Genomic DNA, 45903 nt, shown 5'->3' with positions numbered 1-45903 from the left:
ATTTTCTTATTGACTCAACCTACTGATCCTGCCGACTCAAAGCAAACGGGTCGTGCGGACATCGCACGACCCGTCGACGTAAGTCTTGGTGCCGGCTGCAGGACTCGAACCCGCCACCTGATGATTACAAATCAACTGCTCTACCAGATGAGCTAAGCCGGCGAAGAGCGAGATTCTACTTCATTTGACGACTTTGAGGTGAGACCTCGCAGGTGATTTCGAAGCGTCGTCGTCATCCGTGGCTGCCTGCGACTCATCCTTCGGCGTGGACTCCGCACGCTCAGCAGCGGGCTCCTCGATCTGCCGCGTCTCACGCTCAGGCGATCGCGCCCCGACGGGAGCGCTCGCCAGCTCCGAGCCGGAATGCGTCTGCTCGACCGGGAATGCCATCCCCTGGCCGTTTTCGCGCGCGTAGATGGCGAGCACGTTCGCGACCTGCACCTCGATCTTGTGCGACTTGCCGGAGAATCGCGCGCTGAACTCGATCCACTCGTTGCCCATCTGCAGCTGGCTCGTCGCCTCGAAACTGATGTTCAACACGATCTCGTCGTTGCGCACGAACTGACGCGGCACGCGCGTGGCGGCATCGACCCGCACGGCGATATGGGGCGTGAAACCGTTGTCCGTGCACCACTCGTACAGCGCGCGCAACAAATACGGCTTGGTGGAAATCTCTTGCATCAACTTTCCTCTGCCGGAATGCGGCCGCGCGAAACCGCGCCGCCGCGTCCCAACGCACTCAAACTATCGACGCATCACCTTTTCGGAAGGCGTCAGCGCTTCAATATAAGCCGGGCGGCTGAAAATCCGCTCGGCGTACTTCATCAACGGTGCAGCGTTCTTCGAGAGTTCGATGCCGTAGTGATCCAGACGCCACAGCAGCGGCGCGATCGCGACGTCGAGCATCGAGAACTCTTCGCCCAGCATGTACTTGTTCTTCAGGAAGATCGGGGCGAGTTGCGTAAGGCGATCGCGGATCGCGCCGCGCGCTTTCTCGTGATTCTTCTCGGCGGCCTTGCCCTTCTCGTTCTCGAGCGTGCCGACGTGAACGAACAGTTCCTTCTCGAAGTTCAGCAGGAACAGGCGCGCGCGAGCGCGCTGCACCGGATCCGCCGGCATGAGTTGCGGGTGCGGGAAACGCTCGTCGATATATTCGTTGATGATATTCGACTCGTACAGGATCAGGTCGCGCTCGACGAGGATCGGCACCTGTCCGTACGGGTTCATCACCGCGATGTCTTCCGGCTTGTTGAACAGGTCAACGTCGCGAATCTCGAAGTCCATGCCCTTTTCGAACAACACCAGCCGGCAGCGCTGGGAGAAGGGGCAAGTAGTGCCGGAATACAGAACCATCATGTTTTTAAAGTTCCTTCAGTAAACTCGAAGGGCCGGCCGCGGCGTTTTCTCGAGGAAAACGTCGTCGCGCCGACCCACGCCGTCGAAGGCGCGCTATTTGATATCTTTCCAGTATGCCGCGTTCAGGCGCCACGCGAGGAAACTCAGGAGCGCCAGGAACAGCAGAACCCAGACACCGAGCCGCTTGCGCGTCTGCTGCGCGGGTTCCGCCATCCACGACATGTACGAAACGAGATCGGCCACAGTTGAATCATAATCCACGGACGACATGGCACCAGGCGTAACCTGAGTGTAACCGACGAATCTTCTTACCTTTTCGCCGGTCTTTTCGTCCGTATCGGTCTCGAATTTCGCATCGCGAATGCCCTGAAGCGTCCAGAGCACGTGCGGCATGCCGACATTCTCATAGACGCGGTTGTTCCAGCCGGTCGGCCGCGCCGGATCGCGATAGAAACTCCGCAAGTACGTATAAAGCCAGTCGTTGCCGCGCGCCCGCGCCTCGACCGACAGATCCGGCGGGGACGCGCCGAACCACGCTTTCGCGTCTTCCGGGCGCATCGCGATGGACATCGTGTTACCGACCTTGTCCGTCGAAAAGAGCAGATTCTCCTGAATCTGCTTCTGACTGATGCCGAGATCGGTCAGCCGGTTGTACCGCATCAGGTTCGCGCTGTGGCAGTTCAGGCAGTAGTTTACAAAAACTTGGGCGCCATGCTGCAAAGACGCCAGATTGTCCGAACTGTCAGGTGCGCGATCGAGCACCGCTTCTTCCTGCGCAAACGCCGGCGCCGCACCGAACGCGAGCAGCGCCGCGCCGATCATCGCTATTGTAGAGAGCCATTTTTTCATCGTATTCGTCTCCGGACGTGCGCTCAGTGAGGTTTGTAGTGCACTCGCTCAGGCGGCGTCTTGAATCTGCCGCGCGGCGTCCAGAAAGGCATCCCGAGGAAGAACGCGAAGTAGATCAGCGCGCAGATCTGCGCAATCAGCGTCGCGGCCGGCGATGGCGGTCGTGTGCCGAGGAAACCGAGCATCAGGAACGCGAAGATGAAGATCGCGTAAAAGACCTTGTGGAAGAGCGGCCGATAGCGGATCGATTTCACCGGACTACGGTCAAGCCACGGCAGGAAGAACAATGACACGACCGCCGTGCCCATCACGACCACGCCCCAGAACTTCGATTCCGTCAGCGCCATGAAAATCAGCACGAGGGCCGCGAGCACCGGCAGGCCGAGCCGCCACTTGCCGCGCCCCTTCACCAGTGCGAGCACGCCGAGCAAGGCGATCACGATCATCAGCACGATCTTGAACGGATCGGTCGTGGCGCGAAGCATCGCGTAGAACGCGGTGAAGTACCACACGGGCGCGATCTCCGGCGGCGTCTGCAGCGGGTTGGCCGGCACGAAGTTGTTGGCTTCGAGGAAGTAGCCGCCCATTTCCGGCGCGAAGAAGATGATCGCGGCGAAGATCAGCAGGAACACGCACACGCCCATGAAGTCGTGCACCGAGTAGTACGGGTGAAACGGAATGCCGTCGAGCGGAATACCGTCCGGGCCCTTCTTCGCCTTGATCTCGATGCCGTCCGGATTGTTCGAGCCCACTTCATGCAGCGCGACCAGATGCGCGACCACGAGCCCGATCAGCACCAGCGGGATCGCGATCACGTGGAACGCGAAGAAGCGGTTCAGCGTGACATCGGATACGACGTAATCGCCGCGAATCCACAGCGACAGATCCGGGCCGATAAACGGAATCGCCGAGAACAGATTCACGATCACCTGCGCGCCCCAGAACGACATCTGCCCCCACGGAAGCAGATAACCGAAGAACGCTTCGGCCATGAGGCAGAGAAAGATTGCGCACCCGAAGATCCAGACAAGTTCGCGCGGCTTGCGATACGACCCGTACATCAGCCCGCGGAACATATGCAGATACACGACGACGAAGAACATCGACGCGCCCGTCGAGTGCATGTAGCGAATGAGCCAGCCCCACGGCACCTCGCGCATGATGTACTCGACCGATGCGAACGCGAGCGTCGCGTCAGGCTTGTAGTTCATCGTCAGGAAAATGCCGGTGACGATCTGATTCACCAGCACCAGCAGCGCGAGCGAGCCGAAGAAGTACCAGAAGTTGAAGTTCTTCGGCGCGTAGTACTCGGATACGTGCTTCTTCCAGGTCGAGGTCATCGGAAACCGGCGGTCGATCCAGCCGGTCAAGCCCGTTGCCTCCACTTCCTTGTCTGCGGTCGCCATTTACGCCTCTCCCTTTTCGTCCTTGCCGATCACGAGTTGCGTCGCGGAAGTGAACATGAACGGCGGAATGTCCAGGTTCTGCGGCGCGGGCTTGTTCTTGAAGACGCGGCCGGCCATGTCATAGGTCGAACCGTGGCACGGGCAAAGGAAGCCGCCCGGCCAGTTATCGGGGAGATTGGGTTGCGCACCCTCCTGGAAGCGCGGCGTCGGCGTGCAGCCCAGATGGGTGCACACGGCGACCGCTACGAAAATGTTCTTGTGATCGGCGCGCGAGCGGAACTCGTTGTTGCAATACTCCGGCAACGGCATCGAAAATTCCATCTTCGACTTCGGGTCGGCCACTTCGTTGTCGGCCTTCTTGACGTCGGCAAGCATTTCGTCGGTGCGATTGACGATCCACACCGGCTTGCCGCGCCAGGCGACGGTCATCATTTCGCCTGGCTTGAGTCCGCTGATATCGACCTCGACAGGCGCGCCCGCCGCCTTGGCCTTCTCCGATGGAGCAAACGAACCTACAAAAGGAACTACGGTTGCCACAGCTCCGAAACCACCTGCTGCGGTCGTCGCAATCAGCCAGGAACGGCGGCCGCCGTCGACGCGTTTTTCATCCTTGTCTCGCATCACACGCCCCACTTCTGAGTTGGATTTATACCGTCACATCAGTTGTTCGCCGTTAGTGTGCGCGAATGGAGTTAGCATTTACAAGGGCTGACTAGCAAAAATCACTCGAAGTGATTGATGCTTCAGGGTTTTCCCCACGTTTTTCGCGCAATCTGGTGAAGCTTCATTCAGGCAGCTGCAAGGGCCAATAATGGGCACGCCGGCTTAACAACGTATTAAACCGGATTATCGATGTCGATAAAAAGATGTTCGATATCGAATTGCTCGGACAGATGCGCGCCGACGGCCTGCACGCCATAACGCTCCGTCGCGTGATGGCCGGCCGCGATGTACGCCACGCCCGATTCCGCGGCGATGTGCATCGTCTGTTCCGAGACTTCACCGCTCAGATATACGTCCGCGCGTGCCGCGATCGCGTCTTCGAAATAGCCCTGCGCGCCGCCCGTGCACCACGCCACGCGACGCAACTCCTTGTCCGTATCGCCGAATACGAGGGGCTTCCTGCCGAGCGCGTTCTCGACCATCGCGCTGAAGTGCTCGAGCGAAAGCGGCATCGCGAGCGTCGCGACCCAGCCGAGATCCTGATCGGCGAAACGGCTGTCGGCGATCAGCCCGAGTCGCGCGCCGATCTGTGCATTGTTGCCCAGCTCCGGGTGCGAATCGAGCGGAAGATGGTAGGCGAAGAGATTGATGTCGTTGGCGATCAGCGTGCGCAGCCGCCGGTGCTTGCGCCCCGTGATCTGCGGCGCCTCGTTGCGCCAGAAGTAGCCGTGATGCACCAGCACGGTGTCCGCGCCCCACTCCAGCGCAGCCTCGAGGAACGCCTGCGAGGCCGTTACGCCGGTCGCGATCTTTTGCACGCGGCGCGCGCCTTCAACCTGCAGACCGTTCGGGCAATAGTCCTTGAAGCGGCCGATTTCCAGCAGATTGTTCAGATACAATTCGAGTTCGATCCGATCCATGAAATCCTCTATCCCTTCAAATGCTTAGACGCTTCTGGCTATTTTTTGCCCAAGCGGTCACCGTGCTTTTGGCCCTGATGTTCATCATCGCGACCTTGAAACCGCAGTGGCTTCAACGTCAGGGTCAATTCGGCAAGCAGCTTGCCGAGCCGATCGTCGCGTTGCAGGAAGTGGCGCCGAGCATCGGCTCGCGCCCGGTTCAGTCGTCCTACTCGGAAGGCGCGCAAAAGGCGATGCCGGCCGTCGTGAACGTCTTCTCCAGCAAGGACGGCAATCTGCCGCCCGACCCGCGTGCGAAAGACCCGCTGTTCCGCTATTTCTTCGGTGACAAGAACAAACGCAAGAGCGACGAGCCGCCTGCATCGAATCTCGGCTCCGGCGTCATCGTCAGCTCGGAAGGTTACATTCTAACGAACCAGCATGTCGTCGACGGGGCGGATCAAATCGAAGTCGCGCTCGCCGATGGTCGCACGTCCAGCGCGAAAGTGATCGGCGTCGATCCGGAAACGGACCTCGCCGTGCTGAAGATCAACATGACCAATCTGCCGAGCATCACGCTCGGCCGCATGGATCAGACGCGCGTCGGCGATGTCGTGCTCGCGATCGGCAATCCGTTCGGCGTAGGCCAGACGGTCACAATGGGCATCGTCAGCGCGCTCGGGCGCAATCACCTCGGCATCAACACGTTCGAGAACTTCATCCAGACTGACGCGGCCATCAATCCCGGCAACTCAGGCGGTGCGCTGGTGGACGTGAACGGCAATCTGCTCGGCATCAACACGGCGATCTATTCGCGTAGCGGCGGCTCGCTCGGCATCGGCTTCGCGATTCCCGTGTCGACCGCGCGCAGCGTGCTCGAAAGCATCATCACGACGGGCACGGTCACGCGCGGCTGGATCGGCGTGGAGCCTCAGGATGTCACGCCGGAGATCGCCGAATCGTTCGGGCTGGATCAGAAATCCGGCGCGATCGTCGCGGGCGTGCTGCAAGGCGGCCCGGCTGACAAGGCGGGCATCAAGCCGGGCGACATCCTCGTTTCCATCAACGACGACACGATCACCGACACCACGCGCCTGCTCAACGTCGTCGCGCAGATCAAGCCGGGCACGTCGGTGAAGGTTCACCTGATGCGCAAGAACAAGGAGCTGGACGTCAACGTGATGATCGGCAAGCGTCCTGCGCAACCACGCGCGCCGCAGATGCCGGATGAAGATCAAGGCGATCAGGGTGACCAGGGCGACGAATAAAACGCCGCGTCCCTGAAAGCAAAAAGGCAGCTTCGATCACTCGAAGCTGCCTTTTTTGTTTCCACTACGCCGACTCCCACCGCGACAATACGCCGCACCTACTCGGCCGCCGGCTCCTCGTTCTTGATCTGTTCCTTGCCGACTACCAGCCGCGCCGCGATGATGCCCGCCTCGTAAAGAATGATGAGCGGAATCGCGAGAATCAGCTGCGAGAAAACGTCAGGTGGCGTGACAACTGCCGAAATGACGAATGCACCGACGATCACGTACGGGCGGATCTGCTTGAGCTTCTGGATGGATACGACGCCCATGCGCGCGAGCAGCACGACGACGATCGGAACTTCGAATGTCACCCCGAACGCGATGAACATCGTCAGCACGAAGCTCAGGTAGTTGTCGATATCCGTCGTCATTTCCGCGCCCAGCGGCGCGTTGTAGTGCGCCATCACGCGGAAAATCGTCGGGAACACGACGAAGTACGCGAACGCCATGCCGCACAGAAAAAGCGAGTAGCTGCTGAATACGAGTGGCCCGATGAGCTTCTTCTCATGCTGATACAAACCCGGCGCGACAAAGGCCCAGACCTGATACAGCACGATCGGCAGCGCGATCACGAAGGCGACAAGCATCGTCACCTTCATCGGCACGAAGAACGAGCCGGTGACGTCGGTGACGATCATCTTGCCGTCGGCTGGCAGGTTCTGCATCAGCGGACGGGCGAGCAGCTTGAAGATGTCCGGCGCCCAGTACACCAGCGCGATGAATACGACGATGACCGAAGCGCCCGCGCGAATGATGCGATCGCGCAATTCGACCAGATGCGAAATGAACGTCTCTTCGACGGGCTCTTCTTTAATGTGTTGCGGGTCGCTCACGCCGGCCCTCGGTAGAAATCATCGATGAAGGAATCGCGGCTCGCTCAGAAGAACTTCGTCTGCCGGCGCAGGGTGGCGGGCGTATGACGAGCGACGCGCGCCGCGCCCGATTGGACCCGCGTGCGACGCGAAGTCGTGCGCTTGTACCAGTTGGGAATCGCGGCCTGCTTCACGCGCCAGTTCTTGCGCCTGGTCGACGTCGATGAAGACGTGCTTGCCCAGGGCTTGTCCGACGCGGCGCTGTCCGCCGATTCGCCCGCGCTGCCCGCAATGCTCGGTGCGACCGACGTGCCCTCTTGCCATGCATCGTTCAATTCGGATTCATGGCGCCGCAGCGTGTCATGAATCGTCGATTCGACATTCGACGCCGCGGTTTCGAACTCGGTGCGCATTTTCTTCAGCTCATCGAGTTCCATCTCGCGCGCGACTTCCGATTTGACGTCGTTGATATAGCGCTGCGCGCGCCCGAACAGCGCCCCCGCCGTGCGAGCGACGCCGGGCAGGCGCTCCGGCCCGAGGACCACCAGCGCCACGACGCCGATGACCGCCATTTTGGTCAGACCGAGATCGAGCATTGAACGAGAAGTGGAGGGTTACCGTCGGCGGACGGATTAGCGATAGTCGCCCGAACGGGACTTATCCTTCGCCTCGACGTCGACGGCGCCGTTACGCGGCAGCTCGCGCTGATCGGTCGAATTTGCCGGCGTCTCGCCTTCGCGCATGCCTTCCTTGAAACCCTTCACCGCGCCGCCCAGATCGCCGCCGATATTGCGCAGTTTCTTCGTGCCGAACACGAGCGCCACGATCAGCAAAACGATCAACCAATGCCAAATGCTTAACGAACCCATGAATGAAAACTCTCCGTGATTCCGCCCCGAATTGGGTACCGAGGACGTAAGACTGGCCTTGCGACCTTAGCCGAGGCTATCCGCCTCAACTTCAACTATCGATTTTGCTCGCCCAATATTTCATTGGAAAGGAGAAAGCAGACGTAGAGTGCCGCATTACCCCATTCGGCGCCACGGGCGCTCGCCGGCCAACAAATGCGCGTGGATGTGATACACCTCCTGCCCGCCGCCCGGCCCGGTATTAATTACCGTGCGAAAACCGGTGTCGCCTCCCGTGTAAGAGACACCCAGATCTTTCGCCAAACGTCCGACGAGACTCACCATTCTACCAAGCAGCGGACTGTCACTTTCTGTGCAGTGGGAAAGTGTTTCAATATGCTTGCGCGGGATCACCAGCACATGCATCGGCGCCGCCGGATTGATGTCGTTGAACGCGACAAACTCTTCATCTTCATAGACCTTCGTGCTCGGCAGTTGACCAGTAGCGATCTTGCAAAAAATGCAGTTGTCTTGACTCATGAATGTCCCGTGTCTCCCTGCTGGCCCGTTCGATTAAAGCAGAATCAGAACCACGCACGCGGTTCGATCGTCTTGTTCTCGTAGAGATACAACCAGCCTTTGATGATGCGATAAAGCGTCCAGATGCTGACCGCGGCGAGAATCAGGAAGCCGATGCCGATCCAGATCGTCGCAAAACCAATCACATGACCTAGCACTGCCCACCAGAACGTGCGGATCTGCCAGGTGAAGTGATCCTCATACGGCGTACCGGCGGCGTCGCTTCGCTTGATGTAGTTGAGGATGATGGCGACCAGGCCCGTGAGCCCGCCGGTCAGCCAATAAAAGGCATACAACGCATACAGAACATGCGTGAACGTGCGAATGTTGCGCAGACGCTCGGGGTCATCCGAGTTCTGAACGACAGGCGGCGGATAGGGTTCGTACTGCCGGTTCATGCTTGCCCTCCTTCGCTCGAAAGCGAGATGCTCGTCAGCTGCCGCTTTGCTCGCGCTCGCGCGACTTGCGCAGCGCCTTCTCCTCGATCCCCGACAAACCTTCGCGACGCTCCAGTTCGGCGACCACGTCGGCGGGACTCAGGTCGAAATGCGACAGCATCACGAGACAATGAAACCACAAATCGGCGACTTCGCTGACGAGCGCTTTCGGCGCGCCGCCATGACGCGCGTCCTTGGCGGCGAGCACGACTTCCGTCGCTTCCTCGCCGATCTTCTTCAGGACCGCATCGTCACCCTTGTGAAAGAGTCGGGAAACGTAGGATTGTTCCGGATCGCCGCCCTTGCGACTGTCGATAACGGCGGCGAGGCGCAGCAGCGTGTCCAGCGTATTGGCTTGCGTCATTTGTAGATGCTTTCTGGGTCTTTTAGGATCGGCTCGACGGCGACCCACTCGCCGCTTTCCGCCGTGCCTTCGAATTTCTGGAAAAAACAGGAATGGCGGCCGGTGTGGCACGCGATGCCCGACACCTGCTCGACCTTGAGAAGCACGACGTCTTCGTCGCAATCGAGGCGCACGTCGTGGACGTGCTGCACATGACCCGATTCCTCGCCCTTGAACCACAGGCGCTGACGCGAGCGCGAGAAGTACACCGCGCGCTTCAGTTCGATGGTCTTCGCGAGCGCCTCGCGATTCATCCACGCGAACATCAGCACGTCGTTGGTCGAAGCTTCCTGCGCGATCACCGGCACGAGGCCGTTCGCATCCCACTTCACCTTGTCGAGCCAGGTCATTTGATCGCTCACCGCTTACGTCCTCACCGAAATGCCGTGATCGGTCATGAAGCGCTTCGCCTCGCCGACCGTGTGCTCGCCGTAGTGAAAGATGCTCGCGGCAAGCACCGCGTCCGCATGACCCTCGACGATGCCGTCCGCGAGATGCTGCAACGTTCCGACGCCGCCCGAGGCGATCACCGGCACCGGCACTGCGTCCGATACGGCGCGCGTCAACGCGAGATCGAAGCCGGCCTTGGTGCCGTCGCGATCCATGCTGGTCAGAAGAATTTCGCCCGCGCCGTACTCGGCCATCTTGCGCGCCCACTCGATCGCGTCGATGCCCGTCGCCTTGCGGCCGCCGTGCGTGAACACTTCCCAGCGCGGCGTGTCGCCTTCGGCCGACACGCGCTTGGCGTCGATCGCGACGACGATGCACTGCGAACCGTGCTTGTCCGACGCGTCGCGCACGAGTTGAGGATTCGCGACCGCCGACGAATTCATGCTGATCTTGTCCGCACCCGCGTTGAGCAGACGCCGCACGTCCTCGACCGCGCGCACGCCGCCGCCGACGGTCAGCGGAATGAACACCTGCGACGCCACCGACTCGATGATCGGCAGAATCAGATCGCGTTGGTCGGACGTTGCAGTGATATCGAGAAACGTGAGTTCGTCGGCGCCTTGATCGTCGTAACGACGCGCGATTTCGACGGGATCGCCCGCATCGCGCAGTTCGACGAAATTGACGCCCTTGACGACGCGACCGGCGGTCACGTCCAGACAGGGAATGATGCGTTTTGCGAGAGCCATGTTCTTGCCACTTACGAAGTAAGGGCGGCGTCGCGGCCGCCCGGTGTGCTGCTCAGATGTGCTCGCGCTCAGGCGTTTTCAGGCGCCGTCGGCTTCGCGCAGCGCGTCGGCGCGCGTTTGGGCCGCCTTGAAATCGAGATCGCCGGAATAGATCGCGCGACCGCAGATCACGCCTTCGATGCCCTCGCTCTCGACCTCGCAAAGCGATTCGATATCCGCGATGCTCGACAGCCCGCCGCTCGCGATCACCGGAATCTTCACCGCCTGCGCGAGGCGCACGGTCGCGTCGATGTTGATGCCCTGGAGCATCCCGTCTCGCCCGATATCCGTGTAAATGATCGATTCGCAGCCGTAGTCCTCGAACTTGCGGCCGAGATCGACGACCTCGTGGCCCGTGAGCTTGCTCCAGCCGTCCGTGGCGACCTTGCCGTCCTTCGCGTCCAGCCCGACGATGATGTGCCCTCCGAACGCGCTGCACGCGTCCTGCAGAAAGCCCGGATTCTTCACCGCCGCCGTGCCGATGATGATGTACGACAGGCCGTCGTCCAGATAATGCTCGATGGTCTCCAGATGGCGGATGCCGCCGCCCAGTTGCACGGGAATCTCGCTGCCGACCTCGTCGAGGATCGCGCGGATCGCGTCGCCGTTTCTCGGCTTGCCGGCGAACGCGCCGTTCAGATCGACCAGATGCAGCCGACGGGCGCCGCGATCGACCCAATGTCGGGCCATCGCTGCAGGATCTTCTGAAAAAATGGTCGCCTGGTCCATATCGCCTTGTTTGAGGCGCACGCACTGACCGTCCTTAAGATCGATGGCCGGAATGAGCAGCATAGGTATCGCGTATTTTCTGGGTAGAGTTGATCAAAACGGCGCACGTGCGGTCTTTCGTGCCTGCGCCGCGAGCCGTCTCGCTAGTGTAGTACAAGTCTTGCAACGGTCATGGGCCCGTAGTAATAGGCGAAAACGCTAGCGCGCGCGCCCTTTCACGGGTTCCAGTGCACGAAATTCCGGTACAGGCGCAAACCGGCATCCGCGCTCTTTTCCGGATGGAATTGGGTCGCGAAGATATTGTCGCGCGCAACCGCCGACGTAAATGCGCTGCCGTACATGGTTTCGCCGGACGTGTGAGCCGGATTGTCCGGCACCACGTAGTAGCTGTGCACGAAGTAGAAGAACGCGCCGTCCGCGACGCCGTCCCAGATCGGGTGCGCCTGCGTCTGACGAACGCGGTTCCAGCCCATCTGCGGCACCTTGAAGCGCGAGCCGTCGTCCTGCAACAGGCCGTCGAGCTGGAAACGCACGACCTTGCCGGGCAGGAGGCCCAGGCCTCTCGTATCGCCTTCCTCGCTCCAGTCGAAGAGCATTTGCTCGCCGACGCACACGCCGAGCATCGGCTTTTCGCGCGCCGCCTGCATTACGGCTTCCTGCAGGCCGGATTCGGCCAGATGCGCCATGCAGTCGCGCATCGCGCCCTGTCCCGGCAGCACGACCCGATCCGCCGCGTGGATGCCTTGCGGCTGATCGACGATCGCCACGTTCGCTTCGGGTGCAGCCTTTTTCAGCGCCTGGTAGACCGAGCGCAGGTTGCCCATTCCGTAATCAACAATCGCAATCGAAGTATTCATTTCAAAGATGGCATCAAGGCCTTCAACCCGTTGACGATGAATTCCACCGCCAATGCGGACAACATCAAACCCATGAGACGCGTGCCAATGTTGATTCCCGTGCGCCCGACCCAGCGCGCGATCGGCTCGGCGAGATTCAATGCGCCGAAACACAGCCCCGCGATGATCGCGCCCAGCACGACGAGCCCGAAGCGGTCGTACCAGTGCTGCGCATTGGCAGCATAGACGATCACCGTGCTGATCGAACCCGGGCCGGTGAGCAGCGGTATCGCGAGCGGCACCACCGCGACGTTGTTGCGCTCCTCGGCTTCCATGCGTTCTTCGGCCGTCGAGCGCGCGTTTCCGACCTGCGCGTTCAACATGCTGATCGCCATGAGCAACATGATGATGCCGCCGCCCACTTCGAACGACCCGACCGAAATGCCAAAGAACGCGATGATCTGCTGCCCGAGCAGCGCCGTCACCGCGATCACGCAAAACACGGAAATCGACGCGACGCGAATCGTGTTGCGCTTTTCGATGTCGGATTGCTGCGCGGTCAGGCTCAGGAAAAACGGTATCGCGCCGACCGGATTGATCAGCGCGAGCAACGATATGAACGACTTGAACAGATCCATCTTGTTGTCGACGCGCGCGCCGAATCAGCGTGAGTCGATCAGAGACTGCCCTTGGTCGACGGAATCTGCCCCGCCGCGCGTTCGTCCATTTCGACGGCCATGCGCAGCGCGCGGCCGAACGCCTTGAACACGGTCTCGACCTGATGATGCGCATTGATGCCGCGCAGGTTGTCGATATGCAGCGTGACGCCCGCGTGATTCACGAAGCCGCGGAAGAATTCGATGGTGAGGTCGACGTCGAACGTGCCGATGCGCGCGCGCGTGAACGGCACGTGGAATTCGAGACCCGGACGGCCTGAAAAATCGATCACGACGCGCGACAGCGCCTCGTCGAGCGGCACGTACGAATGACCGTAGCGGCGAATGCCCTTGCGATCGCCGATGGCCTTCGCGACCGCCTGCCCCAACGTGATGCCGGTGTCTTCGACAGTATGGTGATCGTCGATATGGAGGTCTCCATGCGCTTCGATGTCGAGATCGATGAGCCCGTGACGGGCGATCTGGTCGAGCATGTGATCGAGGAACGGGACGCCGGTGGCGAGCTTTTGCTTGCCGGTGCCGTCCAGATCGAGCTTCACACGGATCTGCGTTTCGCTGGTGTTGCGAACGACTTCCGCAATGCGCATGGTGATTCCTTGAGACTTTCGAAAGTGGGGTTCAGTTCGGTGCGAGCTTTTTCAGCGCCGCGACCATGTGTGCGTTTTCTTCGGCCGTCCCGACCGTCAAACGCACGCAATTAGTCAGCAATGGGTGCATTTTACCCACGTTTTTTATCAAAACCCGTGAAGTCAGAAGGGTTTCGAAAGCAACGGCGGCGTCCGGCACGCGCACGAGCAGGAAATTGCCCGCGCTCGGATAGACCGTCATGCCGGGCAGCGCGGCAACTTCCCGCACGAGCGCGGCGCGTTGCGCGCGCAGATCGGCGGCCTGGGCGTCGAGCACGTCGAGGTGATCGAGCAGGAAATCGGCGGTTGCCTGCGTCAGCACGTTGATGTTGTACGGCGGGCGCACCTTGTCGAACTGCGTGATCCACGAAGGACGGCCCGCCATGTAGCCGAGGCGGATGCCCGCGAGCCCGAGCTTCGAGACGGTCCGCATCACGACGACGTTATCGAACTCCGCCGCGCGCGGCATCCAGCTCTTCCCGGCGAACGGCTGATACGCCTCGTCGATCACGACGAGACTCTTCTTCGACGCGGCGATCACGCGCTCCATGTCGGTGTCGTCGTAGAGCGTGCCGGTCGGGTTGTTCGGATACGCGAGATACACGAGCGCCGGCTCGTGTTCGTCGATGGCGGCGATCAGCGCGTCGGCGTCGAGCGTGAAGTCCGGCTTCAGCGGCACGCCGATGAACTCCAGATGCGCGAACTTCGCCGACATTTCGTACATCACGAAGCCCGGCACAGGCGCGACGACCTTCGCGCCCGGCTTCGAACACGCGACCGACATCATGCTGATCAGTTCGTCCGAACCGTTGCCGAGCAACACGTCGCATGCGTCGGGCAACTTCATCGTGCGCTTGATCTTCGCGAGCAAATCCACGGGGCGCGGAGCCGGATAGCGATTCAGCGCGACGCCCGCGAGATGCGCGCCGAGACGTTCGGCGAGATCGGCCGGCAGGCTGTAGGGATTTTCCATCGCGTCGAGCTTGATCAGGCCCGTGGCATCGGGCACGGGATAGCTCGTCATCGCGAGGATGTCGGGACGAATGATGTCTTGTGCTGTGGTCATGTTTTCCCGGCGTCTCTCTCACCGGTCAGGCGGCGGCTCTCAGGCCGCCTCGTTCATTCGGGCCGGCTCGATGTCAGCCGACGTTTTTCATCCGGTATTCCGCACTGCGCGCATGCGCCTGCAGGCCTTCGCCGTACGCCAGCTCCGCCGCGATCTCGCCAAGCGTCTGGGCGCCGTCCGCGCTCACTTCGATCACGCTCGAACGCTTCATGAAATCGTACACGCCGAGCGGCGACGAGAAGCGCGCGGTGCGCGACGTCGGCAGCACGTGGTTCGGACCGGCGCAGTAATCGCCGAGACTTTCGCTCGTGTAGCGGCCGAGGAACATCGCGCCGGCATTGTGAATCTGCGCGGCCCACTGATGCGGATCGAGCGCGGAAATTTCGAGGTGCTCCGGCGCGATGTCGTTCGCGATCGCGCACGCTTCGGCCATGTCCTTCACCTTGATGAGCGCGCCGCGATCTTCGAGCGAACGATGAATGACGTCACGGCGCGGCATCGACGGAAGCAGTTCGACGATCGCATCCTCGACACGCTGGATGAAGTTGTCGTCCGGGCACAGCAGGATGGATTGCGCGAGTTCGTCGTGCTCGGCTTGCGAGAAGAGGTCCATCGCGACCCAGCGGGGATCGGTGGTGGCGTCGCAGATGACGAGAATCTCGGACGGCCCCGCGATCATGTCGATGCCAACGGTTCCGAACACGCGACGCTTCGCCGATGCGACATACGCGTTGCCCGGACCGCAGATCTTGTCCACCGCGGGCACGCTTTGAGTGCCGTACGCGAGCGCGCCGATCGCCTGCGCGCCGCCGATCGTGAACACGCGATCCACGCCGCCGAGCAGCGCCGCCGCGAGCACGAGCGGATTTTTCACGCCGTCGGGCGTCGGCACGACCATGACGATTTCCTTCACGCCCGCGACGCGCGCCGGAATCGCGTTCATCAGCACCGACGACGGATACGCCGCCTTGCCGCCCGGAACATAGATGCCCGCGCGATCGAGCGGCATGACTTTCTGGCCGAGCACGGTGCCGTCGGCTTCGGTGTATTGCCAGCTATGGCTGCCGCACTCGATGCGCTGCTTCTCGTGATAACCGCGCACGCGCGCTGCCGCCGCTTCCAGCGCCGCGCGGCGCTTCGGCTCGAGACCTTCGAGCGCGGCTTCCATTTCGGACAGCGGCAATTCGAGCGCCGCGACGCTGTCCGCCTTCAGGCGATCGAACTTGTTGGTGTATTCGAGCACGGCCTGATCGCCGCGCGCCTTCACATCCGCGAGAATCTGCGCGACCGAGCGCTCGATTGCCTCATCCTCGCTCGCTTCGAATGCGAGAACCGCACGCAACGCCTTGTGAAAACCATCGGTGCGTGAATCGAGTTTGCGAATCTTGATAGACATGCTGGTTTTCCGTTTTGCTGGTGGCGCGCCGCGGCGTGCGGCCCGCCTAATTTCCTATTGCGGCCGTGGCGCGCTCGAACGCGTCGAGGTACGGCTTGAGCGCCGCGCGCTTCAGCTTGAGCGCCGCCTGGTTCACGACGAGACGCGATGAAATCTGCATGATCTCTTCGACTTCGACGAGATTGTTCGCGCGCAGCGTGCCGCCCGAGCTGACCAGATCGACGATCGCATCCGCGAGCCCGACGAGCGGCGCGAGTTCCATCGAACCGTACAGCTTGATCAGATCGACGTGGACGCCCTTCGCCGCGAAATGCTGACGCGCGGTTTCGGTGTACTTCGTCGCGACGCGCAGACGCGCGCCCTGGCGCACCGCGCTCGCGTAATCGAAGCCCGCCTTCACGGCCACCGACATCCGGCAGCGCGCGATGTCCAGATCGATCGGCTGATACAGTCCGCTGCCGCCGTGCTCGATCAGCACGTCCTTGCCTGCGACGCCAAAGTCCGCCGCGCCGTATTCGACGTAGGTCGGCACATCGGTCGCGCGCACGATGATCACGCGCAGGTTCGGGTTCGTGGTCGGCAGGATCAGCTTGCGCGAGCTCTCCGGATCTTCGGCCACCTGCACGCCGGCGGCGGCGAGCAACGGCAGCGTTTCCTCGAAGATACGCCCTTTGGACAGCGCGAGCGTGAGGGGCGCGCTCGGCTCCACCGACGACGACGTCTGCGGCAGCGAGCTCATTGCTCGCTCCCGCTGCCCTTGATGCGGCGCACGTTCGCGCCGACTGCCGTCAGCTTCGATTCCATGCGGTCGTAGCCGCGATCCAGATGGTAGATGCGGTCGATCAGCGTTTCGCCGTCCGCGCACATCGCCGCGATTACGAGACTCGCGGACGCGCGCAGATCGGTTGCCATGACCTTTGCGCCGGAAAGTTTCTCGACGCCGCTGATGAGCGCCGTGTTGCCGTCGATCGTGATGTGCGCGCCGAGACGGTTCAATTCCTGCACGTGCATGAAGCGGTTCTCGAAGATCGTCTCGACCACTTGCGACGTGCCGTTCGCGATCGTGTTGAGCGCCATGAACTGCGCCTGCATATCGGTCGGGAACGCGGGATATTCGGACGTGCGAATATTCACCGCGCCGGCGCGCTTGTCCATGCGCACGCGCATCCAGTCGTCGCCTTCCTCGATGCTGACGCCGGCTTCGCGCAGCTTGGCCGTCACGGCGTCGAGCAGATGCGAGCTCACGCGACGCAGCGTGACATCGCCGCCTGCGGCCGCGACCGCGCACAGGAACGTGCCGGCCTCGATGCGATCCGGCACGACGTCATGCTTTGCGCCGTGCAGCTTGTCGACGCCCTGAATCACCAGACGATCGGTGCCGATCCCGTCGATCTTCGCGCCCATCTTCACGAGCAGATGCGCGAGGTCGCTCACTTCGGGTTCGCGCGCCGCGTTCTCGATGACCGTCTCGCCTTCGGCCAGCACCGCCGCCATCAGCAGGTTTTCGGTGCCGGTGACGGTGATCATGTCGGTGATGATGCGCGCGCCCTTCAGACGCTTCGCGCGCGCTTCGATGAAGCCGTGCTCGATATTGATCTCGGCGCCCATCGCCTGCAGACCCTTGATGTGCTGATCGACCGGACGCGCGCCGATCGCGCAGCCGCCGGGCAGCGACACCTTCGCCTCGCCGAAGCGCGCGACGAGCGGCCCGAGCACGAGAATCGACGCGCGCATCGTCTTGACCATTTCGTACGGCGCGATCAGCTTGTCGACCTTCGATGCATTGAGGCTCACGCGGCCGTCGCCGGACACTTCGGACTGCACGCCCATCTGGCGCAGCAGCTTGACCATCGTGCGCACGTCCTGAAGATTCGGCACGTTCGACAGATGGACGTCGTCGGCGGTGAGAAGACTTGCGCAAAGAATGGGCAAAGCCGCGTTCTTCGCGCCCGATACGGTGATTTCGCCAGAGAGCTTCGCGCCCCCCGTGATGACCAATTTATCCATTGCTTGTCCTTCGACCGAGCTTCCTGCTGCGGAGCCGTTTTCGGCGCCGCGGTTATCTTGAATGAATCGCACTCTTACTGCCTTTGTCTGCCGGTGATGCCGGTGTTACGTGAATTGAGTCGTGTGACCTGATTGGCTTCGCCGGGTGGACTCAGGCCGATTTCCACTCGTCGGGGGTGAGGGTCTTCATGCTCAGCGCATGAATCTCCTCGCGCATGCGCTCGCCGAGCGCCGCATAAACCAGTTGATGACGCGCGATCAGCCGCTTGCCGACGAACGCATCGCTCACGATGGTCGCGAAAAAGTGCTGGCCGTCGCCTTCCACTTCGAGATGCTGGCAGGACAAGCCGCCAGCGATGTAGTCCTTCACTTGCTCCGGAGTCGGCAACATGGAAGTCTCCTTGAATTAGTGACGCAGCTTGTAGCCGCTCGCGAGCATTCGCACGGCGATCAGCGCCAGCACGGCCAGGAATCCGCCGACGATGCCGAGACTGACCAGCGGATTCACGTCGGACAGGCCGAAGAAGCCGTAACGAAAGCCGTCGATCATGTAGAAGAACGGATTCAGATGCGACACCGCGCGCCACAGGGGCGGCAGCGTATGTGTCGAGTAGAACACGCCGGAAAGAAACGTGAGCGGCATGATCAGGAAGTTCTGGAACGCGGCCAGCTGATCGAACTTGTCGGCCCAGATGCCCGCGACCAGACCCAGCGTGCCGAGAATGCCCGAACCGAGGATCGCGAACGCAATGATGTAGAACGGCGCGGAAAAAGACATCGGGATGAACCATATCGTCACGATGAACACGCCGAAGCCCACGCACAGTCCGCGCACGACCGACGCCAGCACGTACGCAAAGAACATTTCCCAATGCGCGATCGGCGGCAGCAGCACGAATACGAGATTGCCGGTGATCTTCGACTGGATCAGCGACGACGAACTGTTCGCGAACGCGTTCTGCAGCACGCTCATCATCACGAGGCCGGGCACGAGAAAGCTCGTGTAGCCGACGCCCGGATACACCTGCACGTGGCCCGACAACGCGTGACCGAAGATGGTCAGATACAGCAGCGCCGTGACGACCGGCGCGAGCACGGTCTGAAACGAAACCTTCCAGAAGCGCAGCACCTCCTTGTAGAACAACGTCTGGAAACCGCTCATGAAAGCCCCTCGACCACTTCCGGCTCGTTCATCACCTGCACGAACACGTCTTCCAGATCGGCCTTGCGCACGTCGATTTCATCGAACGTGCAGCCTGCCGCGCGGCATTTCGCGAGAATCGGCTCGACGTCGTCGTAGCTCGCGAGGCGCAGCAGATGCTGCGCGCCCGACACCGCGTGCGGATCGACTTCGAGCGCGCGCAAGTCGGCGGGCAACGCACCGTTCGACAGACGCAGATACAACTGCATGCCCGAGAAACGCTGCAACAGCGTGCTCGTGCGCTCGAGCGCAACGACTTCACCGCGACGAAGCATCGCGAGCCGGTGACACAGCGATTCGGCTTCTTCGAGATAGTGCGTCGTCAGCACGATCGTGTGACCTTCGCGATTCAGGCGCGAGATGAACTTCCAGAGCGTCTGACGCAATTCAACATCGACGCCGGCGGTGGGCTCATCGAGCACGATCACGGGCGGACGATGCACCAGCGCCTGTGCGACGAGCACGCGGCGCTTCATCCCACCCGACAGCGCGCGCGTGTTGACGTCGGCTTTTTCGGTGAGATCGAGATTGGCCATGACCTCGTCGATCCAGTCGTCGTTGTTGCGCAAGCCGAAGTAGCCCGACTGGATCCGGAGCGACTCGCGCACGGTGAAGAACGGATCGAACACGAGTTCCTGCGGCACGACGCCGAGTGCGCGCCGCGCCGCCCGGAAGTCGCTGACGACATCGTGGCCGCGCACGGAGATCGTGCCGCTATCGGCGCGCGCCAGGCCGGCCAGAATGCTGATCAACGTGGTTTTGCCCGCGCCGTTGGGGCCGAGCAAGCCGAAGAACTCGCCCTCTTCCACCGTGAGGCTCACGCCTTTAAGCGCCTGGAGATCCTTGTAGCGCTTCCTGACGTTTCGGATTTCTATGGCTGACATGTAGACAGTGCGCGCGCCGCGCACGGCCGCGCCTCAAATGTGCGGATTTTTTCGCTTGACGGACCCGGGCTCGGACCAAAAAGGGCCGGGTTGGGGCCCGAAAAAAACGTTTGATTATAGGGCAAAGCGGCTGGGGCCGACTTCGGAGCGATCCTGATTGCGGCAGCGAAGCGCGCTGCCGCGTTCTGCACGGGGTGTCAGAACAGGATCAATGTCGGAACGAGAGAAGCGTATCGACGCCGTAGGCTCGCGCGAGACTGACGAGCCCGGAAGGAAGATTGACGACGCCCAGTGCGGCGCCGCGCGCGGACGCGGCGCGCTGCCATGCAAGCAGCACGGCGAGCGCGGAGGAGTCGAACTGCGTGAGCGGTGCGCAATCGACTTCGGTCGCGCCTGCTGCGATGCGCGACAGACCCGAGTCGAGCGCGGCCTTCGCGCTTTCGTGGGTCAGGGTCGCGGCCGTCTGGAAACGGCCGCCCGTGACTGGCGTGCTCACGATGCCTTGCCGCTCGCGAGTTGCTGGTTACGCTGCGTCAGGAACTGCAGCAGACCGCCCACGCCATTTTGCGAGATCTGCTCGTTGAACTGCTGTTGATACGCCTGGATCAGCCATGCGCCGAGCACGTTGATGTCGTACACGCGCCAGCCTTGCGCCGTCTTGTACAGGCGATAGTCGAGTTCGACCGGCGAGCCGTTGTTCATCACGACCGAGCGGACCACAACGTCGGTATCGTCCGGATTCGCGCGGAACGGCTTGTACTGCACCGTCTGATTGCGCACCTGGGCGAGCGCGCCCGAGTACGTGCGGATCAGCAACATCTTGAACTGCTCGACGATCTGCTTTTGCTGCTCCGGCGTCGCCGAATTCCAGTTGCGGCCCATCACGAGGCGCGTCGTGCGCGTGAAATCCGTGTACGGCAGGATCTTCTGGTTGACGAGCTCGGTGATCTTGGCGATATCGCCCGACTGAATCTTCGGGTCGGACTTGATCTCGTCGAGGACCTGTTGCGTCACCGTCTTGATCAGCACGTCAGGCGAACTCGAATCGACGCTCTGCGCCGACGCCGCGCCGCAAAGCGCCATGAACATCGCGAAGATGGGAAGAAGGAGAAGTTTTTTCATCACAGACCCTGCAAAAGTAGAGGCTTCGGTTTGAGCGCACCGCCTGAATCGAGTTCAGGCGGTGCAGCATCCAAAGCGTAAGAAATGTCGTTAGATATGTTACCGCGCGTTAGCGAAAACCCGCTCAACGCAAGCGGAATGAAGGGAAACCAGACGGCGGGACATACTGGTTGCCCGGCACCGTACTGCTCGGTCCGCTCGCCGGAGCTGGCGCAGCGGCCGTGCCCGAAGCCGGAGCCGCTGTGGCCGATGCACCCGCCGCGGGAGCCGCGCCCTCGTCGCCGTAATTCGGCAGCGGCGCTTCGCCGTAATCCGGCATGTTGGTTTCGCCGCCGGAGATCAGATACTGACGGCGTTGCAAGTACGCGTTACGCACGAAAGAGTACTTGTCGAGAGCGGCATCGGCGAGCACGTCGGTTGCGCCGAGCAAATTCGCGCGCACATTGATGAGGTTCACGCCATAGAGCGCCCAGCTCACCGAATCCGGGCTCACGTAGGTGAGCGGATTGCCGAAATAATCGACGACCAAACCCGCCGAATCCCGCACGGTGCTCGGCCCGAGCAACGGCAGCACGACATACGGGCCGGCCGGCACGCCATAGTGACCGAGCGTCAGGCCGAAATCGCCCGAGTGCTTCGGCAGCTTCGCGATGGTCGCGACGTCGAACAGGCCGCCGACGCCGAACAATGTGTTGATCGCGACGCGCATGATGTCCGACACGCCATCCGCAATCTTCAACTGCAGCAGATTGTTCGCGGCGATGTAGACGTCACCGATATTCGAGAAGAAGTTGGTCACGCTGTTGCGCACCGGCTCCGGCACGGCCCACACGTAACCCTTCGCCACCGGCTTCAACGCGTACTGATCGACCGTATCGTTGATCGTGAACATCGTCCGGTTGTAGCTCTCGAGCGGATCCCCTTTGGTTGGTGTCGTCACCGTCGTGCAGCCGGCGAGCGCGATCGCGCCCGTCACGATGATTGCGCGCCGCATCCCCATCGCCTGCATGCTGTTCTCCTTATTGAGCCGGTGCCGAGGCGGCGTTCGCCCCAGCCGCGCCCGATGCGCCCATCGCGCTCGCCGCGCCCGGAAAAGCCGGTGCGGGCGCAGGCGCTGCCGGCGCTGCCGATGATTTCGAGGCGCCGGAATCCGCCGCCTTGTCGTAGAGGAACTGGCCGATCAGGTTTTCGAGGACCACGGCCGATTGCGTCATCGTGATGGTGTCGCCGTTCTTCAGCATTTGATCGTCGCCGCCCGGCTCGAGGCCGATGTACTGCTCACCGAGCAGACCCGACGTCAGGATCTTCGCCGACGAATCCTTCGGGAACTGGTACTGCTTGTCGATATCGATCGTGACGACAGCCTGGTACGTGTTCGAGTCGAAACCGATGCCGCCCACGCGCCCGACCGTCACGCCCGCGCTCTTGACCGGCGCACGCGCCTTGAGCCCGCCGATGTTGTCGAACTTGAGTTTCACCTCGTAGGTTTGCTGGAACGACAGCGAGCTCATGTTGCCCGCCTTCAGCGCAAGAAAGAGCAGCGCCACGAAACCGAGCACCACGAAGAGGCCGACCCAAAAGTCGAGAGCAGTCTTTTTCATCGTCTTCCCAAAGAGAATCTTTTCGCAGATGGCGCGTGACGGTCTGTGCCCTTCACAACGCCCCGCGCCTTGCCCGGCGCCTGCGCCTGGTCCATTAGCTGAACATCAATGCGGTCAGCAGGAAATCGAGCCCGAGTACGGCGAGCGACGCGTACACGACGGTCTTGGTCGTCGCTCGCGACACGCCTTCCGGCGTCGGTTTTGCCTCGTAGCCCTGGAACAACGCGATGAACGTCACCGCGAAGCCGAACACGATGCTCTTGATGACGCCATTGCCGACATCGCGCCATACATCCACGCCGCCCTGCATCTGCGACCAGAACGCGCCCGGATCGACACCGATCAAGATCACGCCGACGACGTAGCCCCCGATGATGCCGACCGCGCTGAAAATGGCCGCGAGAACCGGCATGGCGATGATGCCCGCCCACATGCGCGGCGCGACGACCACTTTGAGCGGGTCGACCGCCATCATTTCCATCGCGGTGAGTTGCTCGCCCGCCTTCATCAGCCCGATTTCGGCGGTGAGCGACGTGCCCGCGCGCCCCGCGAACAACAGCGCCGTGACGACCGGCCCGAGCTCGCGCACGAGCGAAAGCGCGACGAGCAGGCCGAGCGCCTGCTCCGAGCCGTAGCGGCTCAGCGTGTAATAGCCCTGCAAGCCGAGCACGAAGCCGACGAACAATCCCGACACCGCGATGATCACGAGCGAATAATTGCCGACGAAGTGGATCTGTTTCGTGACGAGTCGCGGGCGACGCAACAGCGAAAACAATTCGAGCACGAGGCGCAGGAACATGCGCGTCGCGTAGCCCGCGGTGCCGAAACCGTCGAGCACCCAGCGTCCGAGCGCGCTGATCATGCCTGCCCTCCGATGCCGAAATCCGCGGCGAGCGGCGTGCTCGCGTAGTGGAACTTGAACGGGCCGTCCGGCGTGCCGTCGATGAACTGGCGCACGGTCGGGTCCTGCGATGCGCGCAGCTCCGCCGGCGTGCCTTCGGCGTGGATGCCGCCGTTCGCGATGAAATACACGTAGTCGGCGATGGCGAACGATTCCGGCACGTCGTGCGTGACGAGAATGGAGGTTGCGCCGAGCGCGTCGTTGATCGTGCGGATGAGTTGCGCCGTGATGCCGAGCGAGATGGGATCGAGGCCGGCGAACGGTTCGTCGTACATCATGAGCTGCGGATCGAGCGCGATGGCACGGGCGAGCGCCACACGCCGCGCCATGCCACCCGATATTTCGGACGGTGCGAGATCGCGCGCGCCGCGCAGACCGACGGCGTTCAGCTTCATCAGCACGAGATCGCGGATCAACGCTTCCGGCAGATCGGTGTGCTCGCGCAGCGGAAACGCCACGTTCTCGAACACGGTCTGGTCAGTAAACAACGCGCCGAACTGAAACAGCATGCCCATCTTGCGGCGCAGCGCGTACAAACCGTCGCGCGTCTGCGCGCCGACGTCCTGTCCATCGAACGTGACCTGGCCGCGGCTCGCCTTCACGAGGCCGCCGACCAGGCGCAAGGTCGTGGTTTTGCCGCAGCCGGAGCCGCCCATGACCGCGACCACCTGCCCACGCGGGAAACGCATGTTCAGGTTCGACAGTACGAGCCGGTCGCCGTAGCCGAAATCGACGTCGCGTAGCTCCAGCAGAGTCTCGGAAGAAGCAGGCACTGGGTAAGAGATTCCGTTGACGCAAAAGGCCGAATTATAGGGCCTGCGTGCAATCGGTGCTTTGCCTAGGTTTGCGCCCCTTCGTTTTTGGGATTTTTCACCATTGACTTGCAAACATTTGTTGCAGCAACGAGACCGCCGCCGCCGTGTCCGCCGCTTCGGTGACCGCGCGCACGACCGCAGCGCTGCCGACGCGCGTCGCGAGGACGTCCGGCATCACCTTGGCGTCGATTCCGCCGATCGCGACGAGCGGCACGCGTCCCGACAGAAGTTGCACGTAGCGCGTGAGCCGTGCGAGCCCTTGCGGCTTGGTCGGCATGACTTTCGTCGTGGTCGGGAAAACGGCGCCGAGCGCGAGATAGCTCGGCTTGAAATGCAGCGCGCGCAGCATCTCGTAATAGCCGTGGGTCGATAGTCCGAGTCGCACGCCGGCCTTCGCGATCGCGTTCAGATCGGCCGTCTGCACGTCTTCCTGGCCGAGATGCACGCCGTACGCGCCCGCCGCGATCGCCTCGCGCCAATGGTCGTTGATGAAAAGCTGCGCGTCATGCCGACGCCCCGCCTCGACCGAGCGTGCGATTTCGCTGCTCAAATCGGTGGCGTCGGTCGATTTGCGGCGCAATTGCGCGGTGCGCACGCCGAGGTCCAGCACGCGTTCCACCCAGTCCGCGCTCGGCAACACCGGATACAGGCCGAGGCGATCGGGACACGCCGGGAAGCCGCCCTCGGGAGCCGGCGGCAAATCGGCGACGCGCGGGAAAGTAGCGAAATCGACAGGCCAGGCGTCCGCCTTGTTCTCGTCGCCCGCGCGCCAGGCGAGCGCGAGCGTGAGCGCGTCGTGCGGTTCGAAGTTGCAATCGAGGAAGGCGGCGAGCGCGGCCAGCCAATCATCGGACCATTCGCCTTCCAGCGCGACACGTTCGTCGCCACGATGCAGCGTCACGCGGCCGTCACGCGCGTCGAGCACCGTCGCGCCGCTTGCCAGGAGCCGCGCGCTGTCCGCGTCGTGCAACTCGGCCGCGACGATCAGATCGCCGGCTTTCGGCGATTCCGGCGCGGTCAGGCAGATGCGCCAGCGCGTTTCGGCCGCGGGCCATTCGCCCAGACGCGCGCGAATCCGCTCGGCGACTTCGATCAGTTCGTCGGCCGGCGGCCAGAAAACTTCGCGATTCAGCAAGCTCATGTCGCGCCTCCGTCCTGATGCCAGAACGGCATGCCGACGACCGGCGTGCTCGCCTGCGCGCTGTCGCGCTCGGCCATCGGGCCGGCGAGAAATGCGGTGCGCCCCGCTTCGACGCCCAACGCAAAGGCCCGCGCCATCTGCGGCGGGAAAGTCGCCTGCGATACGGCCGTATTGAGCAGCACGCCGTCGAAGCCCCATTCCATCACCTGGCAGGCGTGCGACGGCACACCGAGACCGGCATCGACGATCAGCGGCACGTCCGGCAGCCGCTCGCGCAGCGTGCGCAGCCCGTACGGATTGGTTACGCCTTTGCCGGTGCCGATCGGCGCGCCCCACGGCATCAGCGCTTCACAGCCGGCATCGAGAAGGCGCCTGCCGATCACGAGGTCTTCCGTGCAATACGGCAGCACCTTGAAACCTTCGCGGATCAGCTTCGCGGACGCTTCCACGAGGCCGATCGGGTCGGGCTGCAGCGTGTAATCGTCGCCGATCAGCTCCAGCTTGATCCACGGCGTTTCGAAGACTTCGCGCGCCATATGGGCGGTGGTCAGCACTTCGTCGACGCTCTGACATCCGGCCGTGTTGGGAAGCAACGCGACGCCGTGGCGCTTCAGCACATCGAAAAAGCCGGCTTCGCCCGTTTCCGACTGGCGGCGCAGCGCGACCGTGACCATGCCGGGCCGCGCGGCGTCGATGGAGTCGGACAGCGATTGCAGCGACGGATAACGCGAAGTGCCGAGCAGCACGCGGCTCGGAAAGGTCTCGCCGTAGAGCGTGAGAACGTCGGCGGTGGATATGGTCATGATTCGATCCTTCGGTTCGGAATTCAGCCGCCCGCGACGGGCGACACGACGTCGAGCTTGTCGCCCGCGGCGAGCGTTTTCGTGGCGTGCTCGCCGCGCCCGACGAACTGGCCGTTCAACGCAACCGCGAATGGCGGCTTCGCGCCGAACGCGGCGAGCGCTTCGGTAACGGTGGCGGTGTCGGGCAAATCGAAGACACGCTGATTGATGTGGATGTTCATCTCGTTTGTCTCTTGCTCAATGCGAAAGCGCGGGCGCGACCGAGAACTCGCCGTGCAGCAGCTCGGGCCAGCGCGCGGCGCCGCGGAAATCGGAGAAAGTGTCGGCATCGGCGACGTCGCCTGAAGCGAGCGCTTCGGCCAGATGACTCGCAGCATCCGCGACTTCGGGCGCGATCATGAAACCGTGCCGGTACAGGCCGTTCACGCGCACGGTCCGCGCCCCGTCCCAGACAATTGCCGGCCGATGATCCGGCAAGGTCGGCCGGCAATGCGAATTCAGTTCGAGGATGCGCGCCTCGCCGAAGCCCGGATGCACGGCGAAAGCCGCGCTCAGCAGTTCGAGCGCCGAGCGCACGCTGACGGGCGACATGTCTTCGCCTTCCACTTCCGTCGCGCCGATCACGTACAGATCGTTCTCCTTCGGCGCGATATAGAGCGGATAGCGCGGATGCAGCAGCCGCACCGGCCGCGAAAGCCCGATGCCCGGCGCATGCACGCGCGCAACCTCGCCGCGGATGCCGCGCAGCGCGGGCCACGCGGGCTTTCCGCCCAGACCACGGCAATCGATGATCCAGCGGGCGTCGGGCATTGCGTCGACCGGCGTGTTCCAGTGCGTGCGCACGCCGCGCGCAGCGAGTCCGGCCGCGAGCGCGCTCAGGGCCTGGCGGTTATCCAGCTGGCCTTCGTTCGGCAGCAGCCAGCCCTGCGCGAAGCGCGTTCCGAGCGCGGGTTCGGCCTGCGCGACCTGCGCGCCCGCGAGCTTGACGAAGCCGCCATCGAGCAGATCGGGAGGCGAATTGGCGCGCAGACGGCGCTCGAAGAGTGGCGCCTCGGCGCGATCGGCACCGTGCCACACGACGAGCGTGCCGTTGCGCTGAAAGAAGACCGGCTCGGGCAATTGCTCGATGAGACGCGGCCAGCGTTCGAGCGACGCCGCGCCGAGGCCGACCACGAGCGGCTCCGCGCTCGCCGCTTCCGCGAGCGGCGCGAGCATCGCGGCGGCGACCCACGCAGCCGATTGCGTGCCCGCCGCATCGCCGCGTTCGTAGAGCGCGACGTCATGGCCCGCGCCCGCGAGCTGCCAGGCGACGAGCCGTCCGACGAGCCCGCCGCCGACGACGGCGAAGTCCTGCCCGCGCGCGGCGCCCTGTTCGATCCTGTTCAATTCGATGTCTCCAAAGGGCGTGACGCTGCACCGCACGAGGAGACGAAGTACGCGATCTCGACCGTGCTGGCGCGACGCCACATCACGAGGACGAAATCAGCGGAGAGACCGGCTCGGCATCGGATGAAACGTGCCGGGCGGAAGAAAAATACTGGAAGAGACTGGAGGAATGGCGCGGGATTCGCGCGTTCTCCGGAAACTTCCCTCGCCGGTATTACCCGGATCGGGTGCAAAGGGTCTCTCTCAGCCTCGCCGCGCTGCCGACCGTTCCTGCCGCCGATGCACGCGAAGCACCCCTGTTTCGTCGAGGATCATTAAAACATGAAAGGCGAAGCCGCTGCAAACCGGGATTGCCCGCCTTTTATCGCGCGCGTCGGCACTCTGGCACAATGCCGCGAACATGGTTCGCCGGCCAATCGCACGAAATTAAGCGAGCGTTAAGAGAATCCCGGAACAATTTACGGGGCCGGAAAACGCCGCGCGCGGCCCGGCCGCGGACGTCACAATCGGGCGCCACGGGGCGCATCAGCAGGAAGCTCATGACCAACACTCGTACCGAAAGCACGCAGCAGAAGGCCGACGAAGTCTCGGCCTGGAGCCTCATCAAGCCCTACTGGGTCTCGGAGGAGCGCGGTTTCGCGTGGGGCCTGCTCGTCGCGATCATCGCGATCAACATGACGGTCGTGTGGATCAATGTCCGGCTCAACAGCTGGAACGCCGACTTCTACAACGCGCTGCAGAACAAGAACGTCAAGGACTTCCCGCATCTGCTGCTGATCTTCACGGGCCTCGCGTTCGCGTACATCCTGCTCGCGGTGTACGGGCGCTATCTGCGGCAGATGCTCGCGTTCCGCTGGCGGCAGTGGCTCACCAACCGGTTTCTGGAGCAATGGCTTGGCGACAAGGCGTTCTACCGTATCGAGCGCGATCGCCTCGCCGATAACCCCGACCAGCGTATTTCCGACGACCTCCAGTCCTTCGCCACCACCACGCTTTCGCTGTCGCTCGACCTGCTTTCGACGCTCGTCACGCTCGTCACCTTCATCACGATTCTCTGGACCATTGCGGGCGCGCTCACGTTTTCGCTCGGCGCCACGCCGATCACGATTCCGGGCTACATGGTGTGGGCCGCCGCGCTCTATGCGATTCTCGGCTCGCTGATCATCCAGAAGGTCGGGCATCCGCTCGTGTCGATCAACTATCAGCAGCAGAAAGTGGAAGCGGATTTTCGCTTCGGGCTGATTCGGGTGCGCGAAAACGCCGAACAGATCGCGTTCTACGACGGCATCTCCACCGAGACCGCCAACGCAAAAACCATCTTCCAGCGCATTCGCGACAACTGGTGGCTCATCATGAAGTACACGAAGCGCATGACCTTCGTGTTGAGCTTCTACGGGCAGATCGCGATCATCTTTCCGATCATGGTCGCCGCGCCGCGCTACTTCGCGGGCGCGTTTTCGTTTGGCGTGCTGATGCAGATTTCATCGGCGTTCGGCACGGTCAGCGATTCGTTTTCATGGTTCATCAATAGTTATTCGACGTTGGTCGAATGGCGCGCTACCGTCAACCGTCTGCGCGAATTCAAACGCGTGATGCGCTCGACTCATATCCGCGAGGAAACGTCGCCGGCGACGGAGCACGGCGGCATCAACCTGCATTACACGAGCACGCCTTCCCTCACGACGAACGGCCTCATGCTCGCGCTGCCCAACGGCACGCCGCTCTCGCGTGTGGCGAACGTGTCGATCGAGCCGGGCTCGCGCTGGCTCGTCGTCGGGCCGTCCGGGTCGGGCAAGAGCACGTTGATGCGTGCGCTGGCTGGTTTGTGGCCGTTCGGCGACGGCACCATCGATGCGCCCGTCGACGCGAAAATGATGTTCATCCCGCAAATGAGTTATCTGCCGATCGGGACGCTGCGCGCGGCGCTGTCGTATCCGTCGCCCGGCGGCACGTTCAGCGACGACGAATCGCGCGAAGCGCTGCGTCTGTGCAATCTGGAAGCGTATGCGGACCGGCTGGAGGAAAGCGCGCACTGGGCGCGGAGTCTGTCGCCGGGCGAGCAACAGCGTCTTGCCGCGGCGCGCGTGCTGCTGCACAAGCCGGACTTCGTGTTCCTCGATGAAGCCACCAGCGCGCTCGACGCGGAAAACGAACTGCATATCTACAACACGCTCGTGGAGCGGCTGCCGAAGGCGGCGATTCTGAGCGTGGCGCATCGCGAGTCGGTGGCGATGTTCCATGATTACAAGATCGAGATCGAGAGGGCGATGGCGGAGGTTTGAGCCACGCGCAGCCAAAACAAAAAAGGCCACGCAACTGCGTGGCCTTTTCGCATCGTCGCTCGACGACCTACCGCGGCAACTCGCTCGCCCCCATCAGATACGCATCCACCGACCGCGCACACTGACGTCCTTCGCGAATCGCCCAAACGACCAGCGACTGACCACGGCGCATATCGCCCGCCGTGAACACCTTGTCCGCCGACGTGTAATACGCCTTGTCGCCTTCCGTCGCCGCGCGCACGTTCCCACGCGCATCCTTCTCGACGCCGAACGCCTCCAGCACCGGCGACACCGGCTGGGTGAAACCCATCGCGAGCAGCACGAGATCGGCCTTCAGTTCGAATTCGGAATTCGGCACTTCCTGCATCTTGCCGCCCTTCCACTCGACGCGCACCGCGATCAGCTTTTCGACCTTGCCGTTCTTGCCTTCGAAGCGCTTCGTCGCCACCGACCAGTCGCGATCGCAACCTTCTTCATGCGACGACGAAGTGCGCAGCTTGATCGGCCAATACGGCCACACGAGCGGCTTGTTTTCTTCCTCGGGCGGTTGCGCGAGCAGTTCGAACTGCGCCACGCTCTTCGCGCCATGACGATTCGACGTGCCCACGCAGTCCGACCCCGTATCGCCGCCGCCGATCACGACGACATGCTTGCCCTTCGCCAGCAGTTGATCCGTCAGCTTGTCGCCGGCGTTGACCTTGTTCTGCTGCGGCAGGAATTCCATCGCGTAGTAGATGCCTTCCAGCTCGCGGCCCGGCACCGGCAAATCGCGCGGCGTTTCCGAGCCGCCCGCGATCACGACCGCGTCGAACTGTTCCTTCAGCTCGTCCGGCGTGATCGATTCCTTCGCCGTGTTGCCGATGTACGCCGGCAACGGATCCTTGCCGATGAACACGTTCGTGCGGAAGGAAACGCCTTCGGCTTCCATCTGACGCATACGGCGGTCGATCAGCCACTTCTCCAGCTTGAAGTCGGGAATGCCGTAACGCAACAGACCGCCGATGCGATCGTTCTTCTCGAACACGACGACTTCATGCCCCGCGCGCCCGAGCTGTTGCGCGGCCGCGAGGCCCGCAGGACCGGAACCGACGACAGCGACCTTCTTGCCCGTCTTGTGCTTCGGCGGCTGCGGCACGACCCAGCCTTCGGTGAAGGCTTTGTCGATGATCGCGTGCTCGATCGACTTGATGCCGACCGGATCGTCGTTGATGCCGAGCGTGCACGCCGCTTCGCACGGCGCCGGACAGATGCGGCCCGTGAACTCCGGGAAGTTGTTCGTCGAGTGCAGCACGTTGATCGCGCTCTTCCAGTCCTGCTGGAACACGAGATCGTTGAAGTCCGGAATGATGTTGTTGACCGGGCAGCCGTTGTTGCAGAACGGAATGCCGCAATCCATGCAGCGCGCGCCTTGAACCTTGGCGTCTTCATCCGTCAGCGCGGCGACGAATTCCTTGTAATGCTTGACGCGGGTCAGCGGTGCTTCGTACGCCTCGTGGCGGCGTTCGAATTCGAGAAAACCGGTTGCCTTGCCCATTTCTTTCTCTGTATTTGGTGAGGATCGAGCTCCCCGATGCACACGCACGGGAGAGCCTTTCTAAACGTTGCGATTCGGGCCTTAAGCCGCGATGGCGTCCTTCGACTTCTTCGCGCCGAGCTCGGTGAGCGCGCGCTTGTACTCGGTCGGGAACACCTTGACGAACTGGCGGCGAGCCGAATCCCAGTTCTCGAGCAGCGACTTCGCGCGCGGCGAACCGGTGAACTGGAAGTGACGCTCGATCAAGCCCTTGAGCAGCGCTTCGTCGGTCTTGCCGGTGTGCCACAGCGCGCGATCCACCGTGCGCTCCTGTTCGGCCTGCTGCAGCACCGGATCGAGCGCGACCATCGACTTGTTGCACTTGCCGGCGAACGTGCCGTCCGGGTCGTACACGAATGCGATGCCGCCCGACATGCCCGCCGCGAAGTTGCGGCCCGTCTCGCCGAGCACGACCACCGTGCCGCCCGTCATGTATTCGCAGCCGTGATCGCCGGTGCCTTCGACGACCGCCGTCGCGCCCGAGTTACGCACGCAGAAGCGCTCGCCCGCGACGCCGCGGAAATACGATTCGCCTTCGATCGCGCCGTACATCACCGTGTTGCCGCAGATGATGTTTTCTTCGGACTTGCCGCGGAAGTCGTTGGTCGGGCGAATGATGATGCGCCCGCCCGACAGGCCCTTGCCGACATAGTCGTTGCCGTCGCCGACGAGATCCAGCGTGACGCCCTTCGCCAGGAACGCGCCGAAGCTCTGGCCCGCCGTGCCCTTCAACTGGATATGGATCGAGTCGTCAGGCAGACCGTCGTGACCGTGCTTCTTCGCGATCAGACCGGACAGCATCGCGCCGACCGTGCGGTTCACGTTGCGCACCGGCTGGATGAACGACACATGCTCGCCCTTCTCGATCGCCGCCTTCGACTTCTCGATCAGCACGTGATCGAGCGCCTTGTCGAGGCCGTGATCCTGCACGTCGACATGCTTGCGCGCGACGTCTTCGCCAACCGGCACCTGATAGAAGATGCGCGAGAAGTCGAGACCCTTCGCCTTCCAGTGCTCGACGCCCTTCTTCATGTCGAGCAGATCGACGCGGCCGATCAGATCGTCGAACTTGCGGATGCCGAACTGCGCCATGATCTCGCGCACTTCTTCCGCGACGAAGAAGAAGAAGTTGACGACGTGTTCCGGCTGGCCGGAGAACTTCGCGCGCAGCACCGGGTCCTGCGTCGCGACGCCCACCGGGCACGTATTCAGATGGCACTTGCGCATCATGATGCAGCCTTCGACGACGAGCGGCGCCGTCGCGAAGCCGAATTCGTCCGCGCCGAGCAGCGCGCCGATCACGACGTCGCGGCCGGTCTTCATCTGGCCGTCGGCCTGCACGCGGATACGGCCGCGCAGACGGTTCAGCACGAGCGTCTGCTGGGTTTCGGCGAGGCCGAGTTCCCACGGCGTGCCCGCGTGCTTCAGCGACGACAAGGGCGACGCGCCCGTGCCGCCGTCATGACCCGCGATCACGACGTGATCCGCCTTCGCCTTCGCGACACCGGCGGCAACCGTGCCGACACCGACTTCCGACACCAGCTTCACCGAAATGCTCGACGCCGAATTCACGTTCTTCAGATCGTGAATGAGCTGTGCCAAGTCTTCGATCGAATAGATGTCGTGGTGCGGCGGCGGCGAAATCAGGCCGACGCCCGGCACCGAATAACGCAGCTTGCCGATGTACTCGGAAACCTTGTGGCCCGGCAACTGACCGCCTTCGCCCGGCTTCGCGCCCTGCGCCATCTTGATCTGGATCTGATCCGCCGACGACAGATATTCCGCCGTCACGCCGAAACGCCCGGACGCGACCTGCTTGATTTTCGAGCGCAGCGAATCGCCGTCCTTCAGCGGAATGTCGCTGACGACTTCCTTGCCGATGATCGATTGCAGCGTGTCGCCGTTCTTGATCGGAATGCCGCGCAGTTCGTTGCGATAACGCGTTTCGTCCTCGCCGCCTTCGCCGGTGTTCGACTTGCCGCCGATGCGGTTCATCGCGACAGCCAGCGTGGCGTGCGCTTCCGTGCTGATCGAGCCGAGCGACATCGCGCCCGTTGCGAAGCGCTTGACGATGTCCTTCGCCGATTCGACTTCGTCGAGCGGAATCGCTTTCGTCGGCTCGACCTTGAACTCGAACAGGCCACGGAACGTCATGTGACGCTTCGTCTGGTCGTTGATGATGTGCGCGTATTCCTTGTACGTCTGATACGAGTTGCTGCGCGCCGAGTGCTGCAGCTTGGCGATCGCGTCAGGCGTCCACATGTGCTCTTCGCCGCGCACGCGGTACGCATACTCGCCGCCCGCGTCGAGCATGTTCGCGAGGACCGGGTTGTCGCCGAATGCGTCGCGATGCAGGTGGATCGCTTCTTCCGCCACTTCGAAGAGGCCGATGCCGCCGACCTTCGTCGCCGTACCACGGAAGTACTTCTCGACCAGCTCCGTCGACAGGCCGACGCCTTCGAAAATCTGCGCGCCGGTGTAGGACATGTACGTCGAAATGCCCATCTTCGACATGACCTTCAACAGGCCCTTGCCGACCGCCTTCGTGAAGTTGTAGATGACCTTGTCGGCCGACAGGTCGCCCTTCAGGCCATCGGCCATGTTGGCGAGCGTTTCGAGCGCGAGGTACGGGTGAACGGCTTCCGCGCCGTAGCCCGCGAGCAGCGCGAAGTGATGCGTCTCGCGCGCCGAGCCCGTTTCCACGACGAGACCCGTGCTCGTGCGCAGACCGTGCGCGACGAGATGCGAGTGAATCGCGGACGTGGCGAGCAGCGCCGGAATCCCGACGTTATCGCGGTCCATCTTGCGATCGGACACGATCAGGATGTTGTAGCCGGATTTCACGGCATCGACCGCTTCCGCGCACAGCGACGCGATGCGCGCCTCGATACCTTCCTTGCCCCACGCCACCGGATAGCAGATGTTCAGTTCGTACGAGCTGAACTTGCCGCCGGTGTACTTGTCGATGGCGCGGATCTTCGCGATGTCCTTGAAGTCGAGCACGGGCTGCGACACTTCGAGGCGCATCGTCGGGTTGATGTTGGTCGTGTCGAGCAGGTTCGGCTTCGGACCGATGAACGAGTTCAGCGACATCACCATGTTCTCGCGGATCGGGTCGATCGGCGGGTTCGTCACTTGCGCGAACAACTGCTTGAAGTAGTTGTAGAGCGTCTTGCTCTTGTTGGACATGACCGCGAGCGGCGAGTCGTTGCCCATCGAGCCGACGGCCTCTTCGCCCGACTGCGCCATCGGCGCCATCAGGAACTTGAGGTCCTCCTGCGTGTAGCCGAACGCCTGCTGGCGATCGAGCAGCGCGGCGGCTTCGCGGCGTTGCGTTTCGACGTCTTCGGCCTTCGGCTCGATTTCGTCGAGCTTGATGCGCACGGCGTCGATCCAGCTCTTGTACGGCTTCGCGTTGGACAGGTTGTCCTTGAGCTCCTTGTCCTCGATGATGCGGCCCTGCTCCATGTCGATCAGGAACATCTTGCCCGGCTGCAGACGCCACTTCTTGACGATCTTCGATTCGGGAATGGGCAGCACGCCGGACTCCGACGCGAGGATCACGAGATCGTCGTCGGTGACGAGATAGCGCGCCGGACGCAGACCGTTACGGTCCAGCGTTGCGCCGATCTGGCGGCCATCGGTGAACGCGATCGCGGCGGGACCGTCCCACGGCTCCATCATCGCGGCGTGGTATTCGTAGAACGCGCGGCGGTTGTCGTCCATCAGCGTGTGCTGTTCCCACGCTTCGGGGATCATCATCATCATCGCGTGGACGAGCGGGTAGCCGGCCATCACGAGCAGTTCGAGACAGTTGTCGAACGACGCCGTGTCCGACTGGCCCGGATAGATCAGCGGCCAAAGCTTCGGCAGATCGTCGCCGAGCACGTAGGACGCGATCGCGCCGGTGCGCGCGTTCAGCCAGTTGACGTTGCCCTTCACGGTGTTGATTTCACCGTTGTGCGCGATCATCCGATACGGGTGCGCGAGCTCCCACGCCGGGAACGTGTTGGTCGAGAAGCGCTGGTGCACGAGCGCGAGTGCCGACACGACACGCTCGTCCTGCAGGTCGCGGTAGTACACGCCGACCTGACCCGCCAGCAGCAGGCCCTTGTAGACGACCGTGCGCGACGACATCGACGGCACGAAGTATTCCTTGCCGTGCTTGAGCTTCAGCGCCTGAATGCGGTGGCTCGCCGTCTTGCGGATGATGTACAGCTTGCGCTCGAGCGCGTCAGTTACGACGATGTCCTTGCCGCGGCCGATGAAGATCTGGCGGATCAGCGGCTCGCTCGCCTTCACGGTCGGCGAAATCGGCATGTTGGAATCGACGGGCACGTCACGCCAGCCGAGCACCACCTGGCCTTCGGCCTTGACCGTGCGCTCCAGCTCCTGCTCGCACGCGAGACGCGACGCATGTTCCTTCGGCAGAAAGATCATGCCGACGCCGTACTCGCCAGCCGGCGGCAACGTCACGCCCTGCTTGGCCATTTCTTCGCGATAGAAGCCGTCCGGCACCTGGATCAGGATGCCGGCGCCATCGCCCATCAGCGGATCCGCACCGACCGCGCCGCGGTGATCGAGATTTTCGAGAATCTTGAGACCCTGCTGAATGATCTCGTGGCTCTTTTTCCCCTTGATATGGGCGACAAAGCCGACGCCGCAGGCGTCATGCTCGTTCGCAGGGTCATACATGCCCTGCGCGGCGGGAAGCGAACCGGCTGCCGGTTGCTGATGATCGTTCATGGGGACACCGTCTCTACTGTGAGGGGCCGACTCGGCCGTTGAACCATTTTCTTGTCGCTTGCGACCGTTTTTTTCAGCTTGGAAAGCGTCACGAAGCACGGTCGTGCGCGGCACGCTGCACCGCGGCAATCGCCGGAAATCGAAATATACGCGACGAATCAAAAAGATGGCAAATAAAACTTAATGATGCGGCACCAATTATCGATATGGTGCAAACACGCACCGATATATTAGGGACGCATCGTTGTCGACGAAAAAGAAACGGCGAATCCCGCAATTTCGAGACGCCGTTTCATTTTCGCTTCAGGTTTGCCGTGACGCGCCGTTATTGGGTTTGTGGAGTTTCGCGGATCTTGCGCGGACGTCCGCGCGGCAGCGGCGACACGCGTCGGTTGGCTGCATGCGATGCCCATTCGCGATAGGCATCGCTGCCCAGCACCCAGCCTTTGAGTGTCGCTTGCAGGAGACGGTTGGCTTCGCGCTCGTCGAGCGGTTGCTCGCACAGTTCCTTGTAGGCGTGCTGGCGCTCGAATGGCGTGTTGCCGAGCGACCAGAAGAGCGGATGGTCGGTGATCAGCCCATCCAGAGTGAGCCCGATGTGATGACGGAAGCTGGACCACTTGTAGTCCTGCGGCGCCGCGACGAGTTGCGCGCGCACGGGCGCCATTTCGACGACGCGTGTGGCGAGCAAAAAGTAACGTTCGCCCTCGATGACCGTGGCACGATAGCGGCCTTCCCACAGGGTGCCGCGTCGCGTGTAACGGCGATTGAAGTGCGCTACGTAACGACGTCCTACTGCCTGCATCGCTTTGGGCAAGCTGGACTCGTCGCGAGGCGTGACGAGCAGATGCACCGCTTGCGGCATCAGAGCGTAGGCGTGGATGGAGAGGTGATGATCACGTGAAGCAGTCCTCAAGCAGTCGATGAAGAGCTCGTAGTCCTGGTCGTCGACGAAGGCGGGTTGCTGGTCGAGACCACGCAGGATGACATGCTGCGGCTGTTCGGGAACGTAGAGTCGTGCAAGCCGTGCCATTCTGGATATTCCGTTGGTCGCATTTGTGTTACCCCAATCGGGGGCCTTTCGGAGCCGTTTCGGTAGCGCGGACAAACACATGCAAGTGCCGTGCAACGAGGCCCCAAAGCCGCTCTTTGCCCTAGGGAAAATGCTCTACGGCATCGCTATGGTTAATGTGAAATGTTGTGTTCATAATGAGCGTGCTTTTTTGGAGGAGCACAAATTGAAAATAAAACAAGTCATCACGGGGATCGCGGCATTAGCGTGTGTGTCTACCGCGGCACATGCGCAATCTGCTGGATCCTTCTATGCAACAGCAGGCTGGTTTCACTTTGCCCCGCAAGACAGCAGTGGTCCGCTCAAAGAAACCAGTGTAGGCGGATCTCCGGTCAATATCGATGTTCCCGGCACCGGCGCCGGCATTTCGAGCGCTGACACGGCCGGCTTCACATTGGGCTACTTCGCTACCGACCACATCGCAGCGGAACTCGAAATGGGCGTGCCGCCCACGTTCGATCTCGAAGGCACAGGCACCTTCTCGCAGTACGGCAAGCTCGGTAGCGCGAAGCAATGGAGCCCGACGCTGCTGTTCAAATACTTCTTCAATGCTCCTACCGCGAAGTTCCGTCCGTTCGTCGGTGTTGGTGTGACGCGCACCTGGTTCACCGACGCAAAGATCACGAATCAGCAATTCGAAGGCTCCGTCCTGCATGGTCCGACCACAGTCGACACGGATAGTTCGTGGGCGCCTGTGTTTAACGTCGGTGCGACTTACAATTTCACAGAACACTGGTTTGCCGGATTTTCCGTGTCGTTCATTCCTTTGAAGGCCACGGCAAAGCTGAACACGCAGGCTCAAACGCCTGTCGGCACGCTCAATGTCCAGTCGCAAGCGAAAATCACGCTCAACCCGATCGTCACATATTTGCGCGTCGGCTATCGTTTCTAAAGTCAAACTGCGCATCGGCATGTAACGTCGATATAAGCGTGATTGTTGAAAAGAAAGAAAACGCCGGCATGATTCACTCGTGTCGGCGTTTTGTTTTGCGCGTGCTTGTAAATGTGACCTTCGGTTGAAGGAATCACATGCAGTTCTTACGCGCCGACACGAGCGCAAAATCAATCACGGTCGCGCTTACCGATGAGTTGCGCAAGGTCGAGGCACCGGCATCGAATTTGCTGCATGATGGGTTTCCCGCCATCTCGGGCGGGTTATCCACGACTCATCCATCGGAGCGATCTATGAACGCACTGCCTAATACGCGAGACGCCATCGGAGATTCATGGAGCACGACGAGCCGCCGCGCACGCCGCATGGCGCGCCATGGCCGTGAAGCGGCCGAGGATATCGGCTCGGAACTCCGCACACTTCTCAGCGAACTCGAAAGCACCTTGTCCGAAGGCACATCGGCCGATGCGGCTGCGTTGCGCGCGCAGATCAGCGAGCGTCTCGACAACGCCCGTGCACGTCTGAACGATACCCACGCGGCACTCCGCGAGCGCGCTGGCGCCGCGTTTGGAGACGCGGACGCCTATCTTCACGAAAAGCCCTGGCAGACGATTGCGCTCGTCGGCGGATTGGCGCTCGTCGCGGGCGTATTGCTCGCGCGCGTGCGCTGACTTTCAATCGGACGACGCTTCCAGAAAATCCGCGCCAATAATGTCGATGCGATCCGTGCAGATCGCATCGACGCCCCACTGCGCGAGCAAACGCGCGCGCGCCGGATCGTTCACGGTGTAGGCGAGGATACGCAAGCCCGCATCCTTGATTTGCTCGACGAGCGATTCATCGAGCGCGCGATGATTCGCGTGCAGCGACACGCACGATAGCGCCGACGTCTGCGCGCGCCAGTTCTCCGGAACGCGCTCGTACAGCATGCCGCGCGGCAGGTTCGGCGCGACATCGCGTGCGGCTTCGAGCGTCGCGTATGAAAACGATGACAACAACGGCGCAGTTTCGGCATCCGCCCACAAACGCGCCGCCTCGCGCGCGACGAGCACGCCTGTTTCCACGTCGCGCCCCTGACTCGGCTTGATCTCGATGTTCGCCGCAAGGCCATGCTTTGCGCATCGTTCATACACTTGCGCAAGCGTCGGCATGCGCGCATCGGCGAACTCCGCGCTGAACCATGTGCCCGCATCGAGCGTGCGCAGTTGCGCGTAGGTCATCGCTTTCGCCGCGCCGCGCCCATTCGACGTGCGGTCCACCGCGTCGTCATGCAGCAAGAAGACGATATCGTCGGCGGAGAGCTTCGCGTCGAATTCGATCATCTTGTGACCGAAGCGCGCGCCCACGTCGATCGCCTCCAGCGTGTTCTCCGGCGCGAGCTTGCCGCCGCCGCGATGCGCGACGATCGCGGGATAGGGCCAGGTTCTCATCGCGTGTGCTCCATTCAATTGGCGCGTAGTCCCGACGCCGGATCGAAGAAATGCAGATGCCGCGCCGGCAGCGACAGGCTGAGCCGCTCGCCGCGCTGCGGACGATGCTCGTGAGGCAAGCGCGCCGCCACGTCGTGCTTGCCCCACTTGCCGTGGGCGAGATTGTCCGCGCCGAGCAGTTCGGCCGAATCGACGTCGAGCGTCGCGCTCGGTGCGTCGACGTTTCCGGGCGTCATGTGCTCCGGACGAATGCCGACGATCCACTCGCGCCCATGCATCGCGCTATTCACGTTGGATACAGGCAATGCAGGTCCGTCGCCTGCGACGACAAAGGTTGCGCCATCTTCGGACAGCCTGCCTTCCAGCAGATTCATCGCCGGCGAACCGATGAAGCTCGCGACGAATACCGTCGCAGGCCGCTCGTACACTTCAGTCGGCGCGCCGATCTGTTCGGCGTGGCCCTTGTTCATCACGATGACGCGCTGCGCGAGCGTCATGGCTTCGATCTGATCATGCGTGACATACAGGCTCGTGGTCGCGAGCCGCGCGTGCAGACGCTGAATTTCGAGGCGCATCTGCACACGCAGCTTGGCGTCGAGATTCGAAAGCGGTTCATCGAATAGAAACACCGCTGGCTCGCGCACGATTGCGCGGCCCATCGCGACGCGCTGCCGCTGCCCGCCCGACAGTTCGCGCGGCTTGCGCGCAAGCAGATGTTCGAGCTCCAGTATGCGCGCAGCATTGGAGACGCGCGCCTCGATGGTCTTCCGGTCCGCACCGCCGATCTTCAGCGCATACGCCATATTCTGCGCGACGCTCATGTGCGGATAAAGTGCGTAGTTCTGAAAGACCATCGCGATATCGCGATCCTTCGGCTCCAGCTTGTTGACGACTTTGCCGCCAATTTCGATCGCGCCTTCCGACACGCTTTCGAGTCCCGCGACCATGCGCAGCAGCGTCGATTTTCCGCACCCGGACGGGCCGACCATCACGACGAACTCGCCGTCCTCGACCGCGACATCGATGCCGTGAAGCACGTAGTTCGAGCCGTCGTAAGTTTTCTTTACGCCTTTGAGATTCAATGCGGCCATCGATCAGCCTTCTCCGTTATTTCTCTGAGTCCACGAGTCCGCGCACGAACCAGCGCTGCATCGTCAGCACGACCGCGAGCGGCGGCAGCATCGCGAGCAGCGTCGCCGTCATCACCAGATGCCATTCGGTCGCGGTATCGCCCGACGCGATCATGCTCTTGATGCCGACCACCGCCGTCTGCAGCGACACTTCGTTGGTGATGAGAATCGGCCAGAGATACTGATTCCAGCCGTAGATGAACGTGATGACGAACAGCGCCGCGATGTTCGTCTTCGAAAGCGGCAGCACGACGTCCCAGAAGAAACGCAGCGGACCCGCGCCATCGATGCGCGCCGCTTCCATCAGCTCGTCGGGCAGCGTCATGAAGAACTGGCGGAAGAGAAACGTCGCCGTCGCGGATGCGATCAGCGGCAGCGTCAATCCCGCGTACGTGTTCGACAGATGCATCGACGAGACGACCTGCACCGTCGGGAAGATGCGCACTTCGACGGGCAGCATCAGCGTGATGAAGATCAGCCAGAACGCGAGGTTCTTCAGCGGAAAGCGGAAGAACACGATCGCGTACGCGGAGACGATCGACACCGCGATCTTGCCGATCGAAATCACGAGCGCCATCACGAGGCTGTTCATCAGCATGAGACCGAACGGCGCCGCCGCGTTGCCGCTGCCGTGCGTCCAGATATTCGCGACATTCTCGAAGAGATGCGTGCTCGGAATCAGCGAGAGCGGCACGCTGAACACTTCCTTCGAGTTCATCGTGGCCGCGCAGAACGCGACGTACACCGGAAACACGATCAACACGACGCCGAGCAGAAGCACCGCGTGACAGAAGATATCGAAGCCGCGACGGTTTTCGATCATGAGTATTGCACCCTGCGTTCGACGAAGCGGAACTGGATCACCGTCAACGCGACGACGATCACCATCAGCACGACCGATTGCGCGCCCGAGCTGCCGATATCGAGTCCCTGAAAGCCTTCCGCGAAGATCTTGTAGATGAGCGTCTTGGTCGATTGCGCGGGGCCGCCGCCGGTTGCGGCATCGATGACCGGGAAGGTATCGAAGAACGCGTAGACGAGGTTCACGACGAGCAGGAAGAAAGACGTCGGCGACAACAGCGGCAGCGCGATGCCGAAGAAGCGTCGCACAGGCCCGGCGCCGTCGATGGCCGCGGCTTCGATCAGCGATTGCGGGATCGCCTGAAGGCCCGCGTAGAAGAACAGGAAGTTGTAGCTGACCTGCTTCCACACCGACGCGAGCACGACGAGGAACATCGCCTGCGTGCCATTGAGCGCGTGATTCCAGATGATGCCCTGCTTCGCGAGCGCATACGTCACGAGCCCGATGCTCGGGTTGAACAGAAACGACCACAGCACGGCGGCGATCGCGGGCGCGACCGCGTATGGCCAGATGAGCAGCGTCTGATACGCCTTCGCGCCGCGCGTCACGCGATCGGCGCATGCGGCGAGCAGCAGCGAGATCACGAGACCCGACACGGTGACGAGCGAGCAGAAGATCATCGTCGTGTTGAACGACGAGAGATAGAGCGGATCGGCGAACAACTGCCTGAAGTTCGCCAGCCCGACGAACTCGCTCGACGTGCCGAACGCGTCCTGACTCTGCGTGGCCTGCCAGAGCGCTTCACCGGCCGGCCACAGAAAGAACAGCGCGGTGATCGCGAGTTGCGGCGCGACGAGCAGATACGGCAAGACGCTCGTATCGAAACGAGACCGTTTTTCCATGCGTTGATGTCCCGAACGGAAGCGCCCGCGATGAACGCGGGCGCATGCGTTTTAGTTGCCGGTCTTCTCGAAGCGGCGCAGCAATTCGTCGCCGCGTTGCACCGATGCGTCGAGCGCTTGCTGCGGCGTCTTCTTCTCGGCCCAGACCTGCTCCAGCTCTTCATCGACGATCGTGCGGATCTGCGGCATGTTGCCCAGACGCAGGCCCTTGGTGTAGGGCAGCGGCGGCTTGTTCAGCATCTGCTTGATCGCGATGTCCGCGCCGGGATTCTTGTCGTAGAAGCCCTGCTTCTGCGTGAGCTCATACGCGGCCTGCGTGACCGGCAGATAGCCCGTGTCCTGATGCCACTTCGCCGCGACTTCCGGCGTCGAAAGATACGCGAGGAATTTCGCGACGCCCTTGTAGACAGCCGGGTCCTTGCCCGACAACACCCACAGACTCGCGCCGCCGATGATCGCGTTCTGGGGCGCGCCCTTCACGCTCGCGTCGTAGGGCATCATGCCGACGCCGTAATCGAACTTCGCGAACTTTGCGATGGTCGCGCGCGAGCCCGACGAGTTCGTGATGATGCCGCAGTCGCCGCTATAGAACTTCGACACGGGCTCGTCCTTGCGGCCGACATACGTGAACGTGCCTTCCTTCGCCATCTTCTGCAGGAACTGGATGTGCGCGACCTGCAACGGCTTGTTGAATTCGAGCTTGGCGTCGAGACCGTCGAAGCCGTTGTTCTTCGTCGCGAACGGCGCGGCATGCCACGCGCTGTAATTCTCGAGCTGAATCCAGCTTTGCCAGCCCGACGAGTAACCGCACGAATAACCGGCGGCCTTCAGCTTCTTCGCGTCGGCTTCGACATCGGCCCAGGTCTTCGGCGGCTGGTTCGGATCGAGACCGGCCTTCTTGAACGCGTCCTTGTTGTAGTAGAGAACGGGTGTCGAGCTGTTGAACGGCATCGAGATCAGATGGCCGGTCTTGGCGTCGCTGTAGTAACCGGCGATGGTCGGCACGAACGCCTTTTCGTCGAGCGGAACGCCTGCCTGCTTGAAGACATCGGAGACCGGGATGACGGCCTTCTTCGCCTGCATCATCGTCGCGGTGCCGACTTCGTAGACCTGCAGGATCGCGGGCGCGTTGCCGCTGCGATACGCCGCGATGCCCGCCGCGAGCGCCTGGTCATACGTGCCCTTGAACACGGGAACGATCTTGTAATCGCTCTGCGACTTGTTGAAGTCGTTGGCGATGTCGTTCACGCGCTCACCCAGCGCGGCTTCCATCGCGTGCCAGAACTGGATTTCCGTCGCGGCGTGCGCCGCGGTGCTGGCGCCGAAGGCCAGAACGGCGGCGGCCGAGATCGTGCGGAACAGGGGCTTGCAGCTCATCGATGAGTCTCCTTTCGAGGATTCGCGCTTGAAACGCGCGATATTAGTTGTTGTCGATGACAAACAGGCGTTGATACTCTTTCAATGCATAGCGATCGGTCATGCCCGCGATGTAATGCGCGATGAGCCGCGCCTGCGAGCTGTCGTGGCTCGATGAAGGCGCGTCGTTCGCGGATTCCTCCGTCACCGGTCCGCGCGCCTGATAAGCGGGCGGCAAGAGGCGCGGATCGTCGGTGAAGGCTTCGAAGAGGCCCGTCACCACGCGCTTCGCCTTATTGGCCATGCGCATCACGCGATAGTGCCGGTACAAATTCTTGAACAGAAAGCGCTTGAGTTGCGCCGCCTGCGCCGCGACTTCATCGCTGTGCGCGACGAGCGTCGGCGCATTGCGCACGGCGTCGAGCGATTGCGGCGCGACGCGTTCGAGATTGCGGCCCGTCGCCTCGATCAGATCGACGATCAACGTGTTGATGATGCGGCGGATCGTCTCGTGGATGAGCCTGCGCCCCTCGATGTCCGGATAGTCGGCGCGCGCGGCATCGAAATGCGTGTGCCAGAGGCTCACCTCGGAAAGCTGATCGAGCGTGATGAGGCCCGAGCGCAGGCCGTCGTCCACGTCGTGATTGTTGTACGCGATTTCATCGGCGACATTGGCGATCTGCGCTTCGAGCGACGGCTGCTTCCCCGTGAGAAAGCGCTCGCCGAGCTCGCCGAGCTTGCGCGCGTTTTCGCGCGAGCAATGTTTGAGGATGCCTTCGCGCGTCTCGAAGCAGAGATTCAGGCCGTTGAACGCGCCGTAATGCTCTTCGAGCTGATCGACCACCGCGAGGCTTTGCAGATTGTGTTCGAAGCCGCCGTGATCGCGCATGCATTCGTGCAGCGCGTCCTGCCCGGCGTGACCGAACGGCGTATGGCCGAGATCGTGCGCGAGCGAAATGGCTTCGACGAGATCCTCGTTCAGCCTCAGATTGCGCGCGACCGAACGCGCGATCTGCGCGACTTCGAGACTGTGCGTGAGGCGCGTGCGGAAGAGATCGCCTTCGTGATTGACGAAGACCTGAGTCTTGTATTCGAGCCTGCGAAACGCGGTCGAATGCACGATGCGATCTCGATCGCGCTGAAATTCCGAGCGTGCCGCGGGCGGCGGTTCGGCAAAACGCCGCCCGCGCGATTGCGACGCGTGCGCGGCGTACGGCGCGAGATGCGCCTCGAACGCGAGCGTCGGCGGCATGCCCGGCGGAAGTTGCTGTTCTTTGTCGCTCACCGGCTGCTCCGAATCGTGGTTCTGGCCGCCGCTCGCGCGGATCAGACGCTGGCTGCGAGCGTTGCGCGCACGGCCTGATCGGGCGCGCTCGTGATCTCGGTCGCGCCGAAGCGGGTCAGCAGAATGAATTTGATCTCGCCGGCTTCGGCCTTCTTGTCGATCTTCATCAGATCGACGTAGCGGTCGTCGCCGAGTTGTGGCGCCGTGACGGGCAGTTTCGCCGCCTCGATCACACGCACGAGACGCCGGCGCGCGGCTTCGTCGAGCTTGCCGAGGCGCACGGACAGATCCGCCGCCATCACCATGCCGCAACCGACCGCCTCGCCGTGCAGCCATTCGCCGTAGCCGAGCCCGGCTTCGATCGCATGGCCGAAGGTGTGGCCGAAATTGAGAATGGCGCGCCGGCCGCCTTCGCGCTCGTCCGACGCGACGACCGACGCCTTGATCTCGCACGAACGCTTCACGGCGTGCGCGAGCGCTTCGTCGTCACGGCGATTCAGCG

General features: G+C 62.4%; 49 protein-coding genes, 1 tRNA gene and 1 riboswitch (1 of these 51 cut by a window edge). Of the genes, 4 read left to right on the top strand and 46 right to left on the bottom strand.

What is annotated here, in order from left to right:
* Positions 1-86: 86 nt before the first annotated feature.
* The 7 genes from PQR08_RS24825 to PQR08_RS24795 all read right to left on the bottom strand — a co-directional run bounded on the left by PQR08_RS24825 (position 87) and on the right by PQR08_RS24795 (position 5194).
* Positions 87-162: transfer RNA gene (locus PQR08_RS24825), tRNA-Thr, on the bottom strand.
* 18 nt (positions 163-180) lie between these two features.
* Complete coding sequence (locus PQR08_RS24820; RefSeq protein ID WP_371880536.1) at positions 181-681, bottom strand: ClpXP protease specificity-enhancing factor; 501 nt, start codon at positions 679-681, stop codon at positions 181-183.
* Positions 682-744: 63 nt separating this feature from the next.
* Positions 745-1356 carry a glutathione S-transferase N-terminal domain-containing protein gene (locus PQR08_RS24815; RefSeq protein WP_014192402.1) on the bottom strand — a complete coding sequence of 204 codons (612 nt, stop codon included), beginning with the start codon at positions 1354-1356 and terminating at the stop codon, positions 745-747.
* Between the two features lie 93 nt (positions 1357-1449).
* Positions 1450-2205, bottom strand: coding sequence for a cytochrome c1 (locus tag PQR08_RS24810; RefSeq protein WP_408162586.1), 756 nt, complete (start codon positions 2203-2205; stop codon positions 1450-1452).
* A gap of 23 nt (positions 2206-2228) precedes the next feature.
* Positions 2229-3611: a cytochrome b gene (locus PQR08_RS24805; RefSeq protein ID WP_035506598.1), complete on the bottom strand. Its 1383-nt coding sequence runs from the start codon at positions 3609-3611 to the stop codon at positions 2229-2231.
* Positions 3612-4232: a ubiquinol-cytochrome c reductase iron-sulfur subunit gene (petA, locus tag PQR08_RS24800; protein ID WP_035506601.1), complete on the bottom strand. Its 621-nt coding sequence runs from the start codon at positions 4230-4232 to the stop codon at positions 3612-3614.
* A 215-nt stretch (positions 4233-4447) separates the two neighbouring features.
* Positions 4448-5194, bottom strand: a complete 747-nt coding sequence (locus tag PQR08_RS24795; protein ID WP_187609285.1) for a Nif3-like dinuclear metal center hexameric protein — start codon at positions 5192-5194, stop codon at positions 4448-4450.
* A gap of 20 nt (positions 5195-5214) precedes the next feature.
* Here PQR08_RS24795 and PQR08_RS24790 point away from each other — a divergent pair, with 20 nt between their 5' ends.
* Complete coding sequence (locus PQR08_RS24790) at positions 5215-6441, top strand: S1C family serine protease (protein WP_035506606.1); 1227 nt, start codon at positions 5215-5217, stop codon at positions 6439-6441.
* Between the two features lie 98 nt (positions 6442-6539).
* Here the strand turns inward: PQR08_RS24790 and tatC are convergent, their stop codons facing one another.
* From tatC to PQR08_RS24645, 29 genes are all read right to left on the bottom strand, one after another.
* Complete coding sequence (gene tatC, locus PQR08_RS24785) at positions 6540-7316, bottom strand: twin-arginine translocase subunit TatC (protein WP_408162584.1); 777 nt, start codon at positions 7314-7316, stop codon at positions 6540-6542.
* A gap of 44 nt (positions 7317-7360) precedes the next feature.
* Entirely contained in the window at positions 7361-7891 is a 531-nt protein-coding gene (gene tatB, locus PQR08_RS24780; RefSeq protein WP_408162583.1) for a Sec-independent protein translocase protein TatB, read from the bottom strand.
* A gap of 36 nt (positions 7892-7927) precedes the next feature.
* Positions 7928-8164: a Sec-independent protein translocase subunit TatA gene (gene tatA / locus PQR08_RS24775; RefSeq protein WP_035506614.1), complete on the bottom strand. Its 237-nt coding sequence runs from the start codon at positions 8162-8164 to the stop codon at positions 7928-7930.
* A 156-nt stretch (positions 8165-8320) separates the two neighbouring features.
* On the bottom strand, positions 8321-8683 hold the full coding sequence (locus tag PQR08_RS24770) for a histidine triad nucleotide-binding protein (RefSeq protein WP_408162582.1): 363 nt from the start codon (positions 8681-8683) through the stop codon (positions 8321-8323).
* Positions 8684-8727: 44 nt separating this feature from the next.
* Positions 8728-9120, bottom strand: a complete 393-nt coding sequence (locus PQR08_RS24765; RefSeq protein WP_238295352.1) for a DUF4870 family protein — start codon at positions 9118-9120, stop codon at positions 8728-8730.
* A gap of 34 nt (positions 9121-9154) precedes the next feature.
* Positions 9155-9523 (bottom strand): phosphoribosyl-ATP diphosphatase, encoded by a 369-nt coding sequence (locus tag PQR08_RS24760; RefSeq protein ID WP_035506620.1) that lies wholly within the window; start codon positions 9521-9523, stop codon positions 9155-9157.
* Positions 9520-9912: a phosphoribosyl-AMP cyclohydrolase gene (gene hisI, locus PQR08_RS24755; RefSeq protein WP_187609331.1), complete on the bottom strand. Its 393-nt coding sequence runs from the start codon at positions 9910-9912 to the stop codon at positions 9520-9522. The genes PQR08_RS24760 and hisI overlap by 4 nt, the downstream gene beginning before the upstream one ends.
* A gap of 15 nt (positions 9913-9927) precedes the next feature.
* The gene (gene hisF / locus PQR08_RS24750) at positions 9928-10701 is read right to left on the bottom strand and encodes an imidazole glycerol phosphate synthase subunit HisF (RefSeq protein WP_408162581.1); all 774 of its coding nucleotides are present in this window, start codon (positions 10699-10701) and stop codon (positions 9928-9930) included.
* A 78-nt stretch (positions 10702-10779) separates the two neighbouring features.
* The gene (gene hisA, locus PQR08_RS24745) at positions 10780-11532 is read right to left on the bottom strand and encodes a 1-(5-phosphoribosyl)-5-[(5-phosphoribosylamino)methylideneamino]imidazole-4-carboxamide isomerase (RefSeq protein WP_408162580.1); all 753 of its coding nucleotides are present in this window, start codon (positions 11530-11532) and stop codon (positions 10780-10782) included.
* 152 nt (positions 11533-11684) lie between these two features.
* On the bottom strand, positions 11685-12326 hold the full coding sequence (gene hisH / locus PQR08_RS24740) for an imidazole glycerol phosphate synthase subunit HisH (RefSeq protein ID WP_408162579.1): 642 nt from the start codon (positions 12324-12326) through the stop codon (positions 11685-11687).
* Positions 12323-12943 (bottom strand): MarC family protein, encoded by a 621-nt coding sequence (locus PQR08_RS24735; RefSeq protein WP_035506633.1) that lies wholly within the window; start codon positions 12941-12943, stop codon positions 12323-12325. The genes hisH and PQR08_RS24735 overlap by 4 nt, the downstream gene beginning before the upstream one ends.
* A 38-nt stretch (positions 12944-12981) precedes the next feature.
* On the bottom strand, positions 12982-13569 hold the full coding sequence (gene hisB / locus PQR08_RS24730; protein ID WP_035506636.1) for an imidazoleglycerol-phosphate dehydratase HisB: 588 nt from the start codon (positions 13567-13569) through the stop codon (positions 12982-12984).
* Positions 13570-13600: 31 nt separating this feature from the next.
* On the bottom strand, positions 13601-14674 hold the full coding sequence (hisC, locus tag PQR08_RS24725; RefSeq protein ID WP_408162576.1) for a histidinol-phosphate transaminase: 1074 nt from the start codon (positions 14672-14674) through the stop codon (positions 13601-13603).
* A gap of 73 nt (positions 14675-14747) precedes the next feature.
* On the bottom strand, positions 14748-16070 hold the full coding sequence (hisD, locus tag PQR08_RS24720; protein ID WP_408162575.1) for a histidinol dehydrogenase: 1323 nt from the start codon (positions 16068-16070) through the stop codon (positions 14748-14750).
* A 46-nt stretch (positions 16071-16116) separates the two neighbouring features.
* A complete protein-coding gene (gene hisG, locus PQR08_RS24715; RefSeq protein ID WP_187609293.1) occupies positions 16117-16809 on the bottom strand; it encodes an ATP phosphoribosyltransferase in 693 nt (230 codons plus the stop codon).
* Positions 16806-18077: a UDP-N-acetylglucosamine 1-carboxyvinyltransferase gene (gene murA / locus PQR08_RS24710; protein WP_238217182.1), complete on the bottom strand. Its 1272-nt coding sequence runs from the start codon at positions 18075-18077 to the stop codon at positions 16806-16808. Before murA ends, hisG begins: the two co-directional genes overlap by 4 nt.
* A gap of 151 nt (positions 18078-18228) precedes the next feature.
* Positions 18229-18468 (bottom strand): BolA family protein, encoded by a 240-nt coding sequence (locus PQR08_RS24705; protein WP_035506651.1) that lies wholly within the window; start codon positions 18466-18468, stop codon positions 18229-18231.
* A gap of 15 nt (positions 18469-18483) precedes the next feature.
* On the bottom strand, positions 18484-19239 hold the full coding sequence (locus PQR08_RS24700) for an ABC transporter permease (RefSeq protein WP_408162572.1): 756 nt from the start codon (positions 19237-19239) through the stop codon (positions 18484-18486).
* Positions 19236-20162 (bottom strand): ABC transporter ATP-binding protein, encoded by a 927-nt coding sequence (locus PQR08_RS24695; protein WP_187609295.1) that lies wholly within the window; start codon positions 20160-20162, stop codon positions 19236-19238. Before PQR08_RS24695 ends, PQR08_RS24700 begins: the two co-directional genes overlap by 4 nt.
* Positions 20163-20370: 208 nt before the next feature.
* Complete coding sequence (locus tag PQR08_RS24690; RefSeq protein WP_238217186.1) at positions 20371-20658, bottom strand: STAS domain-containing protein; 288 nt, start codon at positions 20656-20658, stop codon at positions 20371-20373.
* A complete protein-coding gene (locus PQR08_RS24685) occupies positions 20655-21284 on the bottom strand; it encodes an MlaC/ttg2D family ABC transporter substrate-binding protein (RefSeq protein ID WP_035506659.1) in 630 nt (209 codons plus the stop codon). The genes PQR08_RS24690 and PQR08_RS24685 overlap by 4 nt, the downstream gene beginning before the upstream one ends.
* A 124-nt stretch (positions 21285-21408) precedes the next feature.
* Positions 21409-22293 (bottom strand): MlaA family lipoprotein, encoded by an 885-nt coding sequence (locus tag PQR08_RS24680; protein ID WP_408162570.1) that lies wholly within the window; start codon positions 22291-22293, stop codon positions 21409-21411.
* Between the two features lie 10 nt (positions 22294-22303).
* The gene (gene mlaD, locus PQR08_RS24675) at positions 22304-22885 is read right to left on the bottom strand and encodes an outer membrane lipid asymmetry maintenance protein MlaD (RefSeq protein ID WP_408162569.1); all 582 of its coding nucleotides are present in this window, start codon (positions 22883-22885) and stop codon (positions 22304-22306) included.
* 94 nt (positions 22886-22979) lie between these two features.
* Positions 22980-23747, bottom strand: a complete 768-nt coding sequence (gene mlaE, locus PQR08_RS24670; RefSeq protein ID WP_187609298.1) for a lipid asymmetry maintenance ABC transporter permease subunit MlaE — start codon at positions 23745-23747, stop codon at positions 22980-22982.
* Complete coding sequence (locus PQR08_RS24665) at positions 23744-24559, bottom strand: ABC transporter ATP-binding protein (RefSeq protein WP_238295344.1); 816 nt, start codon at positions 24557-24559, stop codon at positions 23744-23746. The genes mlaE and PQR08_RS24665 overlap by 4 nt, the downstream gene beginning before the upstream one ends.
* 97 nt (positions 24560-24656) lie before the next feature.
* Positions 24657-25742, bottom strand: coding sequence for a thiamine phosphate synthase (gene thiE, locus PQR08_RS24660; protein ID WP_408162566.1), 1086 nt, complete (start codon positions 25740-25742; stop codon positions 24657-24659).
* Positions 25739-26545 (bottom strand): thiazole synthase, encoded by an 807-nt coding sequence (locus PQR08_RS24655; RefSeq protein ID WP_408162564.1) that lies wholly within the window; start codon positions 26543-26545, stop codon positions 25739-25741. Before PQR08_RS24655 ends, thiE begins: the two co-directional genes overlap by 4 nt.
* 23 nt (positions 26546-26568) lie before the next feature.
* Positions 26569-26766: a sulfur carrier protein ThiS gene (gene thiS, locus PQR08_RS24650; protein ID WP_035506668.1), complete on the bottom strand. Its 198-nt coding sequence runs from the start codon at positions 26764-26766 to the stop codon at positions 26569-26571.
* A 16-nt stretch (positions 26767-26782) separates the two neighbouring features.
* Positions 26783-27931 (bottom strand): FAD-dependent oxidoreductase, encoded by a 1149-nt coding sequence (locus PQR08_RS24645; RefSeq protein ID WP_408162562.1) that lies wholly within the window; start codon positions 27929-27931, stop codon positions 26783-26785.
* A 183-nt stretch (positions 27932-28114) separates the two neighbouring features.
* Positions 28115-28239, bottom strand: a riboswitch (TPP riboswitch).
* Positions 28240-28470: 231 nt separating this feature from the next.
* On the opposite strand from PQR08_RS24645, the gene PQR08_RS24640 reads away from it, so the two are divergent.
* Positions 28471-30213 (top strand): ABC transporter ATP-binding protein/permease, encoded by a 1743-nt coding sequence (locus PQR08_RS24640; protein ID WP_187609303.1) that lies wholly within the window; start codon positions 28471-28473, stop codon positions 30211-30213.
* Between the two features lie 67 nt (positions 30214-30280).
* Here the strand turns inward: PQR08_RS24640 and PQR08_RS24635 are convergent, their stop codons facing one another.
* From PQR08_RS24635 to PQR08_RS24625, 3 genes are all read right to left on the bottom strand, one after another.
* The gene (locus PQR08_RS24635; protein WP_408162560.1) at positions 30281-31747 is read right to left on the bottom strand and encodes a glutamate synthase subunit beta; all 1467 of its coding nucleotides are present in this window, start codon (positions 31745-31747) and stop codon (positions 30281-30283) included.
* A gap of 81 nt (positions 31748-31828) precedes the next feature.
* The gene (locus PQR08_RS24630; RefSeq protein WP_408162558.1) at positions 31829-36532 is read right to left on the bottom strand and encodes a glutamate synthase-related protein; all 4704 of its coding nucleotides are present in this window, start codon (positions 36530-36532) and stop codon (positions 31829-31831) included.
* A gap of 325 nt (positions 36533-36857) precedes the next feature.
* Entirely contained in the window at positions 36858-37565 is a 708-nt protein-coding gene (locus tag PQR08_RS24625) for a transposase (protein ID WP_035506683.1), read from the bottom strand.
* Between the two features lie 205 nt (positions 37566-37770).
* Between PQR08_RS24625 and PQR08_RS24620 the strand changes: the two genes are divergently transcribed.
* Together PQR08_RS24620 and PQR08_RS24615 are read left to right on the top strand one after the other, a co-directional pair.
* Positions 37771-38496, top strand: coding sequence for an OmpW/AlkL family protein (locus PQR08_RS24620; RefSeq protein WP_187609332.1), 726 nt, complete (start codon positions 37771-37773; stop codon positions 38494-38496).
* Between the two features lie 293 nt (positions 38497-38789).
* Positions 38790-39167 (top strand): ElaB/YgaM/YqjD family protein, encoded by a 378-nt coding sequence (locus tag PQR08_RS24615; RefSeq protein ID WP_035506783.1) that lies wholly within the window; start codon positions 38790-38792, stop codon positions 39165-39167.
* Between the two features lie 3 nt (positions 39168-39170).
* Here the strand turns inward: PQR08_RS24615 and ugpQ are convergent, their stop codons facing one another.
* From ugpQ to aroB, 7 genes are all read right to left on the bottom strand, one after another.
* Entirely contained in the window at positions 39171-39926 is a 756-nt protein-coding gene (gene ugpQ, locus PQR08_RS24610) for a glycerophosphodiester phosphodiesterase (protein ID WP_408162555.1), read from the bottom strand.
* 14 nt (positions 39927-39940) lie between these two features.
* Positions 39941-41017, bottom strand: coding sequence for a sn-glycerol-3-phosphate import ATP-binding protein UgpC (locus PQR08_RS24605; protein ID WP_408162554.1), 1077 nt, complete (start codon positions 41015-41017; stop codon positions 39941-39943).
* 16 nt (positions 41018-41033) lie between these two features.
* Complete coding sequence (gene ugpE / locus PQR08_RS24600; RefSeq protein WP_187609308.1) at positions 41034-41879, bottom strand: sn-glycerol-3-phosphate ABC transporter permease UgpE; 846 nt, start codon at positions 41877-41879, stop codon at positions 41034-41036.
* Positions 41876-42760: a sn-glycerol-3-phosphate ABC transporter permease UgpA gene (ugpA, locus tag PQR08_RS24595; RefSeq protein ID WP_238217211.1), complete on the bottom strand. Its 885-nt coding sequence runs from the start codon at positions 42758-42760 to the stop codon at positions 41876-41878. The genes ugpE and ugpA overlap by 4 nt, the downstream gene beginning before the upstream one ends.
* Before the next feature lie 51 nt (positions 42761-42811).
* Positions 42812-44137 (bottom strand): sn-glycerol-3-phosphate ABC transporter substrate-binding protein UgpB, encoded by a 1326-nt coding sequence (gene ugpB / locus PQR08_RS24590; RefSeq protein WP_408162552.1) that lies wholly within the window; start codon positions 44135-44137, stop codon positions 42812-42814.
* 43 nt (positions 44138-44180) lie between these two features.
* Positions 44181-45368, bottom strand: a complete 1188-nt coding sequence (locus PQR08_RS24585; protein WP_408162588.1) for a deoxyguanosinetriphosphate triphosphohydrolase — start codon at positions 45366-45368, stop codon at positions 44181-44183.
* Between the two features lie 74 nt (positions 45369-45442).
* On the bottom strand, positions 45443-45903 hold the 3' portion of the coding sequence (aroB, locus tag PQR08_RS24580) for a 3-dehydroquinate synthase (protein ID WP_408162550.1). Its footprint extends 637 nt past the window's final position; only the last 461 of its 1098 coding nucleotides appear in the window; its start codon lies beyond the right edge, outside the window; its stop codon occupies positions 45443-45445.

The sequence above is a fragment of the Caballeronia jiangsuensis genome (assembly GCF_046030135.1).
Lineage (GTDB): Bacteria > Pseudomonadota > Gammaproteobacteria > Burkholderiales > Burkholderiaceae > Caballeronia > Caballeronia jiangsuensis.
Note: the sequence above shows the minus strand (reverse complement) of the source record. Positions and strands in the feature narration are given on the sequence as shown.

What these genes read in the sequence shown, in the direction of transcription:
- hisH (WP_408162579.1), bottom strand. Translation starts at nt 12,326, where the DNA reads ATGAATACTTCGATTGCGATTGTTGATTACGGAATGGGCAACCTGCGC.
- ugpQ (WP_408162555.1), bottom strand. Translation starts at nt 39,926, where the DNA reads ATGAGAACCTGGCCCTATCCCGCGATCGTCGCGCATCGCGGCGGCGGC.
- mlaD (WP_408162569.1), bottom strand. Translation starts at nt 22,885, where the DNA reads ATGAAAAAGACTGCTCTCGACTTTTGGGTCGGCCTCTTCGTGGTGCTC.
- hisI (WP_187609331.1), bottom strand. Translation starts at nt 9,912, where the DNA reads ATGACCTGGCTCGACAAGGTGAAGTGGGATGCGAACGGCCTCGTGCCG.
- thiS (WP_035506668.1), bottom strand. Translation starts at nt 26,766, where the DNA reads ATGAACATCCACATCAATCAGCGTGTCTTCGATTTGCCCGACACCGCC.
- hisD (WP_408162575.1), bottom strand. Translation starts at nt 16,070, where the DNA reads ATGTCTATCAAGATTCGCAAACTCGATTCACGCACCGATGGTTTTCAC.
- petA (WP_035506601.1), bottom strand. Translation starts at nt 4,232, where the DNA reads ATGCGAGACAAGGATGAAAAACGCGTCGACGGCGGCCGCCGTTCCTGG.
- PQR08_RS24700 (WP_408162572.1), bottom strand. Translation starts at nt 19,239, where the DNA reads ATGAGCGGTTTCCAGACGTTGTTCTACAAGGAGGTGCTGCGCTTCTGG.
- murA (WP_238217182.1), bottom strand. Translation starts at nt 18,077, where the DNA reads ATGGATAAATTGGTCATCACGGGGGGCGCGAAGCTCTCTGGCGAAATC.
- hisG (WP_187609293.1), bottom strand. Translation starts at nt 16,809, where the DNA reads ATGAGCTCGCTGCCGCAGACGTCGTCGTCGGTGGAGCCGAGCGCGCCC.
- PQR08_RS24615 (WP_035506783.1), top strand. Translation starts at nt 38,790, where the DNA reads ATGAACGCACTGCCTAATACGCGAGACGCCATCGGAGATTCATGGAGC.
- PQR08_RS24685 (WP_035506659.1), bottom strand. Translation starts at nt 21,284, where the DNA reads ATGAAAAAACTTCTCCTTCTTCCCATCTTCGCGATGTTCATGGCGCTT.
- PQR08_RS24585 (WP_408162588.1), bottom strand. Translation starts at nt 45,368, where the DNA reads ATGCCGCCGACGCTCGCGTTCGAGGCGCATCTCGCGCCGTACGCCGCG.
- tatA (WP_035506614.1), bottom strand. Translation starts at nt 8,164, where the DNA reads ATGGGTTCGTTAAGCATTTGGCATTGGTTGATCGTTTTGCTGATCGTG.
- ugpA (WP_238217211.1), bottom strand. Translation starts at nt 42,760, where the DNA reads ATGGAAAAACGGTCTCGTTTCGATACGAGCGTCTTGCCGTATCTGCTC.
- PQR08_RS24635 (WP_408162560.1), bottom strand. Translation starts at nt 31,747, where the DNA reads ATGGGCAAGGCAACCGGTTTTCTCGAATTCGAACGCCGCCACGAGGCG.
- PQR08_RS24695 (WP_187609295.1), bottom strand. Translation starts at nt 20,162, where the DNA reads ATGTCAGCCATAGAAATCCGAAACGTCAGGAAGCGCTACAAGGATCTC.
- PQR08_RS24655 (WP_408162564.1), bottom strand. Translation starts at nt 26,545, where the DNA reads ATGACCATATCCACCGCCGACGTTCTCACGCTCTACGGCGAGACCTTT.
- PQR08_RS24735 (WP_035506633.1), bottom strand. Translation starts at nt 12,943, where the DNA reads ATGGATCTGTTCAAGTCGTTCATATCGTTGCTCGCGCTGATCAATCCG.
- PQR08_RS24815 (WP_014192402.1), bottom strand. Translation starts at nt 1,356, where the DNA reads ATGATGGTTCTGTATTCCGGCACTACTTGCCCCTTCTCCCAGCGCTGC.
- PQR08_RS24605 (WP_408162554.1), bottom strand. Translation starts at nt 41,017, where the DNA reads ATGGCCGCATTGAATCTCAAAGGCGTAAAGAAAACTTACGACGGCTCG.
- PQR08_RS24705 (WP_035506651.1), bottom strand. Translation starts at nt 18,468, where the DNA reads ATGTTGCCGACTCCGGAGCAAGTGAAGGACTACATCGCTGGCGGCTTG.
- hisC (WP_408162576.1), bottom strand. Translation starts at nt 14,674, where the DNA reads ATGACCACAGCACAAGACATCATTCGTCCCGACATCCTCGCGATGACG.
- hisF (WP_408162581.1), bottom strand. Translation starts at nt 10,701, where the DNA reads ATGGCTCTCGCAAAACGCATCATTCCCTGTCTGGACGTGACCGCCGGT.
- hisA (WP_408162580.1), bottom strand. Translation starts at nt 11,532, where the DNA reads ATGCTGCTCATTCCGGCCATCGATCTTAAGGACGGTCAGTGCGTGCGC.
- ugpE (WP_187609308.1), bottom strand. Translation starts at nt 41,879, where the DNA reads ATGATCGAAAACCGTCGCGGCTTCGATATCTTCTGTCACGCGGTGCTT.
- PQR08_RS24810 (WP_408162586.1), bottom strand. Translation starts at nt 2,205, where the DNA reads ATGAAAAAATGGCTCTCTACAATAGCGATGATCGGCGCGGCGCTGCTC.
- PQR08_RS24625 (WP_035506683.1), bottom strand. Translation starts at nt 37,565, where the DNA reads ATGGCACGGCTTGCACGACTCTACGTTCCCGAACAGCCGCAGCATGTC.
- ugpB (WP_408162552.1), bottom strand. Translation starts at nt 44,137, where the DNA reads ATGAGCTGCAAGCCCCTGTTCCGCACGATCTCGGCCGCCGCCGTTCTG.
- thiE (WP_408162566.1), bottom strand. Translation starts at nt 25,742, where the DNA reads ATGAGCTTGCTGAATCGCGAAGTTTTCTGGCCGCCGGCCGACGAACTG.
- PQR08_RS24770 (WP_408162582.1), bottom strand. Translation starts at nt 8,683, where the DNA reads ATGAGTCAAGACAACTGCATTTTTTGCAAGATCGCTACTGGTCAACTG.
- PQR08_RS24795 (WP_187609285.1), bottom strand. Translation starts at nt 5,194, where the DNA reads ATGGATCGGATCGAACTCGAATTGTATCTGAACAATCTGCTGGAAATC.
- PQR08_RS24790 (WP_035506606.1), top strand. Translation starts at nt 5,215, where the DNA reads ATGCTTAGACGCTTCTGGCTATTTTTTGCCCAAGCGGTCACCGTGCTT.
- hisB (WP_035506636.1), bottom strand. Translation starts at nt 13,569, where the DNA reads ATGCGCATTGCGGAAGTCGTTCGCAACACCAGCGAAACGCAGATCCGT.
- PQR08_RS24630 (WP_408162558.1), bottom strand. Translation starts at nt 36,532, where the DNA reads ATGAACGATCATCAGCAACCGGCAGCCGGTTCGCTTCCCGCCGCGCAG.
- mlaE (WP_187609298.1), bottom strand. Translation starts at nt 23,747, where the DNA reads ATGATCAGCGCGCTCGGACGCTGGGTGCTCGACGGTTTCGGCACCGCG.
- PQR08_RS24640 (WP_187609303.1), top strand. Translation starts at nt 28,471, where the DNA reads ATGACCAACACTCGTACCGAAAGCACGCAGCAGAAGGCCGACGAAGTC.
- PQR08_RS24805 (WP_035506598.1), bottom strand. Translation starts at nt 3,611, where the DNA reads ATGGCGACCGCAGACAAGGAAGTGGAGGCAACGGGCTTGACCGGCTGG.
- tatB (WP_408162583.1), bottom strand. Translation starts at nt 7,891, where the DNA reads ATGCTCGATCTCGGTCTGACCAAAATGGCGGTCATCGGCGTCGTGGCG.
- PQR08_RS24820 (WP_371880536.1), bottom strand. Translation starts at nt 681, where the DNA reads ATGCAAGAGATTTCCACCAAGCCGTATTTGTTGCGCGCGCTGTACGAG.
- PQR08_RS24765 (WP_238295352.1), bottom strand. Translation starts at nt 9,120, where the DNA reads ATGAACCGGCAGTACGAACCCTATCCGCCGCCTGTCGTTCAGAACTCG.
- PQR08_RS24680 (WP_408162570.1), bottom strand. Translation starts at nt 22,293, where the DNA reads ATGCAGGCGATGGGGATGCGGCGCGCAATCATCGTGACGGGCGCGATC.
- PQR08_RS24760 (WP_035506620.1), bottom strand. Translation starts at nt 9,523, where the DNA reads ATGACGCAAGCCAATACGCTGGACACGCTGCTGCGCCTCGCCGCCGTT.